Source organism: Agromyces tardus (assembly GCF_003710805.1).
GTDB lineage: Bacteria > Actinomycetota > Actinomycetes > Actinomycetales > Microbacteriaceae > Agromyces > Agromyces tardus.
The window spans coordinates 1-43,904 of record NZ_RHHB01000024.1; the positions used below are offsets into that span (position 1 = coordinate 1).

The 43,904-nt window shown below is 70.1% G+C and carries 45 protein-coding genes and 1 tRNA gene; 26 read left to right on the forward strand and 20 right to left on the reverse strand.

What is annotated here, in order from left to right:
• From EDM22_RS11940 to EDM22_RS11955, 4 genes are all read right to left on the reverse strand, one after another.
• Positions 1-469, reverse strand: a 469-nt coding sequence (locus EDM22_RS11940) for a DNA polymerase Y subunit UmuC family protein (protein WP_483923578.1), incomplete at its 3' end; no start/stop codon positions are given.
• Positions 466-1,182 carry a hypothetical protein gene (locus EDM22_RS11945; RefSeq protein ID WP_122937280.1) on the reverse strand — a complete coding sequence of 239 codons (717 nt, stop codon included), beginning with the start codon at positions 1,180-1,182 and terminating at the stop codon, positions 466-468. The genes EDM22_RS11940 and EDM22_RS11945, both read right to left, overlap by 4 nt.
• A gap of 110 nt (positions 1,183-1,292) precedes the next feature.
• Positions 1,293-2,024 carry a Pr6Pr family membrane protein gene (locus EDM22_RS11950; protein ID WP_122937281.1) on the reverse strand — a complete coding sequence of 244 codons (732 nt, stop codon included), beginning with the start codon at positions 2,022-2,024 and terminating at the stop codon, positions 1,293-1,295.
• Positions 2,025-2,184: 160 nt separating this feature from the next.
• Positions 2,185-2,268: transfer RNA gene (locus tag EDM22_RS11955), tRNA-Leu, on the reverse strand.
• Between the two features lie 111 nt (positions 2,269-2,379).
• On the opposite strand from EDM22_RS11955, the gene EDM22_RS11960 reads away from it, so the two are divergent.
• Complete coding sequence (locus tag EDM22_RS11960) at positions 2,380-3,741, forward strand: M20/M25/M40 family metallo-hydrolase (protein ID WP_122937315.1); 1,362 nt, start codon at positions 2,380-2,382, stop codon at positions 3,739-3,741.
• Between the two features lie 70 nt (positions 3,742-3,811).
• On the forward strand, positions 3,812-4,642 hold the full coding sequence (locus tag EDM22_RS11965) for an undecaprenyl-diphosphate phosphatase (RefSeq protein WP_122937282.1): 831 nt from the start codon (positions 3,812-3,814) through the stop codon (positions 4,640-4,642).
• A 65-nt stretch (positions 4,643-4,707) separates the two neighbouring features.
• On the opposite strand, the gene EDM22_RS11970 is transcribed toward EDM22_RS11965, so the two are convergent.
• On the reverse strand, positions 4,708-5,616 hold the full coding sequence (locus EDM22_RS11970; protein WP_122937283.1) for a PAC2 family protein: 909 nt from the start codon (positions 5,614-5,616) through the stop codon (positions 4,708-4,710).
• Between the two features lie 77 nt (positions 5,617-5,693).
• Between EDM22_RS11970 and EDM22_RS11975 the strand changes: the two genes are divergently transcribed.
• Genes EDM22_RS11975 through lnt form a run of 9 tightly spaced genes read left to right on the forward strand, consistent with a single transcriptional unit; the run spans position 5,694 to position 15,712 of the window.
• On the forward strand, positions 5,694-6,365 hold the full coding sequence (locus EDM22_RS11975; RefSeq protein WP_281274083.1) for an HAD family hydrolase: 672 nt from the start codon (positions 5,694-5,696) through the stop codon (positions 6,363-6,365).
• Positions 6,362-7,447: a tRNA (adenine-N1)-methyltransferase gene (locus tag EDM22_RS11980; protein ID WP_245989342.1), complete on the forward strand. Its 1,086-nt coding sequence runs from the start codon at positions 6,362-6,364 to the stop codon at positions 7,445-7,447. Before EDM22_RS11975 ends, EDM22_RS11980 begins: the two co-directional genes overlap by 4 nt.
• Before the next feature lie 58 nt (positions 7,448-7,505).
• Positions 7,506-8,459: an FKBP-type peptidyl-prolyl cis-trans isomerase gene (locus tag EDM22_RS11985; RefSeq protein WP_122937285.1), complete on the forward strand. Its 954-nt coding sequence runs from the start codon at positions 7,506-7,508 to the stop codon at positions 8,457-8,459.
• A 45-nt stretch (positions 8,460-8,504) separates the two neighbouring features.
• The gene (locus EDM22_RS11990) at positions 8,505-9,527 is read left to right on the forward strand and encodes a helix-turn-helix transcriptional regulator (RefSeq protein ID WP_245989343.1); all 1,023 of its coding nucleotides are present in this window, start codon (positions 8,505-8,507) and stop codon (positions 9,525-9,527) included.
• Positions 9,527-10,558: a helix-turn-helix transcriptional regulator gene (locus EDM22_RS11995; RefSeq protein ID WP_122937287.1), complete on the forward strand. Its 1,032-nt coding sequence runs from the start codon at positions 9,527-9,529 to the stop codon at positions 10,556-10,558. Before EDM22_RS11990 ends, EDM22_RS11995 begins: the two co-directional genes overlap by 1 nt.
• A gap of 38 nt (positions 10,559-10,596) precedes the next feature.
• Positions 10,597-10,881 (forward strand): twin-arginine translocase TatA/TatE family subunit, encoded by a 285-nt coding sequence (gene tatA, locus EDM22_RS12000; RefSeq protein ID WP_122937288.1) that lies wholly within the window; start codon positions 10,597-10,599, stop codon positions 10,879-10,881.
• Positions 10,882-10,895: 14 nt separating this feature from the next.
• Positions 10,896-11,681 (forward strand): twin-arginine translocase subunit TatC, encoded by a 786-nt coding sequence (tatC, locus tag EDM22_RS12005; RefSeq protein ID WP_245989344.1) that lies wholly within the window; start codon positions 10,896-10,898, stop codon positions 11,679-11,681.
• Positions 11,682-11,690: 9 nt separating this feature from the next.
• Complete coding sequence (locus tag EDM22_RS12010; protein ID WP_122937289.1) at positions 11,691-14,123, forward strand: DEAD/DEAH box helicase; 2,433 nt, start codon at positions 11,691-11,693, stop codon at positions 14,121-14,123.
• The gene (lnt, locus tag EDM22_RS12015) at positions 14,120-15,712 is read left to right on the forward strand and encodes an apolipoprotein N-acyltransferase (RefSeq protein ID WP_245989345.1); all 1,593 of its coding nucleotides are present in this window, start codon (positions 14,120-14,122) and stop codon (positions 15,710-15,712) included. Before EDM22_RS12010 ends, lnt begins: the two co-directional genes overlap by 4 nt.
• A 16-nt stretch (positions 15,713-15,728) precedes the next feature.
• Here the strand turns inward: lnt and EDM22_RS12020 are convergent, their stop codons facing one another.
• The 4 genes from EDM22_RS12020 to EDM22_RS12035 form a co-directional block, all read right to left on the reverse strand.
• On the reverse strand, positions 15,729-16,094 hold the full coding sequence (locus EDM22_RS12020) for an RNA polymerase-binding protein RbpA (RefSeq protein ID WP_122937290.1): 366 nt from the start codon (positions 16,092-16,094) through the stop codon (positions 15,729-15,731).
• Positions 16,095-16,179: 85 nt separating this feature from the next.
• A complete protein-coding gene (locus EDM22_RS12025) occupies positions 16,180-16,935 on the reverse strand; it encodes a glycerophosphodiester phosphodiesterase family protein (protein WP_122937291.1) in 756 nt (251 codons plus the stop codon).
• Between the two features lie 8 nt (positions 16,936-16,943).
• Positions 16,944-17,867, reverse strand: a complete 924-nt coding sequence (locus tag EDM22_RS12030) for an SPFH domain-containing protein (protein ID WP_122937318.1) — start codon at positions 17,865-17,867, stop codon at positions 16,944-16,946.
• Positions 17,867-18,334, reverse strand: coding sequence for an NfeD family protein (locus tag EDM22_RS12035; RefSeq protein ID WP_245989347.1), 468 nt, complete (start codon positions 18,332-18,334; stop codon positions 17,867-17,869). Before EDM22_RS12035 ends, EDM22_RS12030 begins: the two co-directional genes overlap by 1 nt.
• A gap of 142 nt (positions 18,335-18,476) precedes the next feature.
• Here EDM22_RS12035 and EDM22_RS12040 point away from each other — a divergent pair, with 142 nt between their 5' ends.
• On the forward strand, positions 18,477-19,244 hold the full coding sequence (locus tag EDM22_RS12040; RefSeq protein WP_122937293.1) for an SDR family oxidoreductase: 768 nt from the start codon (positions 18,477-18,479) through the stop codon (positions 19,242-19,244).
• A gap of 102 nt (positions 19,245-19,346) precedes the next feature.
• On the opposite strand, the gene EDM22_RS12045 is transcribed toward EDM22_RS12040, so the two are convergent.
• Positions 19,347-19,955: an HdeD family acid-resistance protein gene (locus tag EDM22_RS12045; protein WP_122937294.1), complete on the reverse strand. Its 609-nt coding sequence runs from the start codon at positions 19,953-19,955 to the stop codon at positions 19,347-19,349.
• Between the two features lie 310 nt (positions 19,956-20,265).
• Here EDM22_RS12045 and EDM22_RS12050 point away from each other — a divergent pair, with 310 nt between their 5' ends.
• The 4 genes from EDM22_RS12050 to EDM22_RS12065 all read left to right on the forward strand — a co-directional run bounded on the left by EDM22_RS12050 (position 20,266) and on the right by EDM22_RS12065 (position 25,370).
• Positions 20,266-21,960, forward strand: a complete 1,695-nt coding sequence (locus tag EDM22_RS12050) for a SulP family inorganic anion transporter (protein WP_122937295.1) — start codon at positions 20,266-20,268, stop codon at positions 21,958-21,960.
• Between the two features lie 66 nt (positions 21,961-22,026).
• Complete coding sequence (locus EDM22_RS12055; RefSeq protein ID WP_122937296.1) at positions 22,027-22,500, forward strand: helix-turn-helix transcriptional regulator; 474 nt, start codon at positions 22,027-22,029, stop codon at positions 22,498-22,500.
• Positions 22,501-22,510: 10 nt separating this feature from the next.
• Positions 22,511-22,921, forward strand: coding sequence for a VOC family protein (locus EDM22_RS12060; RefSeq protein ID WP_122937319.1), 411 nt, complete (start codon positions 22,511-22,513; stop codon positions 22,919-22,921).
• Between the two features lie 64 nt (positions 22,922-22,985).
• Entirely contained in the window at positions 22,986-25,370 is a 2,385-nt protein-coding gene (locus EDM22_RS12065; protein ID WP_170964111.1) for an ATP-binding cassette domain-containing protein, read from the forward strand.
• 92 nt (positions 25,371-25,462) lie between these two features.
• Here EDM22_RS12065 and EDM22_RS12070 read toward each other — a convergent pair whose 3' ends face one another.
• From EDM22_RS12070 to EDM22_RS12080, 3 genes are all read right to left on the reverse strand, one after another.
• Entirely contained in the window at positions 25,463-25,906 is a 444-nt protein-coding gene (locus EDM22_RS12070) for an iron chaperone (RefSeq protein ID WP_122937297.1), read from the reverse strand.
• 141 nt (positions 25,907-26,047) lie between these two features.
• Positions 26,048-27,562, reverse strand: a complete 1,515-nt coding sequence (gene dgt, locus EDM22_RS12075; protein ID WP_122937298.1) for a dGTP triphosphohydrolase — start codon at positions 27,560-27,562, stop codon at positions 26,048-26,050.
• Positions 27,563-27,622: 60 nt separating this feature from the next.
• A complete protein-coding gene (locus tag EDM22_RS12080) occupies positions 27,623-28,501 on the reverse strand; it encodes a helix-turn-helix transcriptional regulator (RefSeq protein WP_122937299.1) in 879 nt (292 codons plus the stop codon).
• A 101-nt stretch (positions 28,502-28,602) separates the two neighbouring features.
• On the opposite strand from EDM22_RS12080, the gene EDM22_RS12085 reads away from it, so the two are divergent.
• The 6 genes from EDM22_RS12085 to EDM22_RS12110 all read left to right on the forward strand — a co-directional run bounded on the left by EDM22_RS12085 (position 28,603) and on the right by EDM22_RS12110 (position 34,965).
• Positions 28,603-29,847 (forward strand): multidrug effflux MFS transporter, encoded by a 1,245-nt coding sequence (locus EDM22_RS12085; protein ID WP_122937300.1) that lies wholly within the window; start codon positions 28,603-28,605, stop codon positions 29,845-29,847.
• Between the two features lie 45 nt (positions 29,848-29,892).
• The gene (locus EDM22_RS12090; protein ID WP_122937301.1) at positions 29,893-30,915 is read left to right on the forward strand and encodes a zinc-dependent alcohol dehydrogenase family protein; all 1,023 of its coding nucleotides are present in this window, start codon (positions 29,893-29,895) and stop codon (positions 30,913-30,915) included.
• Between the two features lie 196 nt (positions 30,916-31,111).
• Positions 31,112-31,534: a DUF1304 family protein gene (locus EDM22_RS12095; RefSeq protein ID WP_122937302.1), complete on the forward strand. Its 423-nt coding sequence runs from the start codon at positions 31,112-31,114 to the stop codon at positions 31,532-31,534.
• A gap of 332 nt (positions 31,535-31,866) precedes the next feature.
• The gene (locus EDM22_RS12100) at positions 31,867-33,063 is read left to right on the forward strand and encodes a tyrosine-type recombinase/integrase (RefSeq protein ID WP_212591943.1); all 1,197 of its coding nucleotides are present in this window, start codon (positions 31,867-31,869) and stop codon (positions 33,061-33,063) included.
• Positions 33,060-33,404: a helix-turn-helix domain-containing protein gene (locus tag EDM22_RS12105; RefSeq protein WP_122937303.1), complete on the forward strand. Its 345-nt coding sequence runs from the start codon at positions 33,060-33,062 to the stop codon at positions 33,402-33,404. Before EDM22_RS12100 ends, EDM22_RS12105 begins: the two co-directional genes overlap by 4 nt.
• 112 nt (positions 33,405-33,516) lie before the next feature.
• Positions 33,517-34,965 (forward strand): site-specific recombinase, encoded by a 1,449-nt coding sequence (locus EDM22_RS12110; RefSeq protein ID WP_122937304.1) that lies wholly within the window; start codon positions 33,517-33,519, stop codon positions 34,963-34,965.
• A 61-nt stretch (positions 34,966-35,026) separates the two neighbouring features.
• Here EDM22_RS12110 and EDM22_RS12115 read toward each other — a convergent pair whose 3' ends face one another.
• The 4 genes from EDM22_RS12115 to EDM22_RS12135 form a co-directional block, all read right to left on the reverse strand.
• Positions 35,027-35,482 carry a DUF6896 domain-containing protein gene (locus tag EDM22_RS12115; protein WP_122937305.1) on the reverse strand — a complete coding sequence of 152 codons (456 nt, stop codon included), beginning with the start codon at positions 35,480-35,482 and terminating at the stop codon, positions 35,027-35,029.
• Between the two features lie 811 nt (positions 35,483-36,293).
• On the reverse strand, positions 36,294-36,710 hold the full coding sequence (locus EDM22_RS12125; protein WP_122937307.1) for an arsenate reductase ArsC: 417 nt from the start codon (positions 36,708-36,710) through the stop codon (positions 36,294-36,296).
• A 145-nt stretch (positions 36,711-36,855) separates the two neighbouring features.
• Positions 36,856-37,758 carry a metalloregulator ArsR/SmtB family transcription factor gene (locus EDM22_RS12130; protein ID WP_122937308.1) on the reverse strand — a complete coding sequence of 301 codons (903 nt, stop codon included), beginning with the start codon at positions 37,756-37,758 and terminating at the stop codon, positions 36,856-36,858.
• Between the two features lie 141 nt (positions 37,759-37,899).
• Positions 37,900-38,238, reverse strand: coding sequence for a hypothetical protein (locus tag EDM22_RS12135; RefSeq protein WP_138708079.1), 339 nt, complete (start codon positions 38,236-38,238; stop codon positions 37,900-37,902).
• Positions 38,239-38,340: 102 nt separating this feature from the next.
• On the opposite strand from EDM22_RS12135, the gene EDM22_RS12140 reads away from it, so the two are divergent.
• Both EDM22_RS12140 and EDM22_RS12145 read left to right on the forward strand, forming a co-directional pair.
• Positions 38,341-38,997: a MerR family transcriptional regulator gene (locus tag EDM22_RS12140; protein WP_212591944.1), complete on the forward strand. Its 657-nt coding sequence runs from the start codon at positions 38,341-38,343 to the stop codon at positions 38,995-38,997.
• Positions 38,981-39,997 (forward strand): hypothetical protein, encoded by a 1,017-nt coding sequence (locus EDM22_RS12145; RefSeq protein WP_212591945.1) that lies wholly within the window; start codon positions 38,981-38,983, stop codon positions 39,995-39,997. The genes EDM22_RS12140 and EDM22_RS12145 overlap by 17 nt, the downstream gene beginning before the upstream one ends.
• Before the next feature lie 21 nt (positions 39,998-40,018).
• Here EDM22_RS12145 and dhaM read toward each other — a convergent pair whose 3' ends face one another.
• Genes dhaM through dhaK form a run of 3 tightly spaced genes read right to left on the reverse strand, consistent with a single transcriptional unit; the run spans position 40,019 to position 42,399 of the window.
• On the reverse strand, positions 40,019-40,738 hold the full coding sequence (gene dhaM, locus EDM22_RS12150) for a dihydroxyacetone kinase phosphoryl donor subunit DhaM (protein ID WP_122937311.1): 720 nt from the start codon (positions 40,736-40,738) through the stop codon (positions 40,019-40,021).
• A gap of 1 nt (position 40,739) precedes the next feature.
• The gene (gene dhaL / locus EDM22_RS12155) at positions 40,740-41,387 is read right to left on the reverse strand and encodes a dihydroxyacetone kinase subunit DhaL (protein ID WP_122937312.1); all 648 of its coding nucleotides are present in this window, start codon (positions 41,385-41,387) and stop codon (positions 40,740-40,742) included.
• Between the two features lie 10 nt (positions 41,388-41,397).
• Positions 41,398-42,399 carry a dihydroxyacetone kinase subunit DhaK gene (gene dhaK / locus EDM22_RS12160; protein WP_122937313.1) on the reverse strand — a complete coding sequence of 334 codons (1,002 nt, stop codon included), beginning with the start codon at positions 42,397-42,399 and terminating at the stop codon, positions 41,398-41,400.
• A 218-nt stretch (positions 42,400-42,617) separates the two neighbouring features.
• Between dhaK and EDM22_RS12165 the strand changes: the two genes are divergently transcribed.
• Both EDM22_RS12165 and EDM22_RS12170 read left to right on the forward strand, forming a co-directional pair.
• The gene (locus EDM22_RS12165; protein WP_122937314.1) at positions 42,618-43,391 is read left to right on the forward strand and encodes an MIP/aquaporin family protein; all 774 of its coding nucleotides are present in this window, start codon (positions 42,618-42,620) and stop codon (positions 43,389-43,391) included.
• 113 nt (positions 43,392-43,504) lie between these two features.
• A partial coding sequence (locus tag EDM22_RS12170; RefSeq protein ID WP_245989346.1) for an FGGY family carbohydrate kinase occupies positions 43,505-43,904 on the forward strand: 400 nt, incomplete at its 3' end.

The following is a 43,904-nucleotide window of genomic DNA, read 5'->3' on the forward strand; positions in this document are numbered from 1 at the left end:
CCGCCGCCCGCGCGGCCTGCTCCGCCGCGAAGGGGCCGTCGGCGATGCCGACCCGGGCGTCAGGCACGCCGAGCCCCGCGGCCGCGGCGAGGAGCGCCCGCGCCGCGGCATCCTCGTCGCCGTAGAAGCGGGCGGGGCCGCGGGCGCGCATCGCGAGGGTGCCGGGGCGAAGCAGCTGCACGCCCGGCACGATCGCCTCGATGCCCCGCACGACCGGTTCGAAGAGCCGGTGGTCGAGCGCCGGATCGTAGGGCAGCACGGTGAGGGCGGGGGAGCGGTACTGCGCTTCGCGGAGCCGGAGCCCGCGCGCCACCCCGTCGCGGCGGGCTGCCGCGGAGCAGGAGTGCACGAGCCCCGCCTCGGTGAGCGCGAGGGGTTGCGCGGCGTCGAGCCCCGCCTCGCGCGCTGCCGCGAGGATGGGCCAGTCGGGGCACCAGAGCACGATGGTGCGGGTCGGGCCGCCGCTCATCCGGCGGCCCTCGCACCGAAGTCGTGATGGTGCACGACGGCGTCGGATGCCGCGTCGCCGACGGGCGCGAACCGGAGGTCGGGCCCGGGGAGCCGCAGCCGCCGGAGCCCGCCGCGGCCGACCTCGCCGCGCCCCGTGACCCGCACGACGACCTCGCGCTCGACGAGGTGCCCGTGACCGCGCTCGAGGCCGCTCCAGTCGCTGTGCTCGAGCTCGAGCCGCGCGTCGCTGCCCGGCCACTCGCCGTCGACCAGGAGCAGGGTGCCGCGCTGCCGGAGCCGGGCCGCGAACCGCGACGCCTCGGCCGGCGCGAGCCGCCCCTCCGGCCGCACGGCGACGACGGGGATGACGTCGGCGAGCGCCGCCGCGACGGTGAGCCACTGCCGGCCCGGCTCGGGCACCAGCACGAGCCGCTCGAGCTCGATGCCGAAGCGCGCGGCCGCCTCGACGCCGAACTCGGGGATGCCCGCGACGGCGACCCAGCGGCCGCTCGCCGACGGACCCGCGAGCGCCGCCATGAGGAGGGTGATCGACCCCTGGACCTGCACGACCGCACCCTCGCGCAGCGCCCCGCCCGGCAGCACCGCGGCGAGGGCGGGATGCGTCGGCACGGCGCGCGAGTCGAGCCGCGTCGCCTGCATCCCGCGGATGCGGGCCTGCAGCTCGTCGACGCGCTCGATCCGGCCCGCGGGGCCGGGGGAGGGAGCGGTCATGGTCACGCTCCAGTTTCGAACACATGTTCGAATACGGCAAGTCGATCCGGCCGACTGTCCACCGCACTGGGGGTGCCGGGCGGTTCGGTGCGACCCCTGCGCCCCGGATGCTACGCGTGCACGCGTTCCGCCCGCACGTGCCGCTCGCGGGGCGCCGCGAGCGCGGCTCGTCCGATGCCCGCGACGTGCACGAGGAGCGCCACCACGAGGAACGCCAGGAGCACCCGCGCCGTCATCGTCAGCACCGTGGGCCAGCCGCCCTCGAGCGTCGGGTCGAGGAAGTCGTAGACGTACCAGCCGTCGATCGCGCCGCGCAGCCACGTCCACGCGAGGAACACCACGGGGTAGACGAGCCACGCGAGCGGCCGCCACCACCGCCCGCGCACCGTTCGCGTGACGAGCAGCCAGTCGAGCGCCGCGAACAACGGCGCGAGGCGGTGATGCACCATCTGGGGCCAGTAGATGTCCCAGGTCCACCACGGCTCGCCCGGCGGAGCCACGAGCAGGGCGTAGATGAGCCCCGTCATGACCAGATAGAACACGAGTGCGCCGAACAGGTGGTCCCACCGGTGCGGGAGGCGTTCGCGCGGCAACGCCGCGGATGCGATGAGCACGATCCCGAAGGCGAGGTTCGACTGCACCGTGAACTCCGAGTAGAGCTGGCCCAGGTCCACGTCGCTGCCGGGAAGGGTCACGTCGTACGTCTTCTGCACGAGGGCAACGAGCACCAGCACGCCCACCGCGAGCCGTGGCAGGCGGATCCAGAGCCGATCCGGATGCATCGCCCGGTTGAACCCGGGATGACGCTCGATCGGGGGCTCCAGCCGGGAGAGCTCGCTCATGGGGCCAGCGTCGCAGCGCCCCGGAACCGGGATACGGCCGAAGGGCCTGCCGCGGCTCGGCGCCGCAGACGGGAGGCTCGCCGCCGGGAGCCTCCCGACACGACACCGCCCGGAAACACGAGAAGGCCGGATCATCCGATCCGGCCTTCTCGACACATCGTGCGCGAGGGGGGACTTGAACCCCCACGCCCGTTAGGGCACTAGCACCTCAAGCTAGCGCGTCTGCCATTTCCGCCACCCGCGCGTTGTGTCCGGGCTTCCGATCGCTCGGCGGCCCGGAGAAGACATTAGCACGGTTTCGGAGGGCCTCCGAACACGGTGGCCGCCGCACCCGCCGGCGGCTAGCGTGATGGGCATGGCCGCGTCATCCGAACCCCTGCCGACGACCGTGCACGACGCCGAGCGGCGGTCGGAGGGGGCCGGGCTGGAGCTCGACGCGACCGCGGTGATCGCACGCGACCTGATCCGGTTCGACACCACGAACCACGGCGAGGGCCGGGCGAACGGCGAGCGCGAGGCCGCCGAGTACGTCGAGGCGGAGCTGCGCGCGCTCGGCCTCGAGCCCCGGCTCTTCGAGCCCGAGCCGCGCCGCACGAGCGTCGTCGCGCGCGTGCCGGGCAGGAATCCCGACAAGCCCGCGCTCGTGCTGCACGGCCACCTCGACGTGGTGCCGGCCGATCCCCGCAACTGGAGCGTCGACCCGTTCGCCGGAGAGGTGCGCGACGGCATGTTGTGGGGACGCGGCGCCGTCGACATGAAGGACATGGACGCCATGATGCTCGCCGCGCTCGGCGACATCCTGCGCGCCGGCGACCTGCCCGAGCGCGAGCTCGTGGTCGCGTTCTTCGCCGACGAGGAGGCCGGGGGCGGGCGCGGCGCGAGCTGGCTCGTCGACCACCATCCCGAGCTCTTCGCGGGGGCGACCGAGGCGATCAGCGAAGTCGGCGGCTACTCGATCGCCGTGGGGGGCACGCGCGCCTACCTGCTGCAGACGGGGGAGAAGTCGCTGATCTGGGTGCGCCTGCACGCGCGCGGCGTCGCGGCGCATGGTTCCCGGCTCATCCGCGACAACGCGGTCACGAAGCTCGCCGAGGCGATCGCCCGCATCGGCCGAACCGAGTGGCCCATCCGGCTCACGGACACCACGCGCGAACTCCTCGGTGCCATCGCCGGGGTGCTCGGCGTCGACCCCGAGCAGGTGTCGCCCGACGAGCTCGCGGTCGCCACCGGTTCGGCGTCGGGCTTCATCACGGCGACGCTCCGCACGACGTCGAACCCGACGCTCCTGCAGGCGGGCTACAAGCACAACGTGATCCCCGACCACGCCGAGGCGCTCGTCGACATCCGCACGCTCCCCGGCGAGGAGGACGCCGTGCTCGCACAGATCCGCGAGCTCATCGGCGACGAGATCGAGATCGAGATCGTGCACCGCGACGTCGGGCTCGAGGCGCCGACATCCGGCGCCCTCGTCGACGCCGTCACGGCGGCGCTGCACGCGCACGACCCGGGCGCGCCCGTGTTCCCCTACCTGCTCTCGGGCGGTACCGACAACAAGTCGCTGTCGCGGCTCGGCATCGCCGGCTACGGCTTCGCACCGCTCCGGCTCCCGGCCGGCCTCGACTTCCCTGCGATGTTCCACGGTGTCGACGAGCGCGTGCCGCTCGACGCACTAGTCTTCGGTAGGCAGGTTCTGCGCGACCTCCTCCTCGCGTACTGAACCGGCGAACCCTCCAGAACCCCGACCGCGACGGTCCCATGCCCTCCGCTGTCGCGGAGGGGGAAGGCGGATGCTCCACGTGCTCGAAGCCCTCATCCTCGGCCTCGTCCAGGGACTCACCGAGTTCCTCCCGATCTCGTCGAGCGCGCACCTGCGCATCGTCGGCGAGTTCCTGCCGGGCGCACAGGATCCCGGCGCCGCCTTCACCGCGATCACCCAGCTCGGCACCGAGACCGCGGTGATCGTGTTCTTCTGGCGCGACATCGTGCGGATCGTGTCGCACTGGTTCGGCTCGTTCACCGGCCGGGTGCCGCGCAACGACCCCGATGCGCGCATGGGCTGGCTCATCATCATCGGCTCGCTGCCGATCGTCGTGCTCGGGCTCGTCTTCCAGGACCAGATCGAGACCACGTTCCGGTCGCTGTACATCGTCGCGACGATGCTCATCGTCTTCGGCATCGTGCTGGGCCTCGCCGACTGGGCGGGCGCGAAGAACCGCGGGCTCGACCGGCTCACGGTGCCCCACGGCATCTACTTCGGGCTGGCGCAGTCGCTCGCGCTCATCCCGGGCGTCTCTCGGTCGGGCGGCACCATCACGATGGGCCTGCTGCTCGGCTACGAGCGCGCCGCGGCGGCGCGCTACGCGTTCCTCCTCGCGATCCCCGCGGTGTTCGGCTCCGGCCTCTACCAGCTGTTCAAGAGCATGGGCGAACCCGCCGTGTACGGCCCGCTCGAGACGGCGGCGGCGACGCTCGTCGCATTCGTCGTGGCGATCCTCATCATCGCGTTCTTCATGAACTGGATCTCGAAGCACAGCTTCCTGCCGTTCGTGATCTACCGCATCGCGCTCGGCACGGCGATCTTCATCATGCTCGGCGCCGGCGTCATCCAGCCCTACTAGCGGCTGCGCGGCATCCGCTGCGCCGGTTCAGGGGCGACGGATGCCGCGGAGGCGGTGGGCGCGCGTCAACCCGCGTCGCGCGGCTTCCACGGCTCGCCGCCGGGGCCCTCGCCGCGGCGGCGCAGGTAGCGCTCGAACTCCTGCGCGATCGCCTCGCCGGATGCCTCGGGCGCGTCGACCGCGTCGCGGGCCTGCTCGAGCTGGGCGATGTAGCCCGCCATCTCCTCGTCGTCGGCCGCGAGCGCGTCGACGCCCGCCTCCCATGCCTTGGCCTCCACCTCGAGGCTGCCGCGGGGGATGCTGAGGCCGGTGAGCTCCTCGACCTTGCCGAGGAGCGCGAGCACGGCCTTGGGCGACGGCGCGTTGTGCACGTAGTGGGGGACCGAGGCCCAGAGCGACACCGTGGGGATGCCCACGCGCTCGGCCTGGTCGGCGATCACGCTGAGGATGCCGACGGGGCCCTCGTAGCTCGACCGCTCGACGCCGAGGGCGGCGCGCACCTCGGGGTTCTCGCTCGACGCGAAGACAGACAGCGGCCGCGTGTGCGGCGCGTCGGCGAGCATGGCACCGAGCAGCACGATGCCGTCGATGTCGGCGGCGAGCGCCGCATCGATGAGCTCGGCCGCGAAGCCCTTCCAGGTGCGGGCCGGCTCGGCGCCGAGCAGCACGTGCAGCGTCGAGGCGCCGGGGCCGGTGACGCTCTCGTCGTCGTCGGCCGCCGGCATGCCGCTCGGGCCGAGGATCGCGGCGCCCGGCCAGCTCAGCCGGCGTTCGCCGTCGTCGTCGATCTGGATCGTCGGTCGCGTGAACTGGTAGTCGAAGTAGAGCTCCGGGTCGACCGCGGCGATCTCCTCGAGCTCGAGGCGTTCGGCGAGGAGTCGGGCGGCGCCGGTGGCCGCCTCGCCCGCGTCGTTCCATCCCTCGAACGCCACGATGAGGAGTCGTCCGCCCTCGAACCCGGTCGGATGCTGCACTCCGCTCGCCCCGCTTCCCGAGCCCGGTTCCTCCGGGCTCACCTCCACAATAGGACGTGCCCGTAGAATCACCCGTTGTGACCAGACTCCCCGCCGCCGTCCTGTGGGACATGGACGGCACCCTCGTCGACACCGAGCCCTATTGGATGACCGCCGAGACCGAGCTGGTCCAGTCGTTCGGCGGTTCCTGGAGCCACGAGGACGCGCTCGGCGTCGTCGGAGCCGGCCTGTGGGAGAGTGCCGCCATCCTCCAGCGCGCCGGTGTCGACCTCGATGCCGACGCCATCGTCGAGCGCCTCACCGAGCGGGTGCGCGAGCAGTTGCAGCTCCACGGCGTGCCGTGGCAGCCCGGCGCGCGGGAGCTCCTGCAGGAGCTGCGCGACGCGGGGGTGCGCACGGCGCTCGTGACGATGTCGATCCGGTCGATGGCCGAGGACATCGTCTCGGCGATCCCGTTCCACGCCTTCGACGAGCTCGTGACGGGCGACCAGGTCGCCGAGCCCAAGCCGCACCCCGAGCCGTACCTCACCGCGGCGAAGCGTCTCGGCGTCGACATCGCCGACTGCGTGGCGATCGAGGACTCGCCCCCCGGGCTCGCGTCCGCGTCCTCCGCGGGCGCCGTCGCGATCGGCGTGCCGCACATGGTGGCACTCGACGAGGCCGCGGCGAGCGTGATCTGGCCGACGCTCGACGGGCGCGGCGTCGACGACATCGCCGCCGTCGCCGAGCTCGCGGGAGCCTCGAAGTGAGCCGCGGGGAGGCGAGCGGTCCCTTCCGCGTCGGCGACCGCGTGCAGCTCACCGGTCCCAAGGGCCGCATGCACACGATCACGCTGCAGCCGGGTGCCCTGTTCCACTCGCACAAGGGCCCCATCGCGCACGACGACCTCATCGGCCTGCCCGACGGTTCCGTCGTGGCGAACCAGGTGGGCATCGAGTACCTCGCGCTGCGCCCGCTGCTCAGCGACTTCGTCATGTCGATGCCGCGCGGCGCCGCGATCGTCTACCCGAAGGATGCCGCGCAGATCCTCGCGCAGGCCGACGTCTTCCCCGGCGCGACCGTCGTCGAGGCGGGCGTCGGATCGGGCGCGCTCTCCCTCTGGCTGCTCCGCGCCATCGGACCGCAGGGCCGGCTCCTCTCCTTCGAGCGACGCGAGGAGTTCGCCGACGTCGCCCGCGGCAACGTCGCGACGTTCCACGGCGAGGACCCCGCGAACTGGTCCATCACGCTCGGCGACCTCGCGCAGGCCCTGCCCGAGCAGGCGCCCGCGGCATCCGTCGATCGCGTCGTGCTCGACATGCTCGCGCCGTGGGAGTGCGTCGACGCCGTCTCGACCGCACTGAAGCCCGGCGGCGTGCTGCTCTGCTACGTCGCGACGGTCACGCAGCTCTCCCGCGTCGCCGAGGCCATCCGCGCGACGGGCTGGTACACCGATCCCGTCGCGAACGAGACGATGGTGCGCGGCTGGCACGTGCAGGGGCTCGCGGTGCGTCCCGATCACCGCATGATCGCCCACACCGGGTTCCTGCTCACCGCGCGTCGGCTCGCGCCCGGCGCCGAACTGCCCGAGCTCAAGCGCCGCCCGTCGAAGACCGAGTTCAGCGACGAGGACTTCGAGGCGTGGACGCCCGGGGCGCTCGGCGAGCGTTCCGTGAGCGACAAGAGCCTCCGCAAGCGGGTCCGGGCAGCGGATGCCGCGGCGCGGCGCTCGCGCGAGGGCGACGGCTCCGCGGCAGCCGCCGACCACGGGGCCGCCGAGCCGGATGCCGCGCAGCCGCCCGCCCGCATCGAGACCGTCGAACACGACGACCACGCGGGCGACGCCCGCTAGGCTGTCTCCGCCCGTCGCTTCCACCTCGGAATCGCGTCCACTCAAGAATCGAGGATCAGTGCGCTCGTCACTCGCACTCACCGCCACCGCGGCACTCGTCGCGCTCGCCCTCACGGGGTGCACCGCGCCCGCGCCGGAGCCCCTCGCGACGTCGGGCGCCTCGTCCGACGCGATCGAGGTCACCGGCAAGCTCGGCGCGAACCCGAGGGTCGACTTCCCGACGCCCGTGAGCCCGAAGGCGACGCAGTGCACCGAGGTCATCGCGGGCGACGGCGAGCGCCTCGTCGAGGGACAGCAGGCGCTCATCGGCCTCTCGGTGTACAACGGCAGCACGGGCGAGGAGCTGCAGGCGCCCACGGGCTTCACGGACTCCGAAGACGCCATCCCGATCGTCCTCGGCGGCAACACCCTCCCCGGCCTGCTCAAGGGACTCAGCTGCGGCAGCGTGGGCTCGCGGGTCGCGGTCGTGATCCCGCCCGCCGACGCCTTCGGCGACGAGGGCAACCAGTCGATCGGCGTCGGCCCCGACGACAGCCTCGTGGTCGTCTACGACGTGCGGCAGGCCTTCCTCACGCGGGCCGACGGTGCCGTGCGCCCGAGCCGCGACGGCTTCCCCGCGGTCGTGCTCGCGCCCGACGGGCGCCCCGGAATCACGGTGCCGAAGACCGACCCGCAGAAGAGCACCCAGGTCGAGGTGCTCAAGGAGGGCTCTGGCCAGGTCGTCGAGTCGGGCGACCGCGTGGTCGTGCACTACACGGGCGTGCTGTGGGACGACAACTCCGTGTTCGACTCCACCTGGGAGAAGGGCGCGCCGGCCTCGTTCGTCGTGAGCGACGGCAGCGACTCGCAGGTCATCCCCGGCTTCTCCGAGGCGATCATCGGCCAGAAGGTCGGCTCGCAGATCGGCGTCATCGTGCCGCCGTCCGACGGCTACGGCGACCAGGAGCAGGCGGGCATCCCGGCGGGCTCCACGCTCTTCTTCGTGATCGACATCCTCGGGGTCGTCGAATAGCCGCCGCCGGCCGGCAGCTCCCGGCGCTTCAGTATGATCGCTGACGTGGCGGTGCAGAGGGGCAAGGGGGAGCCGAGGATCGCGGTCGAGGACCGCCTCTTCAGCCTCGTCCTCGCGCTGCTCGCCACCGAGACGGGATTGCTGAAGGCCGAGATCCTGTCGACCGTGCGCGGCTACGCCGAGCGCTACGACCCTTCGGGCGCGAACGCCAACCTCGAGCGCCAGTTCGAGCGCGACAAGGACGACATCCGCGAACTGGGCATCCCGCTCGAGACGGTGGAGTCGCCCGATCGGCCCGGCGACAACCAGTCGCTGCGGTACCGCATCCCCAAGGGCGAGTACGACCTGCCGGTCGACGTGCGCTTCACGCCCGACGAGCTCGCGCTCCTCGGCTTGGCCGCGGAGGTCTGGCGCGAGGCGTCCCTGTCGGCCGACTCGCAGCGCGCGCTCACGAAGCTGCGGTCACTCGGCATCGAGCCGCGCGAGCCGGTCATCGGCTATGCGCCGCGGCTGCGGGTGCGGGATGCCGCATTCGAACCGATCCGGCAGGCGCTCGATCGCCGCCAGACCGTGCGGTTCCGCTACATCAAGCCGGGCGAGCAGTCGCCCCGCGTCCGCACCGTGAATCCGCTCGCGGTCGTGCTCCACGAGGGGCGCTGGCACCTGCACGCGTTCGACGTGGAGGCGAAGGGGTCGCGCACGTTCCTCCTCTCGCGCATCGTCGGCGGGGTCGAGGTCGTTCCGGGGTCCACGTTCGCGGCACCGCCGCCCGGCATCCAGGATCGCGTGCTCGCCGACCTGCACGAGCTGTTCCTCGCGAACTCCGCCGACCTCGCGGTCACCGCCGGCAGCGACGCGGAGGTGCGACTGGGCAAGCGCGCGGTGCTCGCCGACGACGACGCGGGGGTCATCCGGCTGCACTACACGGATGTCGCGGTGTTCGCCGACGAGCTCGCGTCCTACGGCCCCGAGGTGCGCGTGATCGCGCCCGCATCCCTGCGCGACGCCGTGCGGGAACGCCTCGCGTCGGTGGCCGCGGCGCACCGCGGCGCCGGGGGCGGCGACTGATGGCCGCCCGCGGCGCGAAGCGCCCCGCCCAGCTCAAGGCACCCGACAAGCTCGTGTTCCTGTTGTCGCTCGTGCCCTACCTGCTCGAGCAGCGGGTCGTCGACGTCGCCGACGCGGCAGCCCACTTCGGCACGGGCGAGCAGGAGATCCGCGACGCGGTGCGCCTGATCGCGACATCCGGGCTGCCCGGAGAGACCGGGACCTACCAGCCCAACGACCTGTTCGACATCGACTGGGACTCCTTCGAGGACGACGACGTGATCGTCATCGTGCACCACGTGGCGATCGACGACGCCCCGCGGCTGTCCGCACGCGAGGCCGCCGCCCTGATCGCGGGACTCCAGTACCTCTCCGCGTCCCCCGAGAACGCCGGGAGCGCGCAGCTCGCGTCGCTCATGGCGAAGCTCACCGAGGGGGCGTCCGCCGCGCCGAGCCGGCTCGCCGTCGCGGAATCCGAGGCCGACGCCTCGCTCGCCCGCATCCGGGAGGCGGTCGCGGGCGGCCGGCAGCTCGAGTTCACGTATCGCAACGCGCTCGGCCACGAGGGCCGGCGCCGCGTGGACCCGCTGCGCATCGCGTCGCTCGGCGCGGACTGGTACCTGCAGGCCTGGTGCCACACCCGCGAGGACTTCCGCAACTTCCGCGTCGACCGCATGAGCGATCTCGTGGTCGCCGACGCACCGATCGAGGACCACTCCGACCGCGAGGTGCCCGACACCCTGTTCCAGGGCTCCGACTCCGACCTCGACGTGGTCGTCGACGTCGCACCCGACGCGCTGCCGCTGCTCGCCGACTACCTCGCCGACTCCCGCACCGAGGACGTCGACGGGCGCCTGCGCGTCACCCTCCGGCTCGCGCACTACCACGGGCTCAAGCGGTTGATCGCCGGGCTTCCGGGCCTCGTGACGGTCGTGGCGCCCGAGGAGGCTCGAGCCGTCGTCGCGGATTGGGCGGATGCCGGACTCGCCGGCTACCGCGACGCCCCGTCATCCGTCCCGGACGATGCGCAGAGCACCGGTCCGACCGGGTAGACTGACCCGAACATCCCGTCAGAATTGGACGAACGCTTATGTGGCAAGGCTTCACTGGTTGGCACGCACTGATCATCCTCGTGGTGATCCTGCTTCTGTTCGGCGCGCCCAAGCTCCCTGCGCTGGCGAAGAGCCTCGGGCAGTCGATGAAGATCCTCAAGAACGAGGTCCGCACCGACAAGGACGACTCGGTTGAGGGCGTCGAGCCCACGGATGCAGCCGGCACGGCCGGCCCCGCGGGCACGACGAGCGCTGCCGGAACGGTGAGCTCCACCGAGGAGACGCCGGCCGCGAAGCGCACGGACTCCGGCCAGGCCGTCTGACGACCGTGTCCGCCGTGAAGGACCGCGCGGCGAACCGCGAGAAGCGGATGTCGATCGGGGCGCACCTGATCGAGTTGCGCAAGCGGCTGTTCATCTCGGCCGCGTCGATCGTGGTGGGCGCCGCCCTCGGCTGGTGGCTCACCGACGTCGCCGTGTGGGATGCCATCCAGGCGCCCGTCGACGCCGTCGCGAAGGCGCAGGGCAGCAGCTCGGCGATCATCTTCCCGACGATCTCGAGCGCCTTCGACCTGCGCCTGCAGGTGGCGTTCACGCTCGGCATCGTGATCTCGAGCCCGGTGTGGCTGTACCAGATCTTCGCCTTCCTCGTGCCGGGGCTGAACTCGAAGGAGCGCAAGTTCACCTTCGGGTTCTTCGCGAGCGCCATCCCGCTGTTCTTCGCGGGCTGCGCGGCCGGATGGTTCGTGCTGCCGAACATCGTGAAGCTCATGACGAGCTTCGTGCCCGACGGGGGCGAGTCGCTGCTCACGGCGAAGGAGTACATCGACTTCGTGCTCAAGCTCGTCGTGGCGATCGGCATCGCATTCGTCGTGCCGGTGTTCATCGTGCTGCTGAACTTCGCCGGCGTGATCAGCGCGGAGTCGATCATCAAGTCGTGGCGCGTCGCGATCCTCGTGATCGTGCTGTTCACGGCGATCGCGACCCCGTCGGCCGACATCATCTCGATGTTCATGCTCGCGGTGCCGATGATCGCCCTGTACTTCGGCGCGTGGGGGGTCGCGCACCTGCACGATCGACGCGTGGCGAAGCGCAATCAGCTGCAGTTCGGCGACGCTGTCTAGGCTTGGAGGGTGACCACCCTCTCACCGGCGGAACGCTACGCGCTCTCACGCCAGCAGCGTCGCCAGCCGCGGCTCCAGGAGTTCGCCTCGGGTCTCTCGTTCGATCTCGATCCGTTCCAGCGCGCCGCCTGCGCCGCGCTCGACGAGGGACGCAGCGTGCTCGTGGCCGCCCCCACGGGAGCCGGCAAGACCGTGGTCGCCGAGTTCGCCGTGCACCTCGCGATGCGCGACGTCGACGCGAAGGTCTTCTACACGACGCCCATCAAGGCGCTGTCGAACCAGAAGTACCAGGAGTTCGTCGAGACGTGGGGTCACCCCGAGGTCGGCCTCCTCACGGGCGACACCAACATCAACTCGGGCGCGCGCATCGTCGTGATGACGACCGAGGTGCTGCGCAACATGCTCTACGCCGACTCGCCGCTGCTCGACCGCCTCGCCTACGTGGTGATGGACGAGGTGCACTACCTCGCCGACCGCTTCCGCGGCGCCGTGTGGGAGGAGGTCATCATCCACCTCCCCGAGCCGGTGCGGCTCGTCTCGCTGAGCGCCACGGTCTCGAACGCCGAGGAGTTCGGAGATTGGCTGCAGGCGGTGCGCGGCGACACCGACGTCATCGTCTCCGAGGAGCGGCCGGTTCCGCTGGAGCAGCACGTGCTCGTAAAGTCCAAGTTCCTCGACCTCTTCGACTCGTCGGGGCAGGCGGCGACGCACAGGGTGAACCCCGAGCTCCAGCGCCTCGCGCGATCGGGCGGCCGCTCGATCGGCGCCCGATCGCAGCGCGGGCGACGCGGCGGTGACCGGGGCCGGTTCCACCAGTCTGCGCAGGCCTCCGGCCGGCTCGAGCGTCCCGACGTCATCGAGATGCTGCACGGCAAGAACCTGCTTCCGGCGATCGTGTTCATCTTCTCGCGGGTCGGCTGCGACCAGGCGGTACGCCAGGTGCTGCGCAGCGGCATCCGTCTCACCGAGACCGCGGAGCGCGACGAGATCCGCGCGATCGTCGAGGATCGTGCGCGGATGCTGCGCGACGACGACCTGGCGGTGCTCGGCTACTGGGAGTGGCTCGAGGGCCTGCAGCGTGGCGTGGCGGCCCACCATGCGGGCATGCTGCCGGCCTTCAAGGAGATCGTCGAGGAGCTCTTCCAGAAGAAGCTGCTCAAGGTCGTCTTCGCGACCGAGACGCTCGCGCTCGGCGTGAACATGCCCGCGCGATCCGTCGTGCTCGAGAAGCTCGAGAAGTTCAACGGCGAGGCGCGCGTGCCGATCACGCCGGGGGAGTACACGCAGCTCACCGGTCGCGCGGGTCGCCGCGGCATCGACATCGAGGGCCACTCGGTGATCCAGTGGGCCGACGGGCTCGACCCCGAGGCCGTGGCCTCTCTCGCCTCGCGCCGCAGCTACCCCCTCAACTCGAGCTTCAAGCCCACGTACAACATGGCGGTGAACCTCGTCGACCAGTTCGGTCGCGAGCGCGCGCGCCAGATCCTCGAGCTCTCCTTCGCCCAGTTCCAGGCCGACCGGGCCGTCGTCGACCTCGCCCGCACCCTGCGCAAGCAGGAGGAGTCCATGTCCGGCTACGAGGAGGCGATGCGCTGCCACCTCGGCGACTTCGGCGAGTACGCCGCGCTCCGCCGCCGCATCGGCGACCTCGAGCGGCAGGCCGCGAAGGGCAACCCCACTCATGCCCAGCGCGAGCGGATGCAACGGGAGCTGGCGTCCCAGCGCAAGGCGCTCCGCGCCCATCCGTGCCACGGCTGCGCCGAACGCGAGCAGCACGCCCGCTGGGCGGAGCGGTGGTGGCGACTCAAGCGCGAGCACGACGAGCTGTCCAAGCAGATCCGCAGTCGCACCGGCCAGGTGGCCAAGCGATTCGACCGGGTCGCCGAGGTGCTCGAGTCGCTCGGGTACCTCGAGCGCGATCGACACGGTTCGATCGTCTCGACGCCGGCGGGACGCATCCTGAAGCGCATCTACGGCGAACGCGACCTGCTGGTCGCCGAGTCGCTGCGCCGCGGACTGTGGGATCGGCTCGACGTGGCCGGCATCGCCGCGATGGCCGCGGCGCTCGTCTACGAACCGCGGCGCGACGACCGCGGCGAGCAGTTCCGGCTCCCGCGCAACGGCTTCCGTGAGGCGTTCGAGCGCACGACGGATGTCTGGAGCGAGCTCGACGATCTCGAGCACGAGCACCGGCTCCCGGGCACCGACCAGCCGTCGCCGGCCCTCGCCACGGCGATGCACGCGTGGGCACGGGGCGCCGGACTCGGGGCCGTGCTCGCCGACACCGACCTCGCGGCCGGCGACTTCGTGCGGCTCGCGAAGCAGGTCGTCGACCTGCTCGACCAGATCTCCATCGTCGCCGACGCCGAGCTCGGCGTCACGGCGCGCGCTGCGATCGACGCGGTGCGCCGCGGCGTCGTCGCCTACGGGTCCGCCGCGTGACCGGCGCGGTGGAACCGGCGGTCGTGCGCGCCGAACCCGTGGAACGCTCGGGCACCGGGCCGCTGCTGCCCCTCTGGGCGGCGGTGCCCGCGGCGATCGTCGGCGGCCTCGTCTACGACCTCGGGTTCCCGGGGGTCGGCTTCTGGCCGCTCGCCTTCGCGGGCATCGCGATCGCGCTCGTGACGCTGATCGGGCGCACGTCGTGGGCGGCGTTCTTCGTCGGATTCGCGTTCGGGCTCGCGTTCTACCTGCAGCACGTCTCCTGGACCTCGCTCTATCTCGGACCGGTGCCGTGGCTCGCGCTCTCGATCCTCGAGTCGCTCTTCGTCGCCGGTGGCGCGGTGCTGATCGCGCTCGCGTATCGCTGGGTCCCGCAGGCGAACGGGTCGCGGTGGGTTCGCCTCGTCGTGCTGCCGCTGCTCGTCGCGGGACTGTGGTGCGTCCGGGAGGCGGCGATGGGGTCCATGCCGTACGGCGGGTTCCCCTGGGGCCGAGCGGCACTCAGCCAGGCGGAGAGTCCCTTCGCCCCGCTCGTCTCCTGGGTCGGCTCGACGGGACTCGGCTTCATCATGGTCGCCCTCGTCGCGGGCATCATCGAGTGGATCCGCCTGCGCGGCTGGCGAGACCTCCGCACCGGCATCCCGGTCGCCGCGCTGCTCGTCGTCGCGCTGCTGACCCCGGCGTGGCAGACGACGCCGGCGGGGTCGCTGCGGGTCGCGAGCGTGCAGGGCAACGGGCCGGCCGGCTACTTCGACCGCCGGACGCAGGGCGACATCCTGAACTCGCAGCTCGACGCCACCGAGCCCGTGCTCGACGAGCCGGGCATCGACGTGCTCCTCTGGCCCGAGGGCGGGTCCGACATCGACCCGACCCGCGACGAGACGGCCGCGCGACTCTTCGACTCGCTCAGCACGCAGCTCGACGCACCGGTCATCCTCAACACCGTCACCACACGCGACGACCTGTACTACAACACCTCGCTGCTGTGGCGCGCGGGCGAGGGCGCGGTGGACCGCTTCTCGAAGCGCAACCCCGTTCCGTTCGGCGAGTACATCCCCGATCGCTGGTTCTACGACGCCCTCGCGCCCGATCTCACCGGGCTGATCCAGCGCGGCTACACGCCCGGGGCCGAACCGCCAGTCTTCGATCTCGGCGGCACGATGACCGGACTCGCGATCTGCTTCGACGTCATCTACGACGGGCTGATCTGGGAGGGCGCACGCGACGGCGCGCAGGTCTACATGTTCCAGACGAACAACGCCGACTTCCGCGGCACCGACGAGAACGAGCAGCAGCTCGCGATCGCTCGGCTGCGCGCCATCGAGACGGGCCGGTCGGTGGTGAACATCTCGACGGTGGGGACGAGCCAGGTCATCGACCCCAGCGGTCGCACGATCGACTCGTTGCCGGCCTACGAGGCCGGCGCGATGGTGACCGACGTCGAGCTCCGCGACGGACTGACGCCCTCGGTGGTGCTCGGCGGGTTCGTACCCGGCCTCATCGTGCTGGGGTCGCTCGGCGGACTCATCGCCGCGGGCGTGCTCGCGCGCAAGAAGAAGGCCCGTCCGGTGGACGGGCCAGAGGCGTAGCGCCGGTCTCCCGGAGCTACGCGCCGATCTTCTGCTGTCCGCGTCGCGCGCGGAGGTAGGTCAGCCGCTCCTCGAGCAGCTCCTCGAGCTCGGCGCGCGTGCGGCGCTCGAGCAGCATGTCCCAGTGGGTGCGTGCGACCTTCTCGCCCGAGCGATCGACCTCGACCGGCTTCGAGTCGACGAGCAGGGTCGCGGCGTTGCCGCAGTGCTTGCACTCCCACTCCTGGGGGAGGTCCGCCTCGGTCGAGAAGGTCATCACCGTCTCGCGTCCGCACGTCTCGCAGCGATAGGTGTAGTCCGCGCGGTCGGCGAACACCACGCCGTCCTCACTCTGCAGGCTCTGGGCGCCGATACGCATGCCCCGAAGGCTCCGGTCCGCCATGGCGTTCTCCTCTCGATCGTCTCCATGTATAAACGATCAAGCTGTGCGTTCTCTTTCCGCGGGCTGGGCTTTTGTCGGGGAATTCTCAGGTTCGGGACGCGACGACGGCGAGGGCGAGGTCGGCCCGATCGGTGACGAGGCCGTCGACGCCGAGGTCCAGCAGTCGCGCCATGTCGCCCGGGTCGTTGACGGTCCAGACGTGCACCTCGACCCCGGCGCGATGGGCCGCGAGGACGAGCGCGGGGGAGAGCACCCGGAAGGCGCCGAGCCGCTCGGGGATCTGCAACGCTCCCGCGCCCGCGAGTGCACGGACGAAGAGCGAGCGGCTGCGGCCGGCGGCGGCGACGCGCGAGCGGATGACACCGCTGCTCCCGACGGACGTGGCGACTCCGGGCAGGCGCGCCGCGAGCCGTCGACGACGTCGATCGGAGAAGGAGGTGAGGAGGACCCGCTGCTGCGCGCCGGTGCGCTCGACCGCGTCGACCGTCGCGTCGGCCGCGGCATCCGCCTTGACGTCGATGTTGAACCGCACGGCGGGGAACTGGTGGAGGGCCTCGGCGAGCGTGGTGAACCCCTGGCCCGCACCGAGGTCGACCCGCTCGAGCTCGGCGAGGCTCAGATCGGCGACCGCGACGGGGCGCCCCGCGACGCGATCGAGCGTGGGGTCGTGGGCGATCACCGCGACGCCGTCGGCACTGACGTGCACGTCGGTCTCGACGTAGACCGCGCCGGCCGCGACGGCGCGTGCGAACGCGAGGAGCGTGTTCTCGGGTGCGTCGAGCGCGAGGCCGCGGTGCGCGAGCACCCGCGGACCCGGCGGATCGAAGTAGGTGCTGCGCACGACCCCCGTCAGCTCTGCGGCGCCGGTCGCGACTCGTCTGCGGGTGCGCCGCCGGGACCGAACGCGCGCCCGATGCCCTTGAGCGCCTCGGTGAGCTCGCTCGGGATGATCCAGAGCTTGTTGGCGTCGCCCTGCGCGAGCTGCGGGAGCGTCTGCAGGTACTGGTAAGCGAGGAGCTTCGAGTCGGGATCGCCCTTGTGGATGGCGTCGAACACCGTGAGGATCGCCTCGGCTTCGCCCTGCGCGCGGAGCACGGCCGCCTTCGCCTGGCCCTCCGCCTCGAGGATCGCAGCCTGCCGCTGTCCTTCGGCGGTGAGGATCGCCGACTGCTTCGTTCCCTCCGCGGTGAGGATGAGCGCACGACGGTCGCGCTCGGCGCGCATCTGCTTCTCCATCGAATCCTGGATGGAGAGGGGCGGATCGATCGCCTTCAGTTCGACCCGCGACACGCGGATGCCCCATTTGCCCGTCGCCTCGTCGAGCACGATGCGCAGCTGCCCGTTGATGTTGTCGCGGCTCGTGAGCGCCTCTTCGAGGTTGAGGCCGCCGACCACGTTGCGGAGCGTCGTGGTGGTGAGCTGCTCGACCGCACCGAGGTAGTTCGCGATCTCGTAGGTCGCTGCCCGGGCGTCGGTGACCTGGAAGTACACCACCGTGTCGATCGAGACCACGAGGTTGTCCTCGGTGATGACCGGCTGCGGCGGGAACGAGACCACGGTCTCGCGGAGGTCGACGAGGGGGCGCAGCCGATCGATGAAGGGCACGAGGAGGTTCAGGCCGGGGGAGAGCGTCTTGTGGTAGCGGCCGAGCCGCTCGATGACCCCCGCGTAGGCCTGCGGGATGATGCGGACCGATCGCGCGATGACCACGATCACGAAGATCGTGATGGCCACCACCACCACGGTCACGACGATCGATCCGATGTTGTCGATCACTGGGGCGTGCTCCTCTCAACGGGGACGACGACGGCGGTCGCGCCGTCGATGCCGGTGACGAGCACGCGCTCGCCCACGGCGACATCCGCCTGCTCGGTCACCGGCGACAGCCGGGCGGTCCACACGTCGCCGTTCTGCAGGCGCACCTGGCCACCCGACGGGGTCACCGTGCGCACGACCGCGCCGTCGATGCCGATGAGCGCGTCGATGTTGCTGCGGGCCGGGTCGCCGCCACGGCGCAGCATCCGCAGCAGGGGCGGCCGCAGCGTGAGGATCAGGGCGACGGCGACGACCGCCGCGACGATGAACTGGGCCCACCAGGGGATGCCGAACAGCCCCGACAGGAGCCCGGCGACGCTGCCCAGCGCGAGCATCAGGAAGGTCATCTCGAGGGTGAACACCTCGATCGTCGCGAACGCGAGGATCAGCACGAGCCAGACGATCCACGCGTACTGCGTCAGCACATCCAATTGGCCTCCTTCGGGGGTGCCCCGCATCCGAAACTATCAGGGCGGAGGTGCCGACGGGGGAGTTGATAGTCTCGGTTCGGCGCGTCCCCGAGGCGTGCTCATCTCCGCGCACCACAGCCCCACAGAGGAGCCCCACGTGACCAACCCCCTCGCCCCCGGATCGCTCGCCGGCCGTGTCGCCCTCGTCACGGGATCGTCGCGCGGCATCGGCGCCGACACGGCCCGCTATCTCGCCGAGGCCGGCGCCGCGGTCGTCGTCAACTACCGCAGCAAGGCGCCGCGCGCCGAGAAGATCGTGACCGAGATCGAATCGGCCGGCGGTCGCGCGATCGCAGTGGGGGCGGACCTCACGGATGCCGCATCCGTCGCCTCGATGTTCGAACGCACGGTCGCGGAGCTCGGGCCCATCGACGTGCTCGTCCTCAACGCCTCGGGCGGCATGGAGAGCAACATGGGCGAGGACTACGCGATGCGCCTCAATCGCGATGCCCAGCTCAACGTCGTCGAGGGCGCGCTGCCGCACCTCGCCGACGGCGCCCGCATCGTGTTCGTCACGAGCCACCAGGCGCACTTCATCCGCACCACGCCGACCATGCCGGAGTACGAGCCCGTCGCGCTCTCGAAGCGCGCCGGCGAGGACGCGCTGCGCGCGAAGCTGCCCGAGCTCGAGGCGGCCGGGGTCGAGTTCGTCGTGGTGTCGGGCGACATGATCGAGGGCACCATCACCGCGACGCTGCTCGAGCGCGCCAACCCGGGTGCCATCGCAGCCCGCAAGGAGGACGCGGGTCGCCTGTACAACGTGTCGGAGTTCGCGGCCGAGGTCGCAGCGGCGACCGTCGACCCGGTGCCTGCCGACCACACGCGCTACGTTGGCGACACCTCGGGTTTCGCGCCCGAGGGCTGAGCAACCCCGCGCGCGCTCGCGTCGCGCGAGCGGATGACGCGAAACGGCCGGCCGGGGGAGCACCCCCGGCCGGCCGTTTCGCGCGTATCGCCGTCGGATCGATCAGTCCGCGAGGGTGAGGCCCCGGCCGAACGTGAAGGCACGCACGATCTGCACGATGCCGAGGATGATCAGGCTGATGCCGAGGATGATGAAGATGATCGCGACGGCCCAGAGCGGCGCGGAGAGCACGAGGATGCCCGCCACGATGCTGAGGATGCCGAAGAAGACCGCCCAGCCCTTCGAGGGTGCGTCGCCGAGCTGCACGAGGGCCACGATCCCCTCGATGATCCACACGATGCCGATGAGCACCCCGAGGAACACCGCGAGGAACTCCGTGGTCGCCTGCAGGTTGGCGAGGGCCAGGACGCCGCCGACCACGAAGAGGATGCCGAGGATGATGTCGAGCGCTCTCGCGCCGCCCGAGATCCCACGGGAGAAGATCCCGAGGCCGGCGTAGGCGAGGCCGGCGATGATGAGGTAGATGCCGATGAACACGGCGATCACCATCGCCGTCTTCTGCGGCCAGAAGGTGATGAGGATGCCGATGATGAGGGCGACGGCACCCGTGATGCCGAGCGTGACGCGGATCGCGTTGACCGCGGACTTCGTGAGCCCGGCTCCGTCGAGCGCGAACCCCGCGAACATCGCGTTGGACTGCGGCGTGGACATGGCGACTCCTTTCGACGGCATCCGGATGATGCGCGCGCGATCAGGCTATTGCTGAATGCGCGCCGCGCGCCGGATGTGAATGCGACCGTCATCGGCGTGTCGCACGCCGTTCACGTCGCACGACGACCGGCGTGCTGGCATGTCGCGGAGGGTGCGGCGGCCCGGCGCCCGCGCCGCCCCCGTTCGAGTGCTTGTCGCAGGAACGCAACGCCGGGTAGCATCCGGACCAACCTGTTGCATGCCGCGGCGGGGAGCTTCCCCCGACTCCGGCATACCTCGTCGCGGCTCGTCGAGCGGTGAGGGGTGCGCGATGACGGTGTTCGCCAAGGTGGTCCCGCAGTGGATGCGCGAGTACCAGCGGAGTTGGCTCGGCGGCGACATCATCGCGGGAGTGACCCTCGCCGCGGTCGCCATCCCCGAGACGATGGGCTACACGTCCATCGCCCAGACGCCGGTCATCACCGGCCTGTACACCGTCCTCTTCCCGACCGTCGTGTTCGCGCTGCTCGGCTCCTCCCGGCTGCTCGTCGTCGGCGCGGACTCGGCGACGGCGGCCATCATGGCCGCGGGACTCGCGAGCCTCGGCATCGCGGGGCTCGCACCGAACTCGTCCGAGTGGGTCGCGTACTCGAGTCTCGTCGCGCTGGTGTGCGGTGCGCTGCTCATCCTGGCGAGGCTGCTGAGGCTCGGGTTCCTCGGCGACTTCCTCAGCGCGTCGGTGCTCATCGGCTTCCTGACCGGGGTCGGCATCCAGGTGCTGACCGGGCAGCTGCCGGACATGCTGGGCATACCCAAGGGAACCGGCAACTGGTTCGAGCAGCAATGGCACACCCTCACGAACCTGGGCCAGGCGAACGGCTGGACCGTCGTGTTCGCGGCGGGCACGCTGGTCATCATCGTCGGGAGCAAGCTCATCAGCCCGAAGGTGCCCGGTGCCGTGATCGCGGTGATCCTGTCGATCATCCTCTCGAACGCGTTCGACGCGACGAGCTACGGAGTGGCCGTCATCGGCCCGGTACAGGGCGGCTTCCCGCCCATCGGGCTGCCCGCGGGCGTGGACCTCGGCGAGATCCCCGCGGTGCTCGGGATCGCGCTCTCGTGCTTCTTCCTGATCATCGCGCAGAGCGCCGCGACCTCGCGCAGCTTCGCGATGAAGCACGACCAGCGCGTCGACATCAACCGGGACATCATCGGGCTCAGCGGCGCCAACATCGCCGCCGGCCTCACGGGCACGTTCGTCGTCAACGGCAGCCCGACGAAGACCGAGATCCTCGATGAGCAGCGCGGCCGCACCCAGCTCGCGAACATCACGATGTCGCTCGTCGTGCTCGTGGTCGTGCTGTTCCTCACCGGGTACCTCACCAACATGCCCACCGCGGTGCTCGCCGCGATCGTGTTCATGATCGGGCTCGGACTCGTGGACTTCCGGGGCTTGGCGCGCATCCGCGCCGCCCGCGTCAGCGAGTTCCTCATCGCCTGCGTCACGGCGATCGTCGTCTTCGCCTGGGGCGTCGAGCAGGGGATCATCCTGGCGATCGTGCTCTCGATCCTCGAGCTCGTGCGGCGGGCCTACTCGCCGCGGGACTTCCTCGTCGGCGTGTCGAAGGAGGGGAAGCCCGTGTTCACGGCGGCCACGCCCGGAAGCGAGAGCCTTCCCGGGCTGCTCGTGTTCCGGTTCGACGCGCGGCTCTTCTTCGCGAACGCCAGCCTCTTCGTCGACGACATCCGGGCACTGATCGCGGCGGCGCCGACCAAGATCCGTTGGCTCATCCTGGACTGCTCCTCGATCGGCGACATCGACTACTCGGCCGGCCTCAACCTCGCGAACCTCATCGCGGCGCTGCACGCGGAGGGGCGCGTCTTCGCCCTCGCGGAGGTCGATCCGGTGCTCATGGAGGCGCTGCGCGACTACGGCACGCTCGAGGATTTCGACAACTCCCGCATCTACCCGACCGTGCTCGACGCGGTCGAGGCGTTCCGCGCCGACGCCGCGACGGCCACGTGAGCGACGACCCGCAGCGGGCTCCCACGGGGCAGCGCGCGGTGGACAACTCCAGCCCGACGTGGCAGCATGCCGCAGGTGACCAGCGATCCGGCCGAGGAACAACGCCTGCGGGATCTCGCGCGGCTGCGTCGCGTCCGCGATCGCATCGATCGTGAGTACGCGAAGCCCCTCGACGTCGACGCCCTGGCGCGCGGCGTGAACATGTCGGCCGGGCACCTGAGCCGGGAGTTCCGCGCCGCCTACGGCGAGTCGCCGTACAGCTACCTGATGACCCGGCGCATCGAGCGGGCCATGGCCCTGCTCCAGCGCGGCGACCTCTCCGTCACGGAGGTGTGCTTCGAGGTCGGCTGTTCCTCGCTCGGCACCTTCAGCACGCGGTTCACGGAACTCGTCGGCGTGCCGCCGAGCGTGTACCGGCGGGAGTCCCGGGAACCGACCGAGGGCGTGTCCTCCGTCGTGGCGGGCGTGCCGTCGGTCGTGTCGAAGCGGGTGGCGAGACCGGTCAGGAATCGAGAAGCGAGGCCCACCGGGCAGCGGTAGCGTGGCCGACATGGACATCACGATTCAGTACACGTTCCTGCCGCACACGGACCCGGAGGCGTCGCTCGCGTTCTATCGCGACGTCCTCGGATTCGAGGTGCGCAACGACGTCGGCTACGACGGGATGCGCTGGATCACGGTCGGTCCGGTCGGGCAGGCGGGCACGTCGGTCGTGCTGCATCCGCCGGCAGCGGACCCCGGGATCACCGACGAGGAGCGCCGCACGATCGCCGAGATGATGGCGAAGGGCACGTACGCGAGCATCGTCCTCGCGACCGACGATGTCGACGGCGCGTTCGACCAGGTGCAGGCCAGTGGCGCGGAGGTCGCCCAGGAGCCGATCGACCAGCCCTACGGCGTGCGGGACTGCGCGTTCCGGGATCCGGCAGGCAACATGGTCAGGATCCAGGAGCCGCGCTGACCCGTTCGCCCCTGGTCGAGCCGCGCCATCGGGCGCCGGCATGTGCAACGCGGATGGAGACAGCATGACCCGGACCGAGACCGACGACGATCGATCCATCGGCCACCCGGCCGACAGCCATGACCTGATCCGCGTGCAGGGCGCGCGGGAGAACAACCTCAAGGACGTGAGCGTCGAGATCCCCAAGCGCCGCCTCACGGTGTTCACGGGGGTGTCCGGCTCCGGCAAGAGCTCCCTGGTGTTCGACACGATCGCCGCGGAGTCGCAGCGCATGATCAACGAGACCTACAGCGCCTTCGTGCAGGGGTTCATGCCGACGCTGGCGCGGCCCGACGTCGACGTGCTCGACGGCCTGACGACGGCGATCCTCGTCGACCAGGAGCGCATGGGGGCGAATGCGCGCTCCACGGTGGGGACGGTCACCGATGCCAACGCCATGCTGCGCATCCTCTTCAGCCGACTCGGCCGCCCGCACATCGGCTCACCCCAGGCGTTCTCGTTCAACATCCCGACCGTGCACGGAAGCGGCGCGATCACGATCGAACGCGGCGACGAGACGACCCTGCAGCGCACGTTCACGCAGCTCGGCGGCATGTGTCCGCGCTGCGAGGGCATGGGCACGGTGACCGACATCGACCTGACGCAGCTCTACGACGAGAGCCGTTCGCTTTCGGAGGGCGCCATCACGGTGCCCGGCTACACGGCCGACGGGTGGTCGACCCGCGTCTTCTCCGAATCGGGCTTCTTCGACCCGGGCAAGCCCGTCCGCGAGTTCAGCGAATCGGAGCTGCACGACTTCCTGTACCGCGAGCCCGCCAAGGTGAGGATCAACGGCATCAACCTCACGTACGAGGGCCTGGTGCCGAAGCTCCAGAAGTCCATGCTGTCGAAGGATGTCGATGCCATGCAGCCGCACATCCGGGCGTTCGTGGAGCGGGCGGTGACGTTCGCGCCCTGCCCGGAGTGCGACGGCACCCGCCTGAACGCGGGGGCGCGCTCCTCCAAGATCGATGGGATCAGCATCGCCGACGCCTGCGCGATGCAGATCAGCGACCTCGCCGAATGGGTGGGTGCTCTCGACGAACCGTCGCTTGCGCCGCTGCTCGCGACGCTCCGGCAGATCTTCCGCTCGTTCGTCGAGATCGGGCTGGGCTACCTCTCGCTCGATCGGTCGTCGGGCACGCTCTCGGGCGGCGAGGCCCAGCGCACGAAGATGATCCGCCACCTCGGGTCCTCGCTCACCGACGTCACCTACGTCTTCGACGAGCCGACGGTCGGACTGCATCCACACGACATCCAGCGGATGAACCGCCTCCTGCTGCAGTTGCGCGACAAGGGCAACACGGTGCTCGTGGTCGAACACAAGCCGGAGGCGATCGAGATCGGCGACCACGTCGTCGACCTCGGACCGGGCGCCGGTGCTGACGGGGGAGAGGTGGTCTTCGAGGGCACCGTCGACGGGCTCCGCGCCAGCGGCACGCTGACGGGCCGGCATCTCGGTGATCGGGCCTCGGTGAAGCCCTCCGTGCGAACTCCGACGGGCGCCCTCGAGGTGCGGGGCGCCGACGCCAACAACCTGCGTAATGTCGACGTCGACATTCCGCTCGGCGTGCTCGTGGTCGTCACCGGCGTCGCCGGGTCGGGCAAGAGCTCGTTGATCCAGGGCTCGGTGTCCGGCCGCGAGGGCGTCGTCGCCATCGACCAGGGTGCGATCAAGGGCTCACGACGCAGCAATCCGGCAACCTACACGGGTCTGCTCGAGCCGATCCGCAAGGCGTTCGCGAAGGCCAACGGAGTCAAGCCGGCACTGTTCAGCGCGAACTCCGAAGGCGCCTGCCCCAACTGCAACGGAGCCGGGGTCATCTACACCGACCTCGGGCCGATGGCGAGCGTCGCAACCGTGTGCGAGGTGTGCGAGGGGAAGCGGTTCGATGCATCCGTGCTCGACTACCGCCTCGGCGGGCGCGACATCAGCGAGGTGCTCGGCATGTCGGTGACCGAGGCCGAGGCGTTCTTCGGTGCCGGCGAGTCGCGGATCCCGGCGGCCCACGCGATCCTGCACCGCCTCGCCGACGTCGGACTGGGCTACCTCACGATCGGCCAGCCGCTCACGACCCTGTCCGGCGGCGAGCGGCAACGGCTCAAGCTGGCCACGCGCATGGGGGAGCAGGGCGGGGTCTACGTCCTCGACGAGCCGACCACCGGCCTCCACCTCGCCGACGTCGAGCAGCTGCTCGGCCTGCTCGACCGTCTCGTCGAGTCGGGCAAGTCCGTCATCGTCATCGAGCACCACCAAGCGGTCATGGCCCACGCGGACTGGATCATCGACCTCGGCCCCGGCGCGGGGCACGACGGCGGCCGGATCGTCTTCGAGGGCACCCCGGCCGACCTCGTCGCCGCCCGCTCGACGCTCACGGGGGAGCACCTCGCGGCCTACGTCGGCGCCTGAGCGCTTGGGCCGCACCCGTCCAGCGGGCCGGGTGATCTCGACGGGATCGGCCGGTCCGAGGGCCGGGTGATGCCGACGTGATCGGCGGATCCTCAGCCGATGGCCCTCCGAACGAGCTCGGTGAACGCCTGCTCGACCGCCTGCGTCCAGTTGCGGACGGCGAACGCGACCGGCCACAGGTCCCCGTCATCGAGATTCGCCCGGTCTTCGAACCCGATCGTGGCGTACCGCGTGTTGAACTTCTTCGCCGGCTGGATGAACAGGACCATCTTGCCCTCGGCGTTGGCGAAGCCGGGCATCCCGTAGTAGGTCTTGGGGACCAGGTCGGGCGCGACGTCAGCGACGACGCGGTAGAACCCTTCGGCGAGAACCTTGTCCTCGGGCTCGAGTTGCGCGATGGCGTCGAGGACGGCCTTCTCGCCGGCGGCCCGGTTCTTCCCGGCCTTCTCCTGTTCGCGAAGCTCCTTTGCGCGCTGCTTCACCGCATCGCGCTCCTCCTTGCTGAGGCCCGCAGAGGTGTCGGTCTTCTCGGTCATCGTCGTCTCTCCTTCGACTTCTCTTCGTCGACACCGCGCTGGTCGAGGCGTCGGTCTCAGCGTATGGCGGCGCCGTCCGGGCCTGCTTCTCCATTCCTGATCGATCGACAACGTCCCTCGCTTCGACGAGGCGAGTCGCCGTCAGAGGCTGTGCCCGATCTCCCACAGGCGGTCGGGTCGGCCGTCGAGCGCCTCCGAGACGGCGAGCGCCTGGTCGTCGGACAGCGAGGCGACGTAGTCCACCACGCCGCGCGCCACCCCGAGGCGCTGCACCTCGGATGCCGCGGGGACGGGCACTCCCTCGGGGCGCACGGCGCGAAGCCGCGCGTAGCCGTCGGACGCGATGTCGACGAGCTCCTTGAGCCGCTGGGGCACGCGGTCGCGATCGTCGTCGTCGGTCACCCATGCCGTGAGGCCCTTCACGGCTCGCGTCAGCACGCGACTGAGCCCGCGCTGGTACATCGTGATGTCGGCCCGGTCGAGGATGAAGTAGCGGTGCACGAACTTCAGGATCTCGACCTCGTGCCACGCGCGCCGGTCGAGCGTCACGAGTCCGGACCGCGCGACGCCCCCGGGCGCCGGCACCACCGAGGTCTGCAGGTGCGAGATCCACCGGTTCGTGAACGACGACAGCGCACGCTCGGAGAGGATGGATCCGTCGAATGGGGTCGCGAGGAGCCCGTCGACGAGATCGTCGGCCACCTCGTCGACGGCCCGCGCGAACACCTCGTCGTCGGCGACCCAGGCGTCGCTGCGCCCGATCTTCCGCCGGAGCCGCTCGAGCGCGGACCCGGCGGGAGCCGAGCGCGACGACAACGCGGCGTCGGAGAGGTCGCGCAACTGCGGTGCGCCCGAGATCCAGCCCCGGAACTCGCGCGCGACCGAGCCGTGGCTCAGCAGGCCCGCACGATAGAAGTCGTCGACGTCGTGGATCGAGTAGGCGATGTCGTCGGCGATGTCCATGATCGAGCACTCGAGCGACTGCTCCATCGCCGGCAGCCCGCGTCGGGCGGCGATGAGGTCGTCGGCGTCGAGGTCGTAGGCGGAGAACTTCACGACGTCGATCCCGGCCTCGGTGCGCCGGAGGCCGCGGGGGAGTGCATCGCCGAGGTCCGCGGCATCGACGAAGCGGGTCCACGGGTACTTCGCCACCGCGCTCCGGACGGCCGCAGTGAGGTTCAGTCCACGCGGCGCGGCGGCGCAGACATCGAGCGCGGTGATGATCCGGTACGTCTGCGCGTTGCCCTCGAACCCGTCGGCGAGGCCGAGGCTCTCGCGGGCCAGGCGGTCGAGCACGCGTTCGCCGAGGTGGCCGAAGGGCGGGTGTCCGAGATCGTGCGCACTCGCTGCCGCCTGCACGACCACGGCGTCGCAGCCGTGCTCGAGGGCGAACTCGCGCGCCGGTGATGCGGCATCCGTCAGCCCGACTGCGATCGCCCGCGCGACGGCCGTCACCTTGATCGAGTGGGTGAGCCGGTTGTGGATGAGCGGGCCGGCGCCGGGCTGCGCGATGACCTGCGTGACCGCGGAGAGCCGGGAGAAGTACGGGGAGAAGCGGATGCGCTCGAGGTCGAGCCGGAACTGCGAGTGCTCGCCGGTCACCTCCACGCTGCTGCGCGGCTCGGCCACCTGTCGGGTCGCGCGTCCCGCGATCATCCTCGCCCTCCCGCTGCACCGCCCGCGGGCGACGGATGCCGCGCGGGATCGTCTCCCAGACTAGGCGGTGCCGATTCCAACTGTTCGGTTGGAAACGCCCCACGAGGCGAGCAGTCGGAGACGCTCGGCGGAGGGGGAGCCCGGCTCGGCCGTGTAGATCATGAGCACCTGCCCGGGTTCCGCGGTGATCGCGAGCTCTTCGTACGCCAGCGTGAGGTCGCCGACGACCGGGTGGTGGAAGCGCTTGGTGCCGCTGCCGTGAGTCCTGACGTCGTGGGCACCCCAGAGCCTGCGGAAGGTGTCGCTGCGGGTGGACAGTTCGCCGATGAGGTCCTGCAGCCCGGTGTCGTGCGGGTCGCGGCCGGCTTCGCTGCGCATGATCGCCACGCACATCTCGGCGAACAGGTCCCAATCGGGGTAGAACTCCCGCGAGACGGGGTCGAGGAACTGGAATCGCGCGAGGTTGGGCGTACGGCCACCGTCGCCGATGACCGGCGAGTAGAACGCGCGCCCGAGTTCATTGGTGGCGAGGATGTCCTGGTGCTGGTCGCGCACGAACGCCACACCGTCGGTGATCGCCGCCAGCGCCCAGTGCAGGCTCGGCCGCGTCACGACCTGGCTCTTCACGCGCCGGCGAGCGCGGCCGGAGGAGGGGATGCCGTCGGCCGCGCGGGCGAGGTCGAGCAGGTGCGATCGCTCGGTGTCATTCAGCTGCAACGCGCGCGCGATCGCGTCGAGCACCGCAGCGGATGCCCCGGCGATCGCGCCGCGCTCGAGCTTCGCGTAGTACTCGACGCTGACGCCCGCGAGGGTCGCGACCTCGGAGCGACGCAGGCCCGCGACGCGGCGGTTCGGACCCGCCGGAATGCCCGCTCGCTCGGGGGTGAGCTTGGCGCGGCGCGACATGAGGAACTCGCGCACCTCGGCTCGATTGTCCATGCGGCAAGGATAGGTCGCCGGCTTCGCGCGATGGGTGCTCTCCTGGTACACCTCTCGTCAGGAACTCCCTCCGGGCAACGGGGGAGAGTTGGCTTGCCTCCATGTCCGACTCCCCGAAGGCCCCGCAGCATCCGTTCGGCCGCGTGCTGCCCGCGCTGCTCCTGCTGCTGACCGTGTTCGGGCCGATCTCCATGGACCTCTACCTCCCGGTGCTGCCGGCGCTGACGCTCGAGCTGGGCGCTGCGACCTCCGTCGCACAGCTGACCGTGACCGCCTGCCTCGTCGGGCTCGCCGCGGGGCAGCTCATCGCCGGGCCCGCCTCGGACCGGTTCGGCCGACGCGGCGTGCTCCTCGTCGGCGTCGTCGCCTACATCGTCACCTCGACGCTGTGCGCGATGAGCCCGACGGTGGGAACCCTGATCGTCGCCCGTCTCGTGCAGGGGCTGGCCGGGGGAGTGGGAATCGTGATCGCGCAGGCCGCCGGCCGCGACCTCTACTCCGGTGGGCCACTCATCCGCTACTACGGTCGCCTGACCGTGCTCGGCGGCCTGGCCGCGATCGTCGGTCCGCTGCTGGGCGGGCAGCTCGCCACCGTCACCGACTGGCGCGGCCTCTTCCTCTTCCTCGCGGGCGTCGGGGTGCTGATCCTGCTGGCGGTGCTCGCACTGTTCCGGGAGACCCTGCCGCTCGAACGGCGCACGCGCGGCGGCTTCGCGCAGACCAGACGCGACTTCCGGATGCTGCTGTCGGATCGAGTCTTCCTCGGCACGGTGCTGCTGCAGGGCCTCCTGTACGCAGCCCTGTTCGCCTACCTCGCCGGCGCCACGTTCGTGCTGCAGGGGATCTACGGGCTCACTCCGCAGGAGTACGCGCTCGCGTTCGGGCTCAACTCCGCCGGATTCATGCTCTTCGGCTACCTCGCCGGCCGGGCCGCCGAGCGGTGGAGCCTGCACGGAACCCTCCTCATCGGCATCCTCATGTGCCTGCTCGGTGCACTGGGGCTCCTCGCTGCTGGGGTGTTCCCGATGCCGCTCGGCGTGGTGATCGTCGCGCTCTTCGTGATGGTCAGCGGCGTGGCCGTCACGTCGCCGCCGGCCACGACCCTCGCGCTCGCGGAGCACCCGGCGACGGCGGGCACGGCGTCGTCGCTGCTCGGCATGGTGCGATTCGGGTTCGGCGGGGTCTCCGCCCCGCTCGTCGGCATCGCCGGCGCCGCCTCGATCCTGCCGCTCGGCATCGTGACGGTCGTGTGCGTCGCCCTCGCGGGCGCTGCGTACGCCGCGCTCGCCGCCCGCCCGAAAGCGAGTCCCTTCATCCCCGCGCCGGCCCTGTCGGCAGACGCCTGAGCAGCTCCCGACCCCGAGAACACCAAACCCGAAGGAGCCCACCACATGCGTGGAGTCATCATGCACTCGGCCGGCGACGTGCGCGTCGAGGAGCGCGACGAGCCGACCATCCTCGAACCCACCGATGCGATCATCCGCCTGTCCGCGTCGTGCATCTGCGGTTCCGACCTGTGGCCCTACCGTGGCGCCGAGCCGGTCGATCACACCCCGATGGGGCACGAGTACGTCGGCGTGGTCACCGAGGTCGGCGACGCGGTCCGGAACGTGAAGGTCGGCGACTTCGTCGTCGGATCGTTCTTCGCATCCGACAACACGTGCGAGATCTGCCGGGCGGGCTACCAGACGCACTGCGTGCATCGCCAGCCGGGGGCGGCCACGGGTGCGCAGTCGGAGTACTGCCGAATCCCGCTCGCCGACGGAACCCTCGTCGCCACGCCCGGTCACCCCGATCCCGAGCTGATTCCGTCGCTCCTGGCGGCATCCGACGTGCTCGGCACCGGCTGGTTCGCCGCCGTCGCCGCCGAAGCCGGCCCGGGCAAGACCGTCGCGGTCGTCGGCGACGGCGCCGTGGGGCTGCTCGGCATCCTCGCCGCGAAGGAGCTCGGAGCGGAGCGCATCATCGCGATGTCCCGGCACGCCGACCGACAGGCCCTTGCCCGCGAGTTCGGCGCGACCGACATCGTCGAGGAGCGCGGCGACGCCGGCGTGGCCGCCATCAAGGCGCTCACGAACGGACTCGGTGCGCACAGCGTCATCGAGGCGGTGGGCACCCAGGAGTCGATGATGCAGGCGATCCGCGCCACGCGCCCCGGAGGGCACGTAGGCTACGTCGGCGTCTCGCACGACGTGTCCCTCGACGGCCTGGACCTGTTCTTCTCGGGGGTGCACCTGCACGGCGGTCCCGCGCCCGTGCGGCGGTTCCTGCCCGAGCTGATCCAGCTGATCTGGGACCGGAAGATCGACCCCGGCAAGGTCTTCGACCTCTCCCTGCCGCTCGAGGAAGCGGCCGAGGGCTACCGCGCCATGGACGAGCGGCGGGCCATCAAGGTGCTCCTCACCATCGGCTGAGGCTGGGGGAGCGGCTGGAAAACGAATTCCCAACGCTCGCCAATGGAGATGCGGGAAGTCCGTCCGAAGTCCCCGGCGTACGCGGGCTCGCTCGGCCGTCTGACGGCGCAGGCTCGCATCGGCGCCACGAGACGGACGAATCCATCCGTTCGCATGCACGGATGCGGGGAGCCCGAGGCCGGACGAGAATGCGCTCATGAATCGCGTCGCGCAAGTGCTCGCCGTCCTCGAGGCCCTCACGCTGATCACGATCGGGGTGCTGGAGTCGTTCTTCTACCGCACGCCGGAGCTGTACCCGATCTTCCTGATCGAGCCCGACGACTACGACGCCGTGGCACTCTGGACGAGGAATGTGGGCGTCTACAACATGCTCATGGGCGCGGCCATCATCGTCGGCGTCGTGCTCGTGCACCGGGCGCAGGTGGCGGCCGGTCGTGCGATCGTGCTGACGATCTCTGCGATGCACCTGGTGCTCGGCGTCTCGCTCGTCGTCACGGCGCCGGAACTCTGGCTCTCGGCGATCTTCGAGTTCGGGCTGGCGTTGGCCGTCATCCTCGCGATCGTGTTGGGCGAGCGGCGCTCGGTCGGCCGCGGGGAACCGCAGGTCGCGAGGACCTGAATCGGGACAGCTTCTCCGGACCCTTCCGCGGCCGTCGGTCTGCCCACTTCCGTCCGTCATCGATGCGCCGATAATGCACATTATGTCGGTTCGTAAATCCCCTATCTGCAGGAAATGCAGATAGGAGAAGGATGGCTAACGTCCGATACCGTGTTCAGAAATCCCATCTGATCTCGATAATTGCCATCTGATCTCGATAATTGCCGTCGCGGCGCTTGTCCATTGCACTAAGTGGTGCCCGTCAGATTCGCCAGACTCACGCCACCCCGATTTGCTGCTGATCAGGAAATTCCGCGTCGGATCTTGCAGAATATGCAGGAATCCTGCAAAAATTGCAGACGCAGGAGGTGTTGACGATGTCACGTTCGGGCGGGACGATCTCGTACCTGCTGGTCCCAGGCGGCGTTCCGGATCCGGACGCGTTTCTTGCGCTGGTACTTGACGGGTGGGGCTCCGCGATGACGGCGCGAGGACTCGGGCGCGACTACATCAGAACGAGCCGCGCGGTCGTGCTGCAGCTCTGTGACTCCTCAGGAAAGTATCCTTGGGAATGGTCACCCGGCGATGCCGATGAATGGCTAGCTCACCTTCGCGGAGTTCGAGGACTCGCGCACTCGACCACCCGTCGATACCAAGGAGCGATCGAGGGCTTTTGCGAGTACGCGACCAGTCCCGCGTACGACTGGAGCGAGCAGTCCGCCCGACTGTTCGGTCGGGTCTTCGCGCAGGTGATCACCGAGTTCAACCGGGTCAAGCATTCCCAGGCCAACGAAGCGAGGCCCGCCAAGCGACCCTTCACGGTCCGGGAGCTGCAGCAACTCTTCGACCTGGCCGATCTGGAGTTCGAACGAGTGCTCGAGTCCGGTCGCAAAGGTGCTCTCAGCGTGCTGCGCGACTCTGCGGTATTGAAGATCGCGTATGCGTGGGGGCTTCGCGTCAACGAGGTACGACACCTCCAGGTCGTGGACTTCTCCCCCAACGCTCGCGCCCCGTACTTCGGCGACTACGGCAATCTGCACGTACGGTACGGGAAATCCAAGGCCGGCCGCGCATACAAGCCACGGAACGTGTTAACGGTCTTCGACTGGTCAGCCGAGGTCGTCCACGACTGGGTTCACCTCGGATTGCCGAGATACGGCGAACCGATCACGGATCTGTTCCCCACCAGCAGCGGCAGCATCGTCACGAGCAACAAACTCTGGCTACGCCTCAGCGAGTTCGTCGACGAGCTCGGCTTCCCGCCCGGGCTCGACTTTCACTCGCTCCGGCGCGCGTACGCGACCAACCTCGCAACGGTGTACGGATTCGATCTCAGGTTCGTGCAGTACCAACTCGGACATGAACATGCCGCGACCACATCCATCTACACGCTGCCTGCGGCTGACTTCCAGGTCAGAGAACTCGCCCGCGTCCACGCGGCAACACTCGAACAGAGCGGAGCATCCCAAGTCCGCCTCAATCACCGACTCAAGCTCCCTCCCCTCCCCGCAGCTCGTCGAAGCCGCCAACCGAACCGAGGCCAATCATGAAACGCGAAATCGAGTACCAATGGCGCGTGCGCGAGCTCATGGCTCGACAACGCATCAAGAGCAGCGCCGATCTCGTCGAGCCGCTCCGCGAACGCGGAATCACGCTGTCGCCATCCCAGATCTACCGCCTCGTCGCGCAAGACCCCGAACGCATCGCATTCAAGGTCCTCGTCGCCCTGTGCGACATCCTCCACTGCGAGGTCAACGACCTCGTCACCTTCACCGCAACCGACGCACGGACCATGCGGCGCAAGACCGCAGCAAACGGCGGTCCGGACATCCCGGACCTCCGCAACTACCGGCCAGTACGAGCCCGGGTGATTGACGAAGATGATGGCTAGGCCACGCACCTACGGCAAAACACGGGCCGCCACCATCATGTCACTCGAACCTCCCCAGCCTCGAGGACGACCGAGAACCACGGGCACCAAGACCTGCGACCGTTGCCACCGGTTGGTCGCAAAGATCCGCGTGCGATGGCCGGACGGCGCCATATGCGGGATCTGCTTCACCGAAGCGCTCCACACACACGGGCGCTGCCCAGGCTGCGGCGACGAACGACTCCTCCCCGGCCGCCACCCCGACGGCACCGCCATCTGCAGGGACTGCGCCGGCATCACCCGCCCAGAAATGCAGTGCGTCCGCTGCGAAACCGAGGCAGAACGCTTCCGCGGCGGCGCATGCGCCCGCTGCGTCGTCACCGAAGACCTCGAATCCCTTCTCAAGCCGACCACGCCCCCGGACCTTCGCCTCGTGCGGCTTGTGCAGGCACTCGCGAGCGCCGAGCGACCGGAAAGCACCTACACATGGATGCGAGGAAAAAGAGCCCGAGAACTCCTAACCGCGATCGGTGAACGCGAGATCGAACTCACCCACGACGGACTCGATCAACTACCCAGCTCCCCCGCGGTCGAACATCTCCGCGCCATCCTCATCCACCACCGCATGATCACCGCACCGGCCGACCATTACCTCGCGATCTTCGAACGCTGGCTGGCCAAGCGCCTCGATGAACTTCACGATCGACCCCAGATCGCATCGATCATCGAGCGGTACGCCACTTGGCACCACCTCAGCAGGCTGCGGAAACGGGTCGGAATCACCAACATGGACGTCGCGGCACGAGATGCACGGCAGCAGATCACCGAAGCAGGCAAGTTTCTGATCTGGGTCGAAGATCACGCCCACCTCACCGTTGAAACCTTCTCGCAACTGCACATCGACGAATACCTGACCGACGCCGTGAGCACCCGATACGAGATCAAGAACTTCATCTCATGGCTCTCACGAGGTCGAAGCGGGCGCCGTCAGCTCTTCGTCCCGAAGCGCAGAGCCGTACTCCCGCTTCCCGCTCTGACACAGCAGCACCGCCTGCAGGTGATCCGGAACGCGATCGAATTCGACCAGGTCGCACTCGGAACACGAGTGGCGGCACTGATCCATCTGCTCTGGGCGACACCGTTGACGCGGTTGGCCCAGCTCAAGATGGACTGCATCGAGCTCCGACCAGACGGAATGCACATCGCGCTAGGACCCACCCCAAGTGCGATCCCAGAGTTTCTCGCCCCGTTGTTCTGGCAGCATCTCGAGGACCGCACGAACCAGCAGACCACGAACGTGGGCACGGACTGGCTCTTCCCCGGCTACCGTGCCGGCCAGCACCTCTCCGTACCAACCCTCCAACAGCGCTTCAACGTCCTCGGCCTCGACCCACAGCGCACGCGCAACACCACCCTGAAGAGCCTCACCGGACAGATCGACGTGCGCTCCCTCGCTGAAACGCTCGGATACGCACCGAAGACCCTCAGCGCGCACGCCGAACGCGCCGGCGTCTATATGGGCGGATACGCCGCATCCAAGCGCGTCAACACGCCTACCACTATTTCACTAACGAAGCCGTAAGGCCCGCCCGCGAGAGGGTCCCTCAGAGGGAGGCGGCATCGCGCAAGCCCCTTGGCGATCATCAGTCCTGACCCCAGGAAACGGTGAAGTCATCCCCCGCGATGGTGAAGCTGTCGTCATCGATCTGCTCGATCGTCGGAGCAGTCCCCGCCGCAGCCCGCAAAGCATCTCTGTCGATCGACGACCTTCCAACCGATCTCGCGAACATCAGGATCTTCCACGAGTCGAACTGGACCCTGCCGTCTTCGGCCCAATCGACGTCAACTTCCGCTCCATCCATCAGCTCGAACCGGCAGCCTCGTCCATGAATTTGGAAACGGCCGATTCCCTCGAGGGCACCAGACCGCAGGGTGCCCTGCGCCTCTCGCGTCCGCAGCGCCATGGGCTGGCCAACGGCGGGCCGTTCGAATCCGATGTATTCGCGACTCAAGGCAGTCAGGCATCTGACGATCGTGTCTGCGAACCGCGCGACAATGTCGTCAGGCGAATCTCCCACCGTGATAACCAGCTGCTCCATGAGCCGAGCCTACGTTCTGGCGAGGCGGTGCTTTGCGTCCGGCTAGCCTGCCGCTCGTGCGTTGCCGGACATGCCCGCAAGCCGGTCCGTGATCGACGCCCGCAAGTGGATCGGTATCGGGCAGCACTCGCCGAGTTTTCTGGCTCCGTGAACGATGTGGCCGGAGCAGGCTCACAATGGAAATGTGATTGAACCGCGACCTGCGATGTGCCTCACCGAGGAAACCGTCGCCCTTGTCATGCACTTGCTGATCTCCGGAGAAATAACGCGTCCCGTCGCATGTCGATTTGTCGCCCCCTGGGTCGAGGGAGATCTACCGACGAGCGGCAGGGCGCACTCCGGTGCCCAGTATGTGCACGGATTCGACCTCGTGGGCGACGGGGGAAGTCGCGTTTGGCATGCGCCCTCGCTCGACGACGATCATGAGTACATCTTTGATCGAGATGAGATGGTTCACCGATGCGAGGCATGGTTGGCGAAGTCACAGCTCACGCAGCACCAGCAGTGACGATCTCGCTCTGAGGGGTCGGCCCGGGGACGCCCGCAGGCGGGTCCCCCACCCGCGCCCGTGCTCGAGCGAAGCACCAGGTGGCCAACCGGTCGAGGTTCCCGTGTGACCTGCCCGCGACACCGTCCCGGTGACGGGCGCCCAAACGCTTCAAGCGGGAGCGAGCTTTGTGGAAAAGCGGTTATGGGATTTCACCATCAATTCGAATCGACGAGGATGACGCCACTCCTCCCTTGCTCGCATCCGACCGCCGTCGCAGCGCCTCGGAGCCGAAACCAGCGGCTCCGAGGCGCTGTCAGCAGGTCATGCCGACGCGGGCTCCGGGAGCACCTCCGCCACCAGTCGCTCGACGCGTGCCCGGATCTCGTCGCGGATCGGTCGCACCGCCTCGATGCCCTGGCCGGCCGGGTCGTCGAGCTCCCAGTCCTCGTAGCGCTTGCCCGGGAAGATCGGGCATACGTCGCCGCATCCCATCGTGATCACCACGTCGGACTCGCGCACCGCGTCGGTCGTGAGCACCTTCGGAACGTTGTTCGCGATGTCGACGCCCGCCTCGGCCATCGCCTCGACGGCGACCGGGTTGATCTGGTCCTTCGGCGCGGATCCCGCAGAGAGCACCTCCACACGATCCCCCGCGATCGCGCGCAGCCACCCGGCGGCCATCTGCGAACGGCCGGCGTTGTGCACGCACACGAACAGCACGGTGGGCTTGTCGGTCATCTGGACTCCAATCGCTCGTTACCTCAAGCATAGATCACGATCTATGCATTGCAATCCCCGTTGCCGAGCATCGACGCCGATCGACGGATGCCGCGTCACCTCGCCCCCGGTGCGATGCAGCGTGCGACTCGCCCCACGCGTCACCTCACACGAGCGTCGCGAGCAGCTCCCGCACGTGGTGCTCGATCTCGTCACGGATGTCGCGCACGCGAGGGAGCGGAAGCCCCACCGGGTCGTCGAGTTCCCAATCGAGGTACCGGCGCCCGGGATACACGGGACACGCGTCGCCGCAGCCCATCGTCACCACGACGTCGGCCGCGCGTACGACCTCGTCGGTGAGCGGTTTCGGGAACTCTCCCCCGATCGGCACCCCGATCTCGTCGAGCGCCGTGACGACGACGGACCGCACGGCGTCGGCCGGCGCCGAGCCCGCCGTGCGCACGTGCACGCGATCTCCCGCGAGGTGGCGCAGGATCGCCGCCGCCATCTGCGACCGCCCGGCGTTCTGCACGCAGACGAAGAGCACCTCGGGGGTGCCTCCCGACCGCACCGGCGTGCGTGCCAGCGCCTCGAGGCGATCTCGGGCGAACACCGCGGTCGACGATGCGAGTTGCCGCGTCATCCGCGACTCCGACGTGAGGAGCGCCGCGCTCTCGCGTACATAGCGCCGCACGGTCTCGCGGCCGAAGATGCCGGCGAATCGCTCCGCGAGGTCGCGCGTGATGCGCTCGAGGACCGCCTCGTCGAGCGCGGCCGCTCCCCCGCCCGCCGGCTCGCCGAGCAGGTCGGTCACGCGATCGACCTGGTCGGGCGCGATCGAGTACCAGGCGCGACGACCCTCCGGCCGGCGCACGAGCACGCCCTCGTCGGCGAGGGCCTTCGCGTGGTGCGACACCGTCGGCTGCGTGAGCCCGAGCGCTTCGGCGAGGGCCGTCACCGTCGCGCGCGCATCGGGGCTCTGAAGGATGAGGCCGAGCATGCGCGCGCGCGTCGGATCGGTGATGAGGGCGGCGCTCGCCGCGCTTCGATTCGCCGACCGCGATTCCATAGACGTCAGTCTATGTGCACCGCCCGCGGTGCCGCGGCGCGCCACTCCTCCGGCTGCGACGTGTCCGGCGCGCTCGAGTGGCCGGCGGCGAAGGAGCACGCGCCGCGTCCGGCCGGACGCCGCGCGTGCCGCGTTCGCGGCTCAGGCCTCGGCCTGGCCCGTGCGCCGCTCGTACTTCTCGAGGCGCCGTCCCGACGCGGGCATCCCGAACTCGTTGAGCGGCCCGCTGGCCACGCGTTCGGGAAGCCGTTCGTCGGTCGGGCACTCGAGCAGCACGTTCGGCGTCGATTCGTCGATGTGGTGCTCGAACATCGGGTGGCCGCAGAGCGGACACGGGCGCTCCCCCAGGTCGCTCCGATCGTCGGGACCCTCGTCGAGCACCGGCTTGTTCTCGAACGCCGGCGACATGACCTCGTCGACCCGTTCGAAGAATCGGGTGAATCGATTTCCGGACTCTGGAACCGCCTTGTCCCCTGTCATGCCGCGAATGGTACTCCCGCGGCGGCGGGCCCGCCAGAGGCGTTCGGGGGGTCTCGAGCTATAGACAGTGGCACTATCGATAGTTACAGTATCCATATGCGGATGTCGGAACTCAGCGCCGCGACCGGTGCGCCGATCGCGACCATCAAGTACTACCTCCGCGAGGGACTCCTCGCGCCGGGCGAGCGCACGAGCCCGAACCAGGCGAACTACGGCGACGCGCACGTCCGCCGCATCCGCCTCGTCCGCGCGCTGCTCGGTCCCGGCGGGCTGGATGTCGCGACCGCGAAGGACGTCGTCGCTGCGATCGACTCCGACCTGCCGATCAACCATGTCTTCGGCATCGCCCAGCGCGCGGCATCCGTGCGCCTCACCGGCCTCGGAGGCGACGACGAGGCCCTCGCCAGAGTGGACGAACTGCTCGCCGGCCTGCGGATCCACCCGTCCAATCCGGGGCGCGAGGCCGCCGCCGCCGTGATCGCCGCATTCGAGTCCACCGGCCAGCGGCATGAGCCCGACTGGTATCGCCGCTCTCTCGAGGCCGCGCTCGTCGTCGCGGAGGCCGACCTCGACATGGTCGAACGCCGACAGGGGCGCGACGCCCAGGCCGAGACCGTCGTCGTGGGAACGGCCCTCGGCGACGCCCTGTTCGCCGCGCTGCGGCGGGCCGCCCAGGAGCACGTCTCCACCCTTCGCTACGAGCCGGTCGCACCGGTCGAGCCCGACCACCGGGAGCATCCAGATGTCCGTCAGCACTGAGGTCCGCGCCACCGCGCAGGACGTCGACACCCGCCTCACCGTTCGCGCCGTGACCTGGCACCGACCACTCGCCGTGCTCGTCCTGCTCATGGTGGCACTCACCGCGGCGAGCGTCGCCGGACTCCTGCTCGACGAGCGCGAGCTGCTCGGCCAGCCGATCTGGGCCAAGCCCCTCAAGTTCTCGGTCTCGATCCTCATCTATTCGGTCACGTTCTCGTGGCTCATCGGCCTCACGCGCGGACGGCTGCGCCGCGTCGCGTGGTGGGCGGGCACCATCGCCGCGGCCGCACTCCTCGTCGAGATGGCCGTCATCGTCGGCGCGGTCGTCGCCGGCACCACGAGCCACTTCAATGTGTCGACCCCGCTGAACACGACGCTCTGGGCCGTGATGGCGGCCTCCATCGTCGTCGTCTGGGTGGCGTCCCTCCTCGTGTCGCTCGCCCTGTTCCGCGCGCCGCTCGGCGACCGCGCCCGAACCCTCGCGATCCGCGCCGGCGCGCTCGTCGCGCTCCTCGGCATGGGTCTCGCGTTCCTCATGACCGGACCGACGGCGGCGCAGCTGCAGGACTTCCGGGGGGTCGCCGGGGCGCACTCCGTCGGGGTCGCCGACGGCGGCGCCGGCATCCCGATCCTCGGCTGGAGCACCGAGGGCGGCGACCTGCGCATCCCGCACTTCATCGGCATGCACGCGCTGCAGCTCCTCCCGCTCGCCGCGATCCTCCTCGAACTCGCGGCGCGACGCATCCCGCAGCTCCGACGTCCCGCGACGCGACTCGGCGTCATGCGCGTGCTCGTCGCGGTCTACTTGGGCACCGTGGCGATCGTGACGTTCCAGGCCCTCGCCGGCGAGTCGATCGTGGCGCCCGGCGGTGCCACGATCGTCGCAAGCCTGACGCTCTGGGCGGCCGCACTCCTCGCCGTCGCCGTCACGCTCGGGGTCGCATCACGCAGCGAGGCTCCATCGCAGGTCGGCGACTCCGCGGCATCCGTCGCCCGCTGAGCCGCGCCGCGCTCGGTCCGGTCAGGCCTCGCCGAACCCGGATGCCGCGAGCTCGGCGAGCGCGTCGACCGCCGCCGCCCCGTCGGGGTCGCTGCTCGCGATCTCGACCTCGTCGCCCTTGACGAGGCCGAGGGCCATGATGCTCAGGAGGCTCTTCGCGTCGGTGCCGTTCACCGTGACCCGCTGCGGGAACGTCGTCGCGAGCTTCACGAGCTCGGCGGCCGGCCGAGCGTGCAGCCCGTCGGCGTTCTGGAGCGTGATCCGGCGCGCGTGCGTCGTCGATGCGGGCGTCGCCTCGACCGCGGTCGCGGCCGCACCCGCCTCGCCGACCCCGGCGCCGGGCGGCCCCGACCCGCGCGCCGACTCCGCGGCCCGCACGACCTCCTCGAGCGGCGCGCCCGACTCGGCCGCAACGGATGCCGCGACACCGCCCTCGACGAGCGGCGCGTCGACGATCCGCACGCGGCCGCGTTGCTCGTCGTCGAGGAAGTCGAGCACCGTCTCGGCGGTGAGGATCGCGGAACCGAGGTCGCAGAGCACGACGACGCCTGCACCGGCATCCGCCTCGCCGATCGCCGTGTTCACCCGATCGAAGCTCGTGCCGATGCGACCGTCGTCGGTGCCCCCGGCCGCGACGAGCGCGGCGGTCGGCGCCATCTGGCGTGCGAGGTCGACGAGGCCCTCGGCGATGCGTTCCGAATGCGAGACGAAGACGACGCCGACACGACCAGCCGACGTCATCTCACGCGCTCGTCCCGTTCGACGCGGCCTCCGCCGCAGCCTCGAGCAGCAACGCCGAGGACTGGGCGCCGGGATCCCGGTGTCCGGCCGACCGCTCGCCGAGGTAGCTCGCGCGACCCTTGCGAGCGACGAGCGGCTCGGTTGCCACGGCTCCTGCGGCCGCGGCGTCGGCCGCCGCACGCAGCACGGCAGCGGCATCCGCACCGCCCGCAGCCGCGCTCGCGGCGGCGTCGACGGCAGGAGTCCACGCGTCGACCATCGTCTTGTCGCCCGACTCGGCCTTACCGCGCGCGACGATGCCGTCGCGGCCCGCCTGGAGCAGGGCGGCGACCGCGTTGCCGTCGAGGGAGACCTCGCCGCCGACCGCGCTCGACGCCCGCAGGTACGCGGTGCCGTAGAGCGGACCCGCCGCGCCGCCGACGGTGGAGATGAGCGTCGTCGCGACGAGCTTCAGCACGTCGCCCGGCGTGGATCCGGCGGGCAGGTCGTCGAGCTTCGGCAGCACGGCCTGGAAGCCGCGATCCATGTTCTCGCCGTGGTCGCCGTCGCCGATCTCCCGGTCGAGGTTGATCAGTTCGACGCGGTGCTCCGAGACGACGTCGGCGCTGCGGCGGACCCAGTCCACCGCCCAGTTGATGTCGAGCCCCACCGGCGCGCCCCTAACGGCCCCACCGGAGGGCCGCCGTCTGCACGGGGGCGTCCCAGTATCGGATCATCTCGTCGTCGAGCTTCAGCAGGGTGATGGAGAAGCCCTGCATCTCGAGCGAGGTGATGTAGTTGCCCACGAGCGAGCGCTCGATCGTTATCCCCTGCTCTGCGAGCACCTCCGCCGCCCGACGGTAGGCGAGGTACAACTCGATCTGCGGCGTGCCGCCCATGCCGTTGACGAACAGGAGCACGCGGTCGCCGGATGCGTACGGAAGGTCCTCGAGGATCGGATGCAGCAGCCGATCGACGATCTTGTCGGCCGGCTCGAGCTTGATGCGCTCGCGCCCGGGCTCGCCGTGGATGCCGATGCCGATCTCGACCTCGTCCTCCGCGAGGGTGAAGCTCGGCTCGCCTGCGTGGGGCACGGTGCAGGGAGTGAGCGCCATGCCCATCGACCGGGCGTTCGCGTTGACGCGCTCGGCGACCGCGGCGACCTCGTCGAGCGACAGGCCCTGCTCAGCGGCGGCCCCGGCGATCTTCTCGACGAGCACTGTGCCGCCGACGCCGCGTCGCCCCGCGGTGTAGAGCGAGTCCTTCACGGCGACGTCGTCGTTCGTGACGACCGCCCGGACCTCGATGCCGTCGGCGCCCGCGAGTTCGGCTGCCGTCTCGAAGTTCAGCACGTCGCCCGTGTAGTTCTTCACGATGTGGAGCACCCCCGCACCGCCGTCGACGGCCTTCGTCGCCGCGAGGATCGGGTCGGGCGTCGGGGAGGTGAAGACCGCGCCGGGAACCGCGGCGTCGAGCATCCCGAAGCCCACGTAGCCCGCGTGGAGCGGCTCATGACCGCTTCCGCCACCCGAGACGATGCCCACCTTGCCGGCGATCGGCGCGTCGGCCCGCACGACGTGGATCGGGTCCGTCACGACGCGGACGATGTCGGCGTGCGCGATCGCGAACCCGGCCACGGACTCGTCGACGACGCGCTTCGGATCGTTGATGATCTTCTTCACGGAGATCCCTTCCCCTCGGCTGCACGCGCCCTGCGACGTTGCATCGACGCTGAGGCAGCACTCCCCTCGCCCAAGCTACCCCCGCATCGAGGCTGTTGGTAAGGGCAATCCGGGAAATGCCGCCAGCCCTTCCCCGCGCGTCCGGCACGTGGGTAGGGTGGGCCTAGTTCCGCCCCTGGGCGCGGCCCTCGGGCTCGGCGAAAGGATGGAAGGTCAACGTGGACGATCTCGGTTTGTTGTTCCTCTCTGAACTCATCGGCACGGCGATGCTCGTGCTGCTCGGCTGTGGCGTCGTTGCGAACGTCGCGCTCGCGAAGACGAAGGGCTTCAACGGCGGGTTCCTGATGGTGACCTTCGGCTGGGGCTTCGCGGTGTTCGCCGGCGTGATCGTGGCCTACATCTCGGGCGCGCACATCAACCCCGCGGTGACGCTCGGGCTCGTCGCCAACGGCGCCACCGAGTTCGGGAACGCGGCGCTGGGCGTCACCGTCCCCGTCGACTTCCTGAGCGTGAGCGCCTACATCGTCGCGCAGCTCATCGGCGCGATCATCGGCGCCGTGATCGTGTGGCTCGCCTACAAGCAGCACTTCGACGAGGCTCCCGAGCCCGCTGCGAAGCTCGGCGTCTTCTCGACCGGCCCGGCGATCCGCTCGTACGCGTGGAACCTCGTGACCGAGATCATCGGCACCTTCGTGCTCGTGTTCGTGGTGATCGGCTTCGGCCGCAACGGCGACGGGAGCGGACTCGCGGCGCTCGGCGCTCTGCCCGTGGCGCTCCTCGTGATCGGCATCGGCGTGTCCCTCGGTGGTCCCACCGGCTACGCGATCAACCCGGCGCGCGACCTCGGTCCGCGCATCGCGCACGCGCTGCTGCCCATCAAGGGCAAGGGCGCGAGCGACTGGAGCTACTCGTGGGTGCCGGTCGTCGGTCCCATCATCGGGGGCCTGCTCGCCGGATGGGCGGCGATCCCGCTGCTCCCGATCCTCGGTTGACCTCGCGACGGGCCGGCTCGAATGAGCCGGCCCGTCTGCGTGGCCCATCTGCGTGAACCGACTGCACCAGACCGGTCGAGGATGACCGGTGATCGAAGAAATGAGAGGACGGCATGGCCGACTACATCCTGGCGATCGACCAGGGAACCACCAGTACGCGCGCGATCATCTTCGACAAGAAGGGCTCGATCGTCTCGACCGGGCAGCTCGAGCACGAGCAGATCTTCCCCAAGGCCGGCTGGGTCGAGCACGACCCCGCCGAGATCTGGCGCAACACCCGGGAGGTGATCGGCCAGGCCCTCGGCAAGGCCGACCTGACCCGCCACGACATCGCCGCGGTGGGCATCACGAACCAGCGCGAGACCGCCGTCGTGTGGGACAAGAACACCGGCGAGCCCGTCTACAACGCGATCGTGTGGCAGGACACCCGCACCCAGTCGATCGTCGACCGGCTCGCGGCCGACGGCGGCGTCGAGCGGTTCAAGCAGCAGGTCGGGCTCCCGCTCGCCACCT

Coding starts and splice junctions, on each gene's coding strand:
- EDM22_RS11945 (WP_122937280.1), bottom strand. CDS start 1,182: ATGACCGCTCCCTCCCCCGGCCCCGCGGGCCGGATCGAGCGCGTCGAC.
- EDM22_RS11950 (WP_122937281.1), bottom strand. CDS start 2,024: ATGAGCGAGCTCTCCCGGCTGGAGCCCCCGATCGAGCGTCATCCCGGG.
- EDM22_RS11960 (WP_122937315.1), top strand. CDS start 2,380: ATGGCCGCGTCATCCGAACCCCTGCCGACGACCGTGCACGACGCCGAG.
- EDM22_RS11965 (WP_122937282.1), top strand. CDS start 3,812: ATGCTCCACGTGCTCGAAGCCCTCATCCTCGGCCTCGTCCAGGGACTC.
- EDM22_RS11995 (WP_122937287.1), top strand. CDS start 9,527: ATGGCCGCCCGCGGCGCGAAGCGCCCCGCCCAGCTCAAGGCACCCGAC.
- tatA (WP_122937288.1), top strand. CDS start 10,597: ATGTGGCAAGGCTTCACTGGTTGGCACGCACTGATCATCCTCGTGGTG.
- EDM22_RS12020 (WP_122937290.1), bottom strand. CDS start 16,094: ATGGCGGACCGGAGCCTTCGGGGCATGCGTATCGGCGCCCAGAGCCTG.
- EDM22_RS12045 (WP_122937294.1), bottom strand. CDS start 19,955: ATGTCCACGCCGCAGTCCAACGCGATGTTCGCGGGGTTCGCGCTCGAC.
- EDM22_RS12050 (WP_122937295.1), top strand. CDS start 20,266: ATGACGGTGTTCGCCAAGGTGGTCCCGCAGTGGATGCGCGAGTACCAG.
- EDM22_RS12055 (WP_122937296.1), top strand. CDS start 22,027: ATGCCGCAGGTGACCAGCGATCCGGCCGAGGAACAACGCCTGCGGGAT.
- EDM22_RS12060 (WP_122937319.1), top strand. CDS start 22,511: ATGGACATCACGATTCAGTACACGTTCCTGCCGCACACGGACCCGGAG.
- EDM22_RS12065 (WP_170964111.1), top strand. CDS start 22,986: ATGACCCGGACCGAGACCGACGACGATCGATCCATCGGCCACCCGGCC.
- EDM22_RS12070 (WP_122937297.1), bottom strand. CDS start 25,906: ATGACCGAGAAGACCGACACCTCTGCGGGCCTCAGCAAGGAGGAGCGC.
- dgt (WP_122937298.1), bottom strand. CDS start 27,562: ATGATCGCGGGACGCGCGACCCGACAGGTGGCCGAGCCGCGCAGCAGC.
- EDM22_RS12080 (WP_122937299.1), bottom strand. CDS start 28,501: ATGGACAATCGAGCCGAGGTGCGCGAGTTCCTCATGTCGCGCCGCGCC.
- EDM22_RS12085 (WP_122937300.1), top strand. CDS start 28,603: ATGTCCGACTCCCCGAAGGCCCCGCAGCATCCGTTCGGCCGCGTGCTG.
- EDM22_RS12090 (WP_122937301.1), top strand. CDS start 29,893: ATGCGTGGAGTCATCATGCACTCGGCCGGCGACGTGCGCGTCGAGGAG.
- EDM22_RS12095 (WP_122937302.1), top strand. CDS start 31,112: ATGAATCGCGTCGCGCAAGTGCTCGCCGTCCTCGAGGCCCTCACGCTG.
- EDM22_RS12105 (WP_122937303.1), top strand. CDS start 33,060: ATGAAACGCGAAATCGAGTACCAATGGCGCGTGCGCGAGCTCATGGCT.
- EDM22_RS12115 (WP_122937305.1), bottom strand. CDS start 35,482: ATGGAGCAGCTGGTTATCACGGTGGGAGATTCGCCTGACGACATTGTC.
- EDM22_RS12125 (WP_122937307.1), bottom strand. CDS start 36,710: ATGACCGACAAGCCCACCGTGCTGTTCGTGTGCGTGCACAACGCCGGC.
- EDM22_RS12130 (WP_122937308.1), bottom strand. CDS start 37,758: ATGGAATCGCGGTCGGCGAATCGAAGCGCGGCGAGCGCCGCCCTCATC.
- EDM22_RS12135 (WP_138708079.1), bottom strand. CDS start 38,238: ATGACAGGGGACAAGGCGGTTCCAGAGTCCGGAAATCGATTCACCCGA.
- EDM22_RS12140 (WP_212591944.1), top strand. CDS start 38,341: ATGTCGGAACTCAGCGCCGCGACCGGTGCGCCGATCGCGACCATCAAG.
- EDM22_RS12145 (WP_212591945.1), top strand. CDS start 38,981: ATGTCCGTCAGCACTGAGGTCCGCGCCACCGCGCAGGACGTCGACACC.
- dhaM (WP_122937311.1), bottom strand. CDS start 40,738: ATGACGTCGGCTGGTCGTGTCGGCGTCGTCTTCGTCTCGCATTCGGAA.